The sequence below is a fragment of the Tautonia sociabilis genome (assembly GCF_003977685.1).
Taxonomy (GTDB): Bacteria; Planctomycetota; Planctomycetia; order Isosphaerales; family Isosphaeraceae; genus Tautonia; species Tautonia sociabilis.
The window spans coordinates 1-57671 of record NZ_RYZH01000039.1; the positions used below are offsets into that span (position 1 = coordinate 1).

At 71.2% G+C, this 57671-nt stretch carries 42 protein-coding genes and 1 pseudogene (1 of these 43 running past the window's edge); 19 read left to right on the plus strand and 24 right to left on the minus strand.

Annotation, left to right across the window (positions count from 1 at the left end; genetic code table 11):
- A pseudogene (locus TsocGM_RS18205) lies at positions 1-118 on the plus strand (IS5/IS1182 family transposase); the annotation flags it as partial.
- On the opposite strand, the gene TsocGM_RS18210 reads toward TsocGM_RS18205, so the two are convergent.
- The 4 genes from TsocGM_RS18210 to TsocGM_RS18225 form a co-directional block, all read right to left on the minus strand.
- Positions 108-1232 carry an NAD(P)/FAD-dependent oxidoreductase gene (locus TsocGM_RS18210; RefSeq protein WP_199756824.1) on the minus strand — a complete coding sequence of 375 codons (1125 nt, stop codon included), beginning with the start codon at positions 1230-1232 and terminating at the stop codon, positions 108-110. The pseudogene TsocGM_RS18205 and the gene TsocGM_RS18210 overlap by 11 nt on opposite strands.
- Positions 1233-1273: 41 nt before the next feature.
- On the minus strand, positions 1274-2026 hold the full coding sequence (locus TsocGM_RS18215) for a DUF1641 domain-containing protein (RefSeq protein ID WP_158633621.1): 753 nt from the start codon (positions 2024-2026) through the stop codon (positions 1274-1276).
- Positions 2027-2119: 93 nt separating this feature from the next.
- Complete coding sequence (locus tag TsocGM_RS18220) at positions 2120-3520, minus strand: MBL fold metallo-hydrolase (RefSeq protein ID WP_126726895.1); 1401 nt, start codon at positions 3518-3520, stop codon at positions 2120-2122.
- A 239-nt stretch (positions 3521-3759) separates the two neighbouring features.
- Positions 3760-5166 (minus strand): sigma-54 interaction domain-containing protein, encoded by a 1407-nt coding sequence (locus tag TsocGM_RS18225; protein WP_158633622.1) that lies wholly within the window; start codon positions 5164-5166, stop codon positions 3760-3762.
- A gap of 840 nt (positions 5167-6006) precedes the next feature.
- Between TsocGM_RS18225 and TsocGM_RS18230 the strand changes: the two genes are divergently transcribed.
- Together TsocGM_RS18230 and TsocGM_RS18235 are read left to right on the plus strand one after the other, a co-directional pair.
- Complete coding sequence (locus tag TsocGM_RS18230; RefSeq protein ID WP_126726897.1) at positions 6007-8895, plus strand: valine--tRNA ligase; 2889 nt, start codon at positions 6007-6009, stop codon at positions 8893-8895.
- Between the two features lie 199 nt (positions 8896-9094).
- Complete coding sequence (locus TsocGM_RS18235; RefSeq protein WP_126726936.1) at positions 9095-9478, plus strand: bifunctional nuclease family protein; 384 nt, start codon at positions 9095-9097, stop codon at positions 9476-9478.
- 181 nt (positions 9479-9659) lie between these two features.
- Here the strand turns inward: TsocGM_RS18235 and TsocGM_RS18240 are convergent, their stop codons facing one another.
- On the minus strand, positions 9660-12785 hold the full coding sequence (locus tag TsocGM_RS18240; protein WP_233579012.1) for a sigma 54-interacting transcriptional regulator: 3126 nt from the start codon (positions 12783-12785) through the stop codon (positions 9660-9662).
- A 587-nt stretch (positions 12786-13372) separates the two neighbouring features.
- Between TsocGM_RS18240 and TsocGM_RS18245 the strand changes: the two genes are divergently transcribed.
- The 4 genes from TsocGM_RS18245 (at position 13373) to TsocGM_RS18260 (ending at position 17120) form a co-directional block, all read left to right on the plus strand.
- Complete coding sequence (locus TsocGM_RS18245; protein WP_233579013.1) at positions 13373-14176, plus strand: alpha/beta fold hydrolase; 804 nt, start codon at positions 13373-13375, stop codon at positions 14174-14176.
- A gap of 1 nt (position 14177) precedes the next feature.
- A complete protein-coding gene (locus TsocGM_RS18250) occupies positions 14178-14840 on the plus strand; it encodes an HD domain-containing protein (RefSeq protein WP_126726899.1) in 663 nt (220 codons plus the stop codon).
- 949 nt (positions 14841-15789) lie between these two features.
- Positions 15790-16803 (plus strand): 3-deoxy-7-phosphoheptulonate synthase, encoded by a 1014-nt coding sequence (gene aroF, locus TsocGM_RS18255; protein WP_126726900.1) that lies wholly within the window; start codon positions 15790-15792, stop codon positions 16801-16803.
- Between the two features lie 116 nt (positions 16804-16919).
- Positions 16920-17120: a hypothetical protein gene (locus TsocGM_RS18260; protein WP_233579014.1), complete on the plus strand. Its 201-nt coding sequence runs from the start codon at positions 16920-16922 to the stop codon at positions 17118-17120.
- Positions 17121-17690: 570 nt separating this feature from the next.
- On the opposite strand, the gene TsocGM_RS18265 is transcribed toward TsocGM_RS18260, so the two are convergent.
- The 9 genes from TsocGM_RS18265 to TsocGM_RS18305 all read right to left on the minus strand — a co-directional run bounded on the left by TsocGM_RS18265 (position 17691) and on the right by TsocGM_RS18305 (position 27771).
- A complete protein-coding gene (locus tag TsocGM_RS18265; protein ID WP_126726902.1) occupies positions 17691-18188 on the minus strand; it encodes a cupin domain-containing protein in 498 nt (165 codons plus the stop codon).
- A 4-nt stretch (positions 18189-18192) separates the two neighbouring features.
- Positions 18193-19728, minus strand: coding sequence for a c-type cytochrome domain-containing protein (locus tag TsocGM_RS18270; RefSeq protein ID WP_126726903.1), 1536 nt, complete (start codon positions 19726-19728; stop codon positions 18193-18195).
- 633 nt (positions 19729-20361) lie between these two features.
- Positions 20362-20871 carry a crossover junction endodeoxyribonuclease RuvC gene (locus TsocGM_RS18275; RefSeq protein WP_391732768.1) on the minus strand — a complete coding sequence of 170 codons (510 nt, stop codon included), beginning with the start codon at positions 20869-20871 and terminating at the stop codon, positions 20362-20364.
- A gap of 386 nt (positions 20872-21257) precedes the next feature.
- Entirely contained in the window at positions 21258-22634 is a 1377-nt protein-coding gene (locus TsocGM_RS18280) for a PFL family protein (protein ID WP_126726905.1), read from the minus strand.
- The gene (locus TsocGM_RS18285; protein WP_126726906.1) at positions 22621-23220 is read right to left on the minus strand and encodes a glycine cleavage system protein R; all 600 of its coding nucleotides are present in this window, start codon (positions 23218-23220) and stop codon (positions 22621-22623) included. The genes TsocGM_RS18280 and TsocGM_RS18285 overlap by 14 nt, the downstream gene beginning before the upstream one ends.
- A 224-nt stretch (positions 23221-23444) precedes the next feature.
- On the minus strand, positions 23445-23984 hold the full coding sequence (locus TsocGM_RS18290) for a DUF423 domain-containing protein (RefSeq protein WP_233579016.1): 540 nt from the start codon (positions 23982-23984) through the stop codon (positions 23445-23447).
- 209 nt (positions 23985-24193) lie between these two features.
- Positions 24194-25225 (minus strand): 3-keto-disaccharide hydrolase, encoded by a 1032-nt coding sequence (locus tag TsocGM_RS18295; RefSeq protein ID WP_126726907.1) that lies wholly within the window; start codon positions 25223-25225, stop codon positions 24194-24196.
- A 660-nt stretch (positions 25226-25885) separates the two neighbouring features.
- On the minus strand, positions 25886-27289 hold the full coding sequence (locus tag TsocGM_RS18300; RefSeq protein WP_126726908.1) for a bifunctional folylpolyglutamate synthase/dihydrofolate synthase: 1404 nt from the start codon (positions 27287-27289) through the stop codon (positions 25886-25888).
- Positions 27286-27771: a response regulator gene (locus TsocGM_RS18305; protein WP_126726909.1), complete on the minus strand. Its 486-nt coding sequence runs from the start codon at positions 27769-27771 to the stop codon at positions 27286-27288. The genes TsocGM_RS18300 and TsocGM_RS18305 overlap by 4 nt, the downstream gene beginning before the upstream one ends.
- Before the next feature lie 579 nt (positions 27772-28350).
- Between TsocGM_RS18305 and TsocGM_RS18310 the strand changes: the two genes are divergently transcribed.
- On the plus strand, positions 28351-30555 hold the full coding sequence (locus TsocGM_RS18310; RefSeq protein WP_126726910.1) for a serine/threonine-protein kinase: 2205 nt from the start codon (positions 28351-28353) through the stop codon (positions 30553-30555).
- Between the two features lie 51 nt (positions 30556-30606).
- Here the strand turns inward: TsocGM_RS18310 and TsocGM_RS18315 are convergent, their stop codons facing one another.
- The 6 genes from TsocGM_RS18315 to TsocGM_RS18340 form a co-directional block, all read right to left on the minus strand.
- Complete coding sequence (locus TsocGM_RS18315; protein WP_126726911.1) at positions 30607-31893, minus strand: AI-2E family transporter; 1287 nt, start codon at positions 31891-31893, stop codon at positions 30607-30609.
- A gap of 107 nt (positions 31894-32000) precedes the next feature.
- A complete protein-coding gene (serA, locus tag TsocGM_RS18320; protein WP_126726912.1) occupies positions 32001-33635 on the minus strand; it encodes a phosphoglycerate dehydrogenase in 1635 nt (544 codons plus the stop codon).
- Between the two features lie 153 nt (positions 33636-33788).
- On the minus strand, positions 33789-34946 hold the full coding sequence (locus TsocGM_RS18325) for a pyridoxal-phosphate-dependent aminotransferase family protein (RefSeq protein WP_126726913.1): 1158 nt from the start codon (positions 34944-34946) through the stop codon (positions 33789-33791).
- Positions 34947-35133: 187 nt separating this feature from the next.
- Entirely contained in the window at positions 35134-35535 is a 402-nt protein-coding gene (gene hisI, locus TsocGM_RS18330) for a phosphoribosyl-AMP cyclohydrolase (RefSeq protein ID WP_126726914.1), read from the minus strand.
- The gene (locus TsocGM_RS18335; protein ID WP_126726915.1) at positions 35532-36806 is read right to left on the minus strand and encodes a tetratricopeptide repeat protein; all 1275 of its coding nucleotides are present in this window, start codon (positions 36804-36806) and stop codon (positions 35532-35534) included. The genes hisI and TsocGM_RS18335 overlap by 4 nt, the downstream gene beginning before the upstream one ends.
- Before the next feature lie 390 nt (positions 36807-37196).
- Positions 37197-39449 carry a hypothetical protein gene (locus tag TsocGM_RS18340; protein ID WP_126726916.1) on the minus strand — a complete coding sequence of 751 codons (2253 nt, stop codon included), beginning with the start codon at positions 39447-39449 and terminating at the stop codon, positions 37197-37199.
- 411 nt (positions 39450-39860) lie between these two features.
- Between TsocGM_RS18340 and tatC the strand changes: the two genes are divergently transcribed.
- Entirely contained in the window at positions 39861-40880 is a 1020-nt protein-coding gene (tatC, locus tag TsocGM_RS18345) for a twin-arginine translocase subunit TatC (RefSeq protein WP_126726917.1), read from the plus strand.
- 102 nt (positions 40881-40982) lie between these two features.
- Here the strand turns inward: tatC and TsocGM_RS27955 are convergent, their stop codons facing one another.
- Positions 40983-41357 (minus strand): carotenoid oxygenase family protein, encoded by a 375-nt coding sequence (locus tag TsocGM_RS27955; RefSeq protein ID WP_199756825.1) that lies wholly within the window; start codon positions 41355-41357, stop codon positions 40983-40985.
- Between the two features lie 14 nt (positions 41358-41371).
- On the opposite strand from TsocGM_RS27955, the gene TsocGM_RS18355 reads away from it, so the two are divergent.
- From TsocGM_RS18355 to TsocGM_RS18370, 4 genes are read left to right on the plus strand one after another with little or no spacing between them, the layout of a single operon-like run.
- Entirely contained in the window at positions 41372-41890 is a 519-nt protein-coding gene (locus TsocGM_RS18355; RefSeq protein ID WP_126726918.1) for an FxsA family protein, read from the plus strand.
- Positions 41859-42608 (plus strand): ABC transporter ATP-binding protein, encoded by a 750-nt coding sequence (locus TsocGM_RS18360; RefSeq protein WP_126726919.1) that lies wholly within the window; start codon positions 41859-41861, stop codon positions 42606-42608. Before TsocGM_RS18355 ends, TsocGM_RS18360 begins: the two co-directional genes overlap by 32 nt.
- Positions 42605-44989 (plus strand): ABC transporter permease, encoded by a 2385-nt coding sequence (locus TsocGM_RS18365; protein ID WP_126726920.1) that lies wholly within the window; start codon positions 42605-42607, stop codon positions 44987-44989. The genes TsocGM_RS18360 and TsocGM_RS18365 overlap by 4 nt, the downstream gene beginning before the upstream one ends.
- 54 nt (positions 44990-45043) lie before the next feature.
- Positions 45044-46429, plus strand: a complete 1386-nt coding sequence (locus TsocGM_RS18370; RefSeq protein ID WP_126726921.1) for an efflux RND transporter periplasmic adaptor subunit — start codon at positions 45044-45046, stop codon at positions 46427-46429.
- A gap of 38 nt (positions 46430-46467) precedes the next feature.
- Here the strand turns inward: TsocGM_RS18370 and TsocGM_RS18375 are convergent, their stop codons facing one another.
- Positions 46468-48009: a sigma-70 family RNA polymerase sigma factor gene (locus tag TsocGM_RS18375; RefSeq protein WP_158633624.1), complete on the minus strand. Its 1542-nt coding sequence runs from the start codon at positions 48007-48009 to the stop codon at positions 46468-46470.
- Between the two features lie 333 nt (positions 48010-48342).
- Between TsocGM_RS18375 and TsocGM_RS18380 the strand changes: the two genes are divergently transcribed.
- The 4 genes from TsocGM_RS18380 (at position 48343) to TsocGM_RS18395 (ending at position 52794) form a co-directional block, all read left to right on the plus strand.
- Positions 48343-49908, plus strand: a complete 1566-nt coding sequence (locus tag TsocGM_RS18380; RefSeq protein WP_126726923.1) for an SDR family oxidoreductase — start codon at positions 48343-48345, stop codon at positions 49906-49908.
- A gap of 93 nt (positions 49909-50001) precedes the next feature.
- Entirely contained in the window at positions 50002-50916 is a 915-nt protein-coding gene (locus tag TsocGM_RS18385) for a sugar phosphate isomerase/epimerase family protein (RefSeq protein ID WP_126726924.1), read from the plus strand.
- A gap of 283 nt (positions 50917-51199) precedes the next feature.
- On the plus strand, positions 51200-52537 hold the full coding sequence (locus tag TsocGM_RS18390; protein WP_126726925.1) for a di-heme oxidoredictase family protein: 1338 nt from the start codon (positions 51200-51202) through the stop codon (positions 52535-52537).
- Positions 52534-52794, plus strand: a complete 261-nt coding sequence (locus TsocGM_RS18395; protein WP_126726926.1) for a hypothetical protein — start codon at positions 52534-52536, stop codon at positions 52792-52794. Before TsocGM_RS18390 ends, TsocGM_RS18395 begins: the two co-directional genes overlap by 4 nt.
- A 176-nt stretch (positions 52795-52970) precedes the next feature.
- Here the strand turns inward: TsocGM_RS18395 and TsocGM_RS18400 are convergent, their stop codons facing one another.
- Positions 52971-53765, minus strand: coding sequence for a dienelactone hydrolase family protein (locus TsocGM_RS18400; RefSeq protein ID WP_158633625.1), 795 nt, complete (start codon positions 53763-53765; stop codon positions 52971-52973).
- A gap of 247 nt (positions 53766-54012) precedes the next feature.
- Between TsocGM_RS18400 and TsocGM_RS18405 the strand changes: the two genes are divergently transcribed.
- On the plus strand, positions 54013-54558 hold the full coding sequence (locus TsocGM_RS18405) for a hypothetical protein (RefSeq protein ID WP_126726928.1): 546 nt from the start codon (positions 54013-54015) through the stop codon (positions 54556-54558).
- 182 nt (positions 54559-54740) lie between these two features.
- Here the strand turns inward: TsocGM_RS18405 and TsocGM_RS18410 are convergent, their stop codons facing one another.
- Entirely contained in the window at positions 54741-57122 is a 2382-nt protein-coding gene (locus TsocGM_RS18410; RefSeq protein WP_126726929.1) for a hypothetical protein, read from the minus strand.
- 380 nt (positions 57123-57502) lie between these two features.
- Here TsocGM_RS18410 and ispF point away from each other — a divergent pair, with 380 nt between their 5' ends.
- Positions 57503-57671, plus strand: partial view of a 2-C-methyl-D-erythritol 2,4-cyclodiphosphate synthase gene (ispF, locus tag TsocGM_RS18415; RefSeq protein ID WP_126726930.1) — the start only. The gene runs 311 nt beyond the window's last position; only the first 169 of its 480 coding nucleotides appear in the window; its start codon is at positions 57503-57505; its stop codon lies off the right edge, out of view.

Here is a 57671-nt window from a genome sequence, read left to right on the forward strand (position 1 = left end):
GCGGAGCCGCCGGTTGAGCAAGGACTACGAGGGGACGACGGCCAGCAGCGAGGCGTTCGTCAAGCTGGCGATGATCCACCTCATGGCCCGACGGCTGGTCAGGAAACTCACTTTCTAGACTCCCTGTGAGACTGGTCGAACGGAAACGTCTCGGCCGGCTTCTTGTCGTAGTCAAACTCGGCCAGGATCAGGCTGTTGTAGCCGGTGACAACCGGGCAGGACGTGTAGCCGTCGTAGCGGGCCGAGGGGGCCTCATGCCGCAGTGCGGCCAGCACATTCTCCACCACCGTCGGCGCCTGCTTCCGAATGGCGGCGCCGGTCTTCGAAGTCGGCAAGCTCGAAGCGTCTCCCAGGCCGAAGACATTCGGGTAGCGAACGTGTCGGAGTGTGTGCATGTCAACGTCAACCCATCCCTCGGCGTTGGCCAGCGGGCTCCGGGCAACGAAGTCGGGGGCGCCCATGGGAGGGGTCACGTGGATCATGTCATATCGGAGAACCGCTTCGTCTCCCGAATCGACCTTACGGAAGACGGCTTCCTTCGACGCGGGGCGAAGCTCCGTGAGCTCGTGCTGGAAGCGGGTCTCGATCCCCTTGCGGGCAACCACCTTTTCCAGCGCGCTGGCATACGGCTCGACGGCGAAAATCCGACCGGTGGCCGAGGCGAAGACGATGCGGGAGCGGTCCCGCACGCCGTTGCGCCGGAAGGCCTCGTCGGCGAGGTACATGATCTTCTGGGGGGCTCCGCCGCACTTCACGGCCCCAGAAGGCTGCGTGAAGATCGCGGTCCCTCCCCGGAAGTTCCGGATCGTTTCCCAAGTGCTGGCGACCGTCGAAATGGCGTAATTGCTGCATACGCCATCATGCCCGACAGCGTCCCGGAGCCCCTTGACCTTCTCCCAGTCGAGCTTCAGGCCGGGGGCGACGACGAGGAAGTCGTAGCCGAGGGTCCGGCCGTCTCGCGTCCTGAGTCGGTTGGCCTCGGGGTCGAATTCGGTGACGGCGTCCTTGATCCAGGACGCGCCGGCGGGGATGAGGTCGGCCTCGTCGCGCTCCGAGTCCTCCGGCCGGTAGATGCCGCCGCCGACGAGGGTCCAGAGCGGTTGGTAATAGTGCCGCTCCGACGGCTCGACGATCGCCACGTCGAGCCCCGGGTCGCGGTTCAGCAGGCGGGCGGCCACGGTGATCCCGGCCGTCCCGCCGCCAACAATGAGAACCTGATGGCGGCGTTCCACGGATCGGTCTCCTGGGTAGGGGAACTCGATTCGGCCTCCGGTCATCGGCCGTCGCCGGGAGCGTCGGGGGCGGAGAGGCTCTGGCCGAATCGCTTGCCAACCTGGACGGCGAAGGCGAGGCTGCGGCGGACGTCGGGGTCGCCCAGGGCGCGGAGCAGGCCGATCGGGCCGACCTGCTCCAGGGTCGCGCCGTCGCAGGCGCCCTCGTGGCAGGCGGCCAGGGCGCGGCCGGTCTTGCCCACGACCGCCAGCGCGTGCGGCTCGAGCACGTCGGAACGCAGCAGGATCCCCAGCCGCTCCAGCTCGGGTTCCCGGATCCGCTGGCCCAGCCAGAGCAGCGCGTGCACCCCCTGGCGCAAGGAAACCTCGACGTCGATCCCCTGCCTGGCGAGCCGGCCGGCGGACTCGTCCAGCGCGTCGACCAGCACGGCAAGCAGGCCGGGGAGCTGGTCGAGTCGCTCCAGCAGCGGCTCGATCCGGTCGATCCGGTCGAGCAGGGCGTCCAGCGCCCGGGAGGTGTCGTTGTCGGTAAGCCGTTCGAGCAGCCGGAGCACGCGGCCGAGCCGCTCATCGGCCCCGGCGCCGGTCGACTCGGCCAGGCGGCGACACGAGTCGTCAAGGGCATCGACGGCCGTGGCCATCAGCGGGGGGGCCTCGTCGGCCAGGCGCTCCAGACGCGAGGCGACCCGGTCGATGTGCTCGAGGCGGTCGAGCAGCCGGTCCAAAAGATCGGCCCGGGACGCCTCAAACGGAGACGCCGTCGGCGACTCGGCGGAGTTCGCATTCTCGCTCATGAGTCGATCCCATCTCCGCATCGGGTGGGGCCGGGGCCGGACGGCCAGGGCCCGGACCCGGTCGAGTTGATCACCTGGGATCCTCGGAGTCATTCAGTTTGAACCTGCCGCCGCCGGGGTGTGCCAGGCGGCCCAGGCCTTGTAGCCCCCGACGAGGTCGGTGACGTCGTCTCGGCCGTGCTTCTGCAACAGGCTGGCCGCGATCGCCGAGCGGTACCCCCCCTGGCAGTGCACCACCAGGGGACCCGCGGGCACCTCGCCGAGGCGCTGCTCCAGGTGATTCAGCGGGATGTGGACCGAGCCCTCGATCCGGCCGGCCTCGCGCTCCTTCGCGGAGCGCACATCGAGCACCGCCGGCGCCCCGGGCCGGCCGAGCCGCTCCGCCAGCGCTGGGGCCGTGATCCTCGGCGTCGAGCGGAGCAGCTCCCCTCTCCCCTCCAGCGCCCGCATCCCGTCCTTCAGGAAGCCGGCGGCATTGTCGAACCCAATGCGGCCCAGTCGCATGATCGCCTCCTCCTCGTCCCCGGGGTCGGCGATGACGAGGATCGGCCGGTCGTGGCGGAGCACCGTCCCGCACCAGGTGGCGTACTGCCCCTTCAAGCCGATGTTGATCGCGCCGGCCAGGTGCGCGGCCTCGAAGTCGATCGCCTCTCGGACGTCGAGCACCTGGGCGCCCTCGGCCTGCCTCGCCAGGAACTCGTCCAGCGACAGCGGCAGGAGGGCCTTCCGCATCGCCTCGTCCAGCGCGGGACGCTCCTTGCGGTTGAGGATCGCGTCGTGGACGAAGTAATCCGGGGCGTCGGGCTGGTCGACCTCGACCATCTTGATGAACGCCTCCTTGCTCATCGGCTGGAGAGCATAATTATACTTCTTCTGTTCGCCGATGGTGGAGACGCGCTCGGTGCTCAGCTGCTTGCCGCAGAGCGAGCCGGCGCCGTGGGCCGGGTAGACGAGCGTCTCGTCGGGCAGCGTCAGGAGCTTGTTGGTGATCGAGTCGTACAGCATCTCGGCCAGCTCGTCGGCCGTCACGCCGATCGAGGCGAGGAGATCCGGGCGGCCGACGTCGCCAATGAACAGGGTGTCCCCCGTGAGCACGGCGAGGGGGCGGGTGTCGCTCTGGGCCAGGTCGAAGACGAGGATCGAGATCCCCTCGGGGGTGTGGCCGGGAGTCTCCAGGATCCGCAGGCGGACGTCGCCGAACTCGACCACGTCGCCGTCCTTGACCGGCGTGAAGTCGTACTCCGCCTCGGCTCGAGCGCCGAGATAGATGTGCGCCCCGGTGCGGTCGCGCAGCTCGATGTGGCCGGCGAGGAAATCCGCGTGGAAGTGGGTGAGAAAAACGTACTTGATCGTCCAGCCGTTGGCCTCGGCGTCCCGGAGGTACGGGTCGATGTCGCGTTGCGGGTCGACCACCGCGGCGGTCTTCGTCCGCTCGTCGGCGATCAGGTACGAGGCGTGCGCCAGGCAGCCAAGGTAATACTGCTCGATCTTCATAGGACCTACCCTCCGCAACGACGCCCGGGGAGGCCGGGCGCCTGCTGGTGTTCCGGGCCGATCGCTTCGCCGGGGTCCGGCACGATCGTCTGCCAGTGCAAGGGCCGGGCCGCTGCCGATTCCTTGGCGTTCGAGTTCGCGCAACCTCAAGCAACGCAAGAAGAACGATTGATCCCCCCCCCCGCGCCGTCCCCGCCGCGGTCCCCTCCGTGTTAACGCCCGGGTGTTAAGGCGTTAAGTTAGCGCGCTAACCCCCGCACCGCCTCCTCGTCGATGGCGAGCTTGCGCATCTTCTTCCAGAGGGTGACGCGGCTGTAGCCGAGCCGTCGGGCGGCCTCGGTGCGGTTGCCGCCGGTCTGCTCCAGGGCCTCGAGGATGCGTCGGCGCTCGACCTGGTCCCCGGGGGAGGGGCAGGGGCGATTGGGATCGGGCGGAAGGGAGGCCCGGTGGCGCTGGCGAAGCTCGACGGGGAGGTCGAGCAGGGAGATCGTCGGGCCGGAGACGGTGACGAAGGCGTGCTCCAGGGCGTTGCGCAGTTCCCGGACGTTCCCGGGCCAGTCGTGGTGCATCAGGGCCTGGAGGGCGTCTCGGGCGATCCCCTGGACCGGGTGCCCGTATTCTCGGGAGAGCTGGTTGATGACGTGTCGGGCCAGCAGCGGGATGTCCTCCCGACGCTCCCGGAGGGGGGGCAGCCGGATCTCGAAGACGTGGACGCGGTAGTAGAAGTCTTCCCGGAACGAGCCGCTGGCGACCAGCTCCTTGAGGTCCCGGTTGGTGGCGGTGATGAGGCGGACGTTCACCTTGATCGGGGACGGGTCGCCGACGCGCTGGACCTCGCGCTCCTGCAGCACGCGGAGCAGCTTCAGTTGCAACAGCGGCGAGACGTCTCCAATCTCGTCCAAAAACAGCGTGCCGCCGTCGGCGGCCTGGAAGAGGCCGATCTTGTCTCGGTCGGCGCCGGTGAAGGCCCCCTTGACGTGGCCGAACAGCTCCGACTCCAGCAGCGACTCCGGGATGGCCGAGCAGTTGACCGCCAGGAACGGCCCGTCCTTGCGGGCGCTGAGCGAGTGGATCGCCCCGGCGGCCAGCTCCTTGCCGGTGCCCGACTCTCCGCTGACGAAGACCGTCACGTCGCTGTGCGCCGCCAGCCGGATGCGGCGGAAGACCTCCTGCATCGGCGGGCTGGCCCCGACGAGCCGGCCGAAGGCGTCCCGGTTCCGGGCCTGCTCCTCCAGCAGGGCGATCCGCTCGTTGGCCTGGATGAACGGCGTCAGGTCGAAGAAGTTGCAGACGGCCCCGGCGACCGAGCCGTCCCCCTCCAGGATCAGTCGGACCGTGCCGTGGATGGTGACCTCGCGGCCGTCCTTCGCCAAGAGCTTGCACTCCTGGTGGCAGGTGCCGGCGGTCGCGGCGCACCCCCCGGCCAGCAGCTCGGTCAGCGTCGAGAACCCCTTGCAGTGCGGCCCCTCGAACAGCCGGCACGACCGGCCGACGACCTCCTCGCTCGCATAGCCGGTGATCCGCTCCGCCCCCTGGCTCCACGCCACGATCCGGCCCGAGGCGTCGACGGTGAAAACCCCATCGGCCATCGCGTCGACGATGGTGCTCAGAATGCTCGGATCGCGCCGGAAGTCGAGATCCATCATCAGGCGCTCGCATCGGGCTCTCGGCCAGACTGGTTGCTCCCATCTTACGCGAGGGCCCGTCTCGTGTCTCGCTCGGGGGGGATCGATGCGATCCCCGGGACACCCCCGAGGAGAACCCGGCGCCCTGGCCGGGCGTTCCCGGCCGGTCTCAGACCCGATCCCCGACATCCCCTCGATCCGTCCCGAGGCCACCCGAGGCCGGCCGGCCGTCGGGCCTCGGCCCTCCCCCCCGAAGGCCTTGCAACGCAACTCCAGCGGAGGCCAGCAGGTCCGCCGTCGGCCTCCTCCTCGGCCGCTCCCTCCGGAAGAACCCCAAAATCGCACTCGACCTGGCTTCCGATCCGATACTATGGTGAAACCCGTCCCGAACGGGTGAGGTCCCCGTGCGCCCCGACCGGCCGCCGGCCCCTCCCCCTCCTCGGGAGCGCGTCGAACCGCGAGGACGCGACCGGAGTCTCCTCCCGTGCCGTCACCCTCGGCGCGGAACGAACCCATGCCCGGCTCAGGTCAACAGACGGAACCTAGCATCAGAGAACAGGTTACGGCCTTGCGCTCCCGGCGTTCCGCGGGCGCACCCTCGGCGCACCGACCCCGAAACGACCCGAGTCGGATCGCCTCCCCGATGATCGGGACCGTCCGGAATCGTCCCCGGGGGCCTTGGCGCGGAACGAACCCAATCACCGGACCACGGCAGCACCGATCTTCTTTCCAGTAAACGACTTCCCGAGAACCCTCCCGGCGCGTCGGCAGCGCACCGACCGGCGTGCCGGACCCGCCGGCCGGCGTCCGGTCCCCTCGAGACCGACCGACCGGCCGAACCCTGGAACCGACGGCCCGTCCATGAGCATCGCCGAGCACCTCCCCAAGCAGTACGACCCCCGGGACGCCCAGGAGCGCTGGTACCCCGTCTGGGTCGATCGCGGCTACTTCCGGGCCGACCCGAGCCGGGACGCGACCCCCTACACCATCGTCATCCCCCCGCCGAACGTCACCGGAGCCCTGCACCTCGGCCATGCCCTGAACAACACGTTGCAGGACGTCCTCATCCGATGGCGACGGATGCAGGGGTTTGACACCCTCTGGATGCCCGGCACCGACCACGCCGGCATCGCCACCCAGGCCGTCGTCGAGAAGCGCCTCTTTACCGAGGAGAGGAAGACCCGCCACGACATCGGCCGAGAGGCCCTGGTCCAGCGCATCTGGGCCTGGAAGGACGAGTACGAGGCCCGTATCCTGGGGCAGCTCCGCCTGATGGGCTGCTCCTGCGACTGGTCCCGCACCCGGTTCACCCTCGACGAGGGCTGCTCTCGGGCCGTCCGGCACACCTTCTTCAACCTCTTCCAGGCCGGCAAGATCTTCCGAGGCAAGCGGCTGGTCAACTGGGACACCCAGCTCCGCACCGCCGTCGCCGACGACGAGATCGAGTACAAGGACACCGAGGGCCTCCTCTGGACCATCCGCTACCCCGTCACCGGGTCGGAGTCCGAGGCCCTGCTTGTCTCCACCACCCGCCCCGAGACGATGCTGGGGGATACCGCCGTCGCCGTCCACCCGGAAGACGACCGCTACCAGCACCTGATCGGCAAGACCGTCACCCTACCGCTGCTCGGCCGAGAAATCCCGGTCATCGCCGACGCCATCCTCGTCGACCCGAAGTTTGGCACCGGCTGCGTCAAGGTCACGCCCGCCCACGACCCGAACGACTACCAGACCGGCCTGCGTCACCACCTTCCCCAGATCAACCTCCTGAACCCCGACGGCACCTTCAACGAGAACGCCGGCCCCTACGCCGGCCTCGACCGCCGGGAGGTCCGCAAGCGCGTCGTCGCCGACCTGGAGGCGCAAGGACTGCTGGTCAAGACCGAGCCCTACACCAACCGCGTCGGCTACTCCGACCGCTCCAAGACGGTGATCGAGCCGTATCTCTCCGACCAGTGGTTCGTCCGCATGGGAGACGACCCCGACGGCTCTCCCGGCTTCGCTCAGCAGGCGATGGACGCGGTCACCTCCGGTCGCGTGCGGATCCACCCCGAGCGCTACGCCAAGAGCTACCTCGACTGGCTCGGCGAGAAGCGCGACTGGTGCATCAGCCGGCAACTGTGGTGGGGCCACCAGATCCCGATCTGGTACTTCGACGGCGAACTCGACGCCCTGGAGGCCGCCCTCTCCGGCGCCGAGGGCGTCTCCTGGGCCCCGGCCGAAGGCGGCGGCTGGCTCGTCTGCGCCCTGGACGACCAGCTCATCCAAGGGCACTCCGACCGGCTCGGCCTCCGCCGCGACCCCGACGTTCTCGACACCTGGTTCAGCTCCGCCCTCTGGCCGCACTCCACCCTCGGCTGGCCCGAGCCGACACCGGAGCTGAAGAAGTACTACCCGACGAGCGTCCTGTCGACCGCCCGAGACATCATCACGCTCTGGGTCGCCCGCATGGTCATCTTCGGCCAGTTCAACATGGGAGACGTGCCGTTCCGGGACGTCTACATCCATTCGGTGATCCAGGACGGCGACGGCAAGCGGATGTCCAAGACCGCCGGCAACGGCATCGACCCGGTCGACATCATCGAGACCTACGGCGCCGACGCCCTTCGGTTCACCCTCGCCTCCTCGGCGACGGAGACCCAGGACCTCCGGATGCCGGTCGAGCGCGTGACCGACGACCAGGGCCGCATCGCCACTCGGAAGGCCCCCGGCCAGCCGATCGAGTTCGTCCCGGCCGATCTCGCGAAGGATCTGCCGAAGGAGCAGTTCGTCAACACCTCGAAGAAGTTCGAGGAAGGGCGCACCTTCCCCAACAAGTTCTGGAACGCTGCCCGGTTCGCCCTGATAAACCTGGAAGGCTACACCCCCGGCCCCGTCTCCCCCGACGAGCTGGCGGTCGAGGACCGCTGGATCCTCAGCCTCCTCCGCCGCGTCTCCGCCGAGAGCACCGCCGACCTGGAGCACTTCCGCTTCGCCGACCTCGCCCGGGGGCTGCGCGACTTCACCTGGAACGAGTTCTGCGACTGGTACGTCGAGTTCATCAAGGCCCGCCTCCGAGACGACGAGACGAAGGCCGTCGCCCAGCGCGTGCTGGCCACGGTCCTCGACGGCCTCTGCCGCCTGCTGCACCCGGTCATGCCGTTCGTCACCGAGTCGGTCTGGCAGGCGATGGGCAGCGTGGCGAAGGCCCGAGGCCTGCCCGAGCCGACCGAGGCCGCCGAGAGCGTCTGCATCGCCCCCTGGCCCTCGTACCCCGACTCCTGGAACGACCCCGAGGCCGAGTTCGACGTGGCCCAGTGGCAAGAGAAGGTCGCCGCTTTGCGGAACCTCCGAGCCGAGCGCGACGTGCCCAGGGACGCGAAGATCGAGCCCATCCTCATCGCCCAGGGCCGCGCCGCCGAGGCATTGGCTCGGGGAGCATCGTCCATCCGAGCCCTCGTCGGGGCCGGCTCGGTGTCCGTCGTCCCCTCGGCCGACCGCCCGGCGGAGAGCGCCGTCGCCGTGCTGGCCGACGCCGAGATCGTGCTGCCGCTGGCCGGGCTGATCGACCCGAAGGCGGAGATCGCCAAGCTGTCGAAGTCCAGGGCCGACCTGGAGAAGCAGCTCGGCGGCGTCCGCTCGAAGCTGGGCAACGCCTCGTTCGTCGCGCGGGCCCCGGCCGAGGTTGTCCAGCAGCAACGCGCCCGACTGGCCGAGCTGGAGGCGCAGCTTGCCGCCGTCTCCTCCCGCCTGGCCGAGCTGGGGGGCTGATCGATGGGCCCCCGTTCCGGCCGACCTTCCCGCCCCGGCGGCTCCCGCCAGCCCTCCCCTGCTCCGGGCTCGTTGACCGGCCGGGGGGAGCCCCCGTATCATCGAACCGAGAACGGAATGGATACCGCGGCGGCCCCGGGCCCGAGTCGGCCCGGCCCACCCGCGCTGGCCAGACGGGGCACTTGCCGTGGCCGTCCAGATGGCGCTGTCGCGCATCATCATCAGCGAGACCGGCGAGCAGCAGATCATCTACCTGAAGGAGGTCGGCGGCGACCGGACCTTCCCGATCGTCATCGGCCTCTTCGAGGCGACGAGCATCGACCGCCGCGTCCGGGGGATCGTTCCTCCCCGACCGCTGACGCACGACCTGCTGGCCAAGGCCGTCGAGCAGCTCGGCGGCGAGATTCAGGATATCTACATCAATGATCTCCGCGACCACACCTACTTCGCCCAGCTCCGCATCCGCCACGACGGCGAGCTGATCGAGGTCGACAGCCGCCCCAGCGACGCCATCGCCGTGGCCGTGACCGTCGACGCCCCAATCTACGTCGCCGAGGAGGTCATCGAGGAGGCCGGCCGCTGAGCCGGGCCGACTCGAGCCGACCCGGTCGAGTCGCCTTGGATCCGGTCGATGACGACCGGCCGCCCGCTCCGAGCCGGCCGCGGTTCGGGCGATCATCGGGGCGGGCCGGCTCTGCCGATGCCCCCTTGGACCCCTCCCGAGCGGCCTGGTCCCCCTCCCGATCGCTCGGCCTGGGGCGGGCTCAGGATTCCTGGCCGTCTTCGATTGTCATCAGCCCGTGCTTCTTTAGCTTGCTGACAAGGGTGCTGCGGGGCAGGCCGAGCAGCCGGGCGGCCTCGCTCTTGTTGCCTCGGGCTTCCGTCAGGGCGTCTCGGAGCTGGTGGCGCTCGAAGGTGTCGAGGTCGAGGTCGGAGTCGGAGGAGGCGATCGGAGGGGAGTCCCAGCCGGAGGGGGGGACGGGGCGCTTCGGTCGCCCTCGGCGGGATCGGGAGGAGGACGGAAGGCGGCGGAGTCGAGGCGAGGAAAGCTCGGCGGGGAGGTCGGCCCGGGAGATTGAGGAGCCCTCGGCGAGGACGACGGCTCGCTCGATGACGTTCTCAAGTTCTCGGACGTTGCCGGGCCAGTGGTAGGCGGTGAGGGCCTCGATGGCGTCGTCCTCGAGCCGGGAGATCGGCTTGCCCGAGCGCTCGGAGTAGCGGCGGAGGAAGGTGACGGCGAGCTCGAAGATGTCTTCCCGGCGATCTCGGAGCGGGGGGGCGACGATGCTGATGACGTTGAGGCGGTAGTACAGGTCCTCTCGGAACCGGCCGGCCCGGATCATCGCGGGCAGGTCTCGGTGGGTGGCGGCCACGATCCGGACGTCGACGGTGATCGGCTGCGAGGAGCCGACCCGCTCGAAGGTCTTCGTCTGGAGCACCCGGAGGAGCTTCGTCTGGACCTCGGGGCTCACGTCGCCGATCTCGTCGAGCAGCAGGGTCCCGCCGTCGGCCTGCTGGAAGCGGCCGACCCGGTCGCGGTCGGCGCCGGTGAAGGCCCCCCTGACGTGGCCGAACAGCTCCGACTCCAGCAGCCCCGGCGCCAGCGCCGCGCAGTGGACCTTCACGAACGGCCGAGACGCCCGGGGGCTGGCGGCATGGATCGCCTCGGCGAGCAATTCCTTGCCCGTGCCGCTCTCTCCCAGGATCAGGACGGCCGAGGGGCTCGCGGCGGCCTTGCGGACGGTGTCGAGCACCCGCCTCATGGGGGGGCTCGATCCCCGGATCCGCTCCAGCGCCTCGGGGTCGGTCGAGGGGGCCGGTGGGCCAACCAGCCGGGAGGGATCGTCGACGCGGGCACCGGCCTCGCTCCCGGAGCCGGCGGCCGCGCCCGAAGCCGGGGAGGCGGAGGAGCCGTGGCCTCCCATCAACTGGTCCTGGAGCACGAGGATGCGGCGCTGCTGCTCGGCGATCTTCTCGACCTTGTCGCGCAGCTCCCGGTTCAGCTCCTCCAGGGTGCGGTGGATCGACGCCGAGTGGATCGCCAGCACGGCGACCGAGGCCAGCGCGGCGAGGAAGACCAGCTCCTCGTCGTCGTAGGGCATGCCGTTGCGCTTCGGGCCGAGCACGAGCACGCCGGCCAGGTCGCCGTCGGACGACAGGGCCGCCGCGACCTCGCCGCCCAGGGCGATCAGAGCGTCGGCGACCGGGTCGTGCGAGGACCGGGACATCGAGCCCGGCAGGCGGATGGTGGGGCGGCTGCGGAGGCGGCGGACGATTGGGCTGTCCTCGGGGAGCTTCGCCTGGTCCGGCTCCGGCCCGAGGCTGGCCACGACCGAGAGCGGCCGACCGGGGGCCTCCCGAAGGTAGATCGTCCCCCAGTCCAGCCCCAGGACCTCGGCCGCCGCCTCCAGCAGCCGACGGCCGAGCGTGCCGCGGTCGACCAGACGGTCCACCGCCTGGCTCATCTTCCTCATCGCCTGGTCGAACTTGTACTTCTCTCGGAAGAAGCGGCGGTCGATCGCCTGCTCGAACCGACGCCGGACGGCTCCCGAGAGCACCAGGCAGACCAGCGCCGTGACCGTGACGACGGTCGCCTCTCGCGAGGTCTGGTCGTCCTGCAGGGTAATCAGCGCCGCGAACGCTCCCACCACCAGCAGGAGCGAATAGAGCAGCCCCAGGCCGACGCTCACCAGCAGGTAGCGGACGCTCCGGTTGAAGATCTCCTCGGCCTGCATCAGCTTGTACCGCGTGATGCTGACCGCGTAGGCCGAGGTGTACAGCAGCGAGACAAGGTACATGGGCCAAGCGGCGCTGTCGACGCCGAGCACCGCGGTGTCCTCGACCGTCAGCAGCAGCAGGTAGGCGATCAGGGCGGAGGAGACGATCGACGCCAGGAGGATCCAGCGCACCTGGTTCCGCTCGGCCCGGTTGCGGGCCCGGCGGTCGCTAAAGATCAGCGAGGCGATGCAGAGGGCGAAGATCACGACCGAATAGGCCACGTAGCCCAGGGCCACCCACTTGATGACCCCCTGCGCCGCCATCCTCCGGGCCGCCTCGTCGGAAGGCATCGGGGCCGCCCCCCCCGCCGGGGAGGTGATCGACAGCCACATCATCGTCGCCCAGAGCACCACCAGGCAGGCCGCCGGCACCCCGTAGAGCCCGGCCAGCACCCGTCGGCGATGCAGCAGCATCAGCGGGTTCGGCCGGGGAAACACCAGGTAGAAGTGCAGGGTCACGATCGGCACCAGCATCGCCATCGCCGGGAAGGCGAAGATCAGCGGCCGGTTGATGACGATCTCCGACCAGTGGTACCCGCCCATGTAGGCGCCGACGGTCACCACACAGAGCCAAAAGAAGACCCGGGCCGCTCGGTCGTTCGGCCTCCTCCAGGAAACGACCAGCCCAATGCCGAAGAGCACCAGCTCCAGCGCCAGCCAGACGAACGACCAGACGTAGGTCGCCACCGGCCGCCGCTGGACCCTGGCCAAGGCCCGGATCGGCTCCGAACCCTCCGGCGCTCCCTGAGGCACCCAGGAGACGGACAGCAAGCGGCCGTCCTCGGAATGGGCGATCTCCCGCTGCGCCCGGATGACCGCCGTGTAGTCCCCCTCCCTCAGATCGAAGCTCCAGGCGCCGTCGGCCGAGGCGATCCGGGTCAGCCGGTCCCCCACCCCGGGAACCAGCCTCGCCTCGGGGCCGCCCCCAGGGGAGAACCAGGTGTATCGGTCGCTGATCGCTTCCTTCTGGGCCGTCCCGAAGACGCACCGAATCCCGACGTCCCCCGAGGTCGCCACCACCCACATCACCGCGATCGAGTACAGCAGCACGCCCACCGTCCCCCCGATCACCGCCGATCGGTGCGAGATGGGGGGAAGCCAGCCGGCTGACATCGACCGATCCGACCCAGGTGTTCGCACGGAAGCAGGGACCTTGGGACTCACAAGGAACGACTCCATGGCGGCGGGGGCGCGTTCGTTGCCTTGTTACGTTAACGAATCGGCGCCGAAACGCAACGGTTCCCCGGCAGGTCGCGTTCTCGGCGCCGATCGCCAAGCTCCGCGCACGACCCCGCTCGTCCTTTGTGAGACTGAAGAGTTGGAGGGTTTCAGAGATCCTAGCGATACAGGAGATTCTGGAGAAAATGGGCATTCTTGGCTTCAAGGCGTGATTGTGAAATGGGTTGTGGTCGGGTTTCTCGGCGAGCGGCCACGGAATCACGCCGGGTTTCCGGAGCGGATCGTCTCGGCGCCGAAGATCGCTAGCGAATCGAGCGGGCGGGTCGCGGCTGAGTTTCCGGGTGACGATCTTGTTTTCGCGATGGGCGAGAAAAGGCATCGAAGGTGCGATGAGAGAGGCGTCTCGCCTGGCGGTGGGATGAGGTCGAGCCAGGCAATCCGGTCTCTCCTTGACGGTGGGTTCCATGCGACGATCGGAGAAATGGCGGTCGGTTTCGACCTGGGAGACCGAGTGGAGCCCGATGACCCGGTGGCGGGTCGAGGGTTCGGGGGGATCGCATGAGGTCGTGCGGCTCGGCCGGGGGGAGCCGATCGTCCTGGTACCGGGGCTGGCGGGGGGATGGAAGCTGCTGGTGCCGCTGGCCCGTCGGCTGGCGAATCGGCATGAGGTCCACCTGATCGGGCTGTCGGGGGACGGGGCGCTGCTCCCCCGGTGTGCGGGGGTGGGCGTGGCGGATGAGGCGAACTCGCTCCTGGCGGTGATCGACCGCCTGGGCCTGGAGCGGCCGGGGCTGGTGGGGGTGTCGTTCGGCGGGGCGGTGGCGCTGGAGATGGCGGTGGAGGCCCCGGCCCGGTTCGCCCGGCTCGTGCTGTCCGGGGCCGAGGCCCAGTTCGGCCGCCGCTGGGCGGCGACCCTGGCGCGTCGGGTCCTGGAGCGGTTCCCGATCCCGGGAGACAGCCCGTTCATCAACCAGTTCTTCAACGTGCTGCACGGCGGCCGGCCCGAGCCCGGCCCGCTGCCCGACTTCGTCGTCCGACGCTGCTGGGAGACGGACCAGGGGGTGATGGTCGACCGCCTGCGGGCCCTGGAGGCGTTTGACGCGACCGACCGGCTCTGGCGGGTCGACGCGCCGACCCTGGTCCTGGCCGGCTCGAAGGACGTGGTCGTCCCTCCCGACCGGCAGGAGGCGCTGGCCCGGGCGATCGCCCCGGGGCGGTTCGCCCAGATCGAGGGGGCCGGCCACCTCGCCTTCCTGAGCCACCGGGCGGAGGTCGCCCGGCGGATCGCCCGGCACCTGGATGTCTCCCGGCGGGCGGTGTCCTGAGATGGAACGCCCCTCGAGCCAAAAGCAGGGGGGCGGGGAATTGCTGTCCCCCCGGCTCGACCTGGCGCTGCGCTCGGCGGCCCTCTGGCACGACGGCCAGCGGCGCAAGGCGAGCCCGGTCCCCTACGTCCAGCACCCGATGGCGGTCGCCCTGATCCTCGACCGCCTCGGGTTCGACGAGGACGTCGTCATCGCCGCCCTGCTGCACGACGCGGTGGAGGACACCGACGCCTCGCTCGACCAGGTCCGCGAGCGGTTCGGCGACCGGGTGGCGGAGCTGGTTGGGCATTGCTCGGAACAGAAGCGCGACCCCCAGGGGAACCCTCGCCCCTGGGCCGACCGCAAGCGGGACCACCTGGAGGCGCTGCGGTCGGCTCCGATGGAGGCCCGGGCGATCGTCCTGGCCGACAAGCTGCATAACTTGCAGAGCATCGCGGCGGATCTGGCCGCCGGGGGGCCGGTCTGGGACCGGTTCAACGCGGGCCGAGATCAGGTGATCGCGGGATACCGAGCGGCGATCGACGGGCTGAGCGCCGACCCCGACCCGAGGATCGAGGCGTTGGCCCGACGGGGCCGGGCGGTGCTGTCGGAGATCGAGGGGGAGCCGAGTCGCGCCCTCCCGACCGGGGAAGGCCGGGCCGAGGGCCCCTCCCCCTCCCCCTGATGACGGCCCCGGTCGTCCTCGTCCGGGCCGGTCGCCGGCCCGTCGCCATCGACGAGGGGCCGAGGGGAGGATCGGGGCCGGTTGATTCGGGGTTCCCCCCCGGCTATAGTTCCCCTGTCGACCCGAGGTGGTGACACACGGGGTCGACCCCCTTCGGGCCGCGTGAACGTGGCGCGGCAGGACCAGAGCCCTGAACCGTCCGAGGCTGGACTCCGGCGGACCTCAGGGGAGTCCAAGTGGAAAGGAGGTGATCCTGTGTGTAGCAGCGACAACCAGAGGCGGCTCGCCTAACGGCAGCCGACGGGTTGCCCGTCGGGCAGCCGCACCCTGAGTCTCGCCGTTCAACGCGGCGGGATGGCCGGGCCCGGGGCGCCGGGCCCGTGCCGCTTTTTCCCGAGGTTGTTTCTCCGGTTCTCGCTTGAGATCGCCACCTCGGTTCGATTAGGATGCTGGGCATCCCGACCCGAATCGCCTTGTCCTGACTCCTGGAGCCGAAGCGTTGGATCGGCCCGCCGCGACCCTTGGCCGCTTCTCCTTCTCCTTTACCTTCGGGTATTGGTGGGGCCGCTCGTTTACCGGGCGGACGGCCGCAGGTCGCCGGGCATCTCTCGGAACTTAACTCGACCGCTTGTCGAGCCGAAGAACCACCCAAGCCCCGGGACCTGCGAAGGTCCCGGGGCTTTTTTCGTTGGTTCGCCGGCCCGTCGGGGCGCCCCACGGCGAACTGCCGCAAGCGACCCCGCCGGATCCGAGTCCCGGACCTCGGGGTTCCATGACGAGCTCGCCAACGATCCTTGACCTGGTTCCCCTCTTCCTTCAGTCACTCGCCGTCAGGCATCGGCCATCAGCCATCAACCATCAACCAGCGGACGACTCTCATCCTGAATCATCGCCGGCCGCGGTGGAGCGGCGGGCGGCAGGAGCAACCCCCGAGCGAGGGCGGATCGTCGTGATTGTTGTGATGAAGCCGGAAGCGACCCAAGACCAGATCGAACATGTGCGCGATCATATCAGCGCACTGGGCCTTCAGCCGCAGGTGATCGTGGGGCAGCACCAGACCGTGATCGCCGCCATCGGCGAGGAGCGGCCGGGGCTGGTCGAGACGCTGGAGCCAGCCCCGGGGGTGGAGAAAGTGCTGCCGATCATGGCGCCGTACAAGCGGGCGTCGTCGGAGCTGAAGAAGGAGCGGACGGTCGTGCGCGCCCGGTCGCTGGAGATCGGCGGCAAGGCCATCGGCGTGATCGCCGGCCCCTGCTCGGTGGAGAGCGAGGAGCAGATCGTCTCCCTCGCGATCAAGCTGAAGGCCCTGGGGGCCACCGGCCTCCGGGGGGGGGCGTACAAGCCGAGGACCAGCCCATACAGCTTCCAGGGGCACAAGGTCGAGGGCCTGAAGATGCTGGCCACGGCCCGGGCCGAGACGGGCCTGGCGATCGTCACCGAGGTGATGGCGCCGGAGCACGTGCCGGTGGTGGCCGAGTACGCCGACGTGCTCCAGATCGGCGCCCGGAACATGCAGAACTACCAGTTGCTCACCGCCGTGGGAGACTCCGGCAAGCCGGCGTTCCTGAAACGCGGCATGAGCGCCACGATGGACGAATTCCTGCTGGCGGCCGAATACATTCTTGATCGCGGCAATGATCAGGTGATTCTCTGCGAGCGCGGCGTCCGCACGTTTGAGGAGCACACGAGGTTCACCCTGCCGCTGGCCTCGGTCCCCTACCTGCAGGCCAAGAGCCACCTGCCGGTGGTCGTCGACCCGTCGCACGGCACCGGCAAGGCCCCGCTCGTCCCCCCCATGGCCCGGGCCGCGATCGCCGCCGGCGCCGACGGCCTGATGGTCGAGGTGCACGACGACCCCGAGCACGCCATGAGCGACGGCGCCCAGACGATCACCCCCGAGGCCTTCGCCCGCATGATGGCCGAGTGCCGCCGCGTGGCCGAGGCGGTCGACCGGACCTTCTGAGCCCGATCTTCGGCACGGCGATTGCTTCATCACCGCTCGGATTCCTGGCGCGATCAACCGGGCCGGCCCCGTCGCCGGCCCGGCCGCCCTCCTCCGATGCAATGGGAGCGATCCCCGTGGCCCGATGGCTCGAATTCGCCCGGCTCGTCCCCCTCGTCGGCGCGCTCGCCGTGTTTGCCGGCTGCGAGTCTCAGGGGCCGGCCGAGCAGGTCGGCGAGAACCTGGACAACGCCGCGCAGGACGTGGGCGACGCCCTTGACCCCGCCGGCCCCGCCGAGGAAGCCGGCGAGGCGATTGACGAGACGTTGAATCCGTGATCCCAACGGGCGCCGGAGGTCGGGGCCTCGCTCCCGGCCTCGGCGCCCAAGGACCCGGCGGAACCCCCGGTTCCGAGGACCCCGCGACCATGACTGCTGCTCCGCGTCTCGAGCAACGGAACACCGTCGCAGATGATCGCCTTGAACTTCATCGTCACCAGCGCCATTGAGACGACCCTCCCCATCCTGCTGCTCTTCCGCAAGACCGATCGGGTCGAGCTCGACCTCGGTACGGTCTCCCGCTGATCCTGACCGCCGCTCTGGGGAGCCGATCGCCCCTGTTCGACCCCGGTCGCGACCTGCGTTGCCTCCACGCCCTCGGCCTGGCCAGCCCCGGGGCGGAACGCTTCTGGACGCTGGAGGCGGCCGACCAGGGCCCGGCCTGGCTCAGGCACTTTTATTAGTATTTACGCAAAAATGTATAGAATCAATTAGGCTTGGGGCTTGCCGGCCGTTCGTTCGTCGATCGCTTCGAGGAATCGGCCCGGGAGAACCTCCGGCGCGCGATCCGAAGGCTCGGCGACGAGCCCTGATCTCGGCTCGACGAGGGGCACCGGCACCCCCGGGCGATCATCCGACTCCCGAGTCGGCCGAACTCGGGCCGCCGCTGGCGACGGCGGCGCCGCAGGACCAGCAGGACGGGGCCGACCCGTCGAGGATCGTGCCGCAGCCGGCGCAGGGCCGGGGATCGAGGAGGTAGTCCTCCCGGATGGGGTGGAAGACGTCCAGCGCGACGGCGGGCCCGCCGACGGCGACGACGCGGTGCGGCACGCCTCCGGGGATCCGCCAGCGGTCCCCCGGCTCCAGCAGGCGGGTCTGGCCGCCGACGGTGAACTCCAGAAGGCCGGAGACGAGGTAGCCCATCTGCTCGTGAGGGTGGGAGTGCTCGGGGACGACGCCGCCGGGCTGGAACTCGACGACCGAGATCATCAGCCCCCGGCCGGCGGTCACGCAGAGGTCGACCCCCGGGAACAGGGCGTGGCGGGTGCCGGAGCCGGTGGGGATGAAGTACGGGTCGGCGTCGGTCGGGCGACTCGGGGGAGCGGGTTCGGGTTCGGGTTCGGGCATCGGATCAGCGTCCTCGGGCGTATCGGGAGGAGACCCACTGGCCCCAGGCGGTGAGGAACTGCTCCCGGCTGGCGCCGAACAGCTGGAGGATCCCCTCGTCGAGCCGCTCCCGGCCGCCGAGCATGCCTCGGACGAACGGGCCGACCGCCCTGGGGTTGGCCGCCGAGAGCCATTCGAGGAGGCTGAAGCCGAGGGCTCGGGTCTCTTCCGGATCCAGCACGTCGCCGAGCGCCTCGTTCGCCTTGGTCGTCCAGCCGAGCTGCGCCGCCCGCAGGGTCGCGGCGCGGAGGCGGGCGACCTCGGCCCCTCGGGGTTCGACCTTCGCGGCGAGGAGCGCCCCGTATCCCAGGGCCAGCCACCTCGGCGCGTTCGAGTCGGTGGCGGTCACCGCCCCGGCCCCGAGCTGCTCGACGAGCAGCCCTTCCAGACTCCGGGAGGCCCCGGAGGAGGCGGCCTCGGTGGCCTCCTGGCCGAGCATCGGGTCGAGCGCGGCGAGATACGGGGCCTCGCCGGAGAGGTCGGCGCGGGCCTGCTCCCCGGCCATCGGTTCCTGGCGGGCAACGGTGCGGACGAACTCGGCGTAGTGGTTGCGGTCGGTGAAGACGTAGGCACTGATCTCCATCGGGCTCCCCAGCGCCGGCTTCCCGGGCCGGGAGAGCAGCGATCGCACGGCGGGGATCGCCTGGTCGAGCAGCGTGACGGCCCGGGAGGCTCGGGCTTCGGGGAGGGTGCCAAAAAGCAGGACGCGATCCCCGGCGGTCAGGGTCGGTTCGCCCGGGGCGCCGGCCTGGGCCCATCGGCGCTGGGCCTCCTCGACGAGCCGATCGCGCCGCTCCTGTTTCGAGAGCCGGGCGAGGGCGGCGTTCCGGAGCTCCTCGGGAGAGACGGCCACCTCGGCCAGCGGGGCGTTCGGGTTGGCGCCGGCGTCGAGTCGGGCACCGGCGGCGATCCAGGCCTCGATCCTCGCGATCGTCTCCCCGGCGAGGTCCGTGTTGCCGGGGGGCATCTTCGGCGTGCTCTCCCCCTTGATGCGCAGCAGCAGCTCGCTGCTTTCCGGGTCGCTCGGAGAGATGACCGGGCCGGCGTCGGTCCCGGTCATGAGCGAGCGGAAGGTACTCATGTCGAGATCGCCTCGGCGGTCGCGCTCGTTGTGGCAGCGCAGGCAGTTGGCCACGAGCACCGGGGCGACGTCGGCGGAGAACGTCGGCGCGTCGTCCTTCTCCTGCCTCGAGGACGGGCCGGCCGGCGAGGGCTGGAAGAGGGAGATCATCCGGATCGCCTGGTTCGGCTTGCAGGTCTTGCAGGCGCGGAAGCCGTTCGCCTCGGCCGCGCCGGGGGTCGCGAACGGGATGCGATTCTCCGGCGAGAGCCGCTCGGCCGACCGGCACCCCGGCTCGTGGTAGACCTTCGAGCCCCTCGACCCGACGACCGGGCCGCCGACGTCCTGGGCCCTTCCCCCGGTGCCGAGGGTGATGACCAGCAGCAACAGCGAGGCCGCCTTCAGGGCGGGAGAAGGGGCGATGATCCGGGGCCTTCGCATGAGTCGCGTCCGCTCGACCGGGCCGAAGGGAAGGCGTGATCCCGGATTCTTTCGGTGGCGGATCCTCGGGCCTCCCCGGGGTTCGAAGGATCCGCCATCGGCGATCTCCAGGATGACTGCACGCGATTGTCCCCCATCTCGGGGCGATCGGCAAGGGAGGGCGGCGGGAGGGAACTCCCGATCACTCGCCTCCGCCCGGCGATCGCGAACTCCCCAGCCGGGGAGGCCGACGGCATCCCCATTCCCGGCCCTTGCGCTGACCGCCGGCGTTTGCCCTTGCGCTGACCGCCGGCGTTTGCCCTCGCGCTGACCGCCGGCGATGGCCCTTGCGCTGACCGCCGGCGATGGCCCTTGCGCTGACCGCCGGCGTTGGCCCTTGCGCTGACCGCCGGCGATGGCCCTTGCGCTGACCGACGGCGTTGGCCGTTTCGGTCGAGCGATCGTGACGGTCGCCGGGGCATCACTCCCTCGTTCTCTGACCTCTGACCTCTGACCTCTGACCTCTGACCTCTGAGCTCTCGGTTCCCTGAGCTCTCGCTCCCAGGAGACGGGGCCTTCCGTCCCTGGCGGACCGTTTCCGCCGAGGTCCGCCGCCTGCGACCATCCCGGAAGACCGTCGGGAGACGGCCCCGGTCACGGCAGCAGGCCTCCCCGGTTGCGCTCGATCTGGAAGTGGCAGAGGGCCACGGCGCAGGCGTCGGCCACGTCGTGGGGCTCGGGGAGGCGATCCAGCCCCAGCTCGGTGCGGATGGCGTGCTGCATCTGCTCCTTGGGGGCTCGGCCGTGGCCGGTGAGGGTCTTCTTGATCCGGGAGGCGGCGTAGCCGACCACGGGCACGCCGCGACGGGCCGCGGCCAGGACGATCACCCCCCGAGCATGGGCCATCAGGATGGCGGTCCGGGGATGCTTGGTGCGGCTGTGGACCTGCTCCAGCGCCAGCGCCGAGGGCGGGAAGAGGTCAAGCACCTCGATCACGCCGCGATAGATCGCGTCCAGCCGATCGCCGAGCGAGCCTCCCCTCCTGGCCCGGATCACCCCGGCCTCGATCACCAGCGGCGGCGGCCCGATCAGCCCCGAGGCCGCCCTCGGCGCCGGCTCGATCACCGCGTACCCCGTCACCCCCAGCCCCGGATCGACCCCCACCACCCGGCCGGGGCATCGTCCCGCTCCCGGTTCCGATCCTGGTCCTAGTCCTGGCCCTGATCCCGAACTCGGCGCGGTCGCTGCCATCGGCCCGGTCCTCCCTCCCTGGGCCCGATCTTCCCCAAGGCGGATGCATCCGTCCACCCCAACCCCGGCCATCGCGGGGGATTCCCCTCCGAGACGAGACGGCGACGCTCCCCTCCCTCCCAAGGACCCGATCCGGTACCACCGGCGGGCGAGCCGCTAGTGATACACAGAAATCAAAGAGCAGAGATCACTTCAGGCAGAGATCACTTCAAGCGTTCGACGGGGTCGACACGTCCCCAGCCTCGGGAGCCTTCCGGAACTGGGGTCGAACGATCCTGGCCGCCCCAGCCGGATCGGGCTCAGTTGCGGAGGCTGGACAGCGGCGCCGGGATCCGGCCGCCGTGGCGGACGAAGGCGGTGCTGCCGCCGGCGGCGTGGATGGGGAGGATGTCCATCTCGCCGAAGAGGCCGCCGAAGACGGCTCGCTCGCCGGCGGCCTTGCCGGGCACGGGGATGATGCGGACGGCGGTGGTCTTGTGGTTGATCACGCCGATGGCGACCTCGTCGGCGATCAGTGCCGCGAGCGTCTCCGGGTCGGTGTCGCCGGGCACGGCGATCATGTCCAGGCCGACGGAGCAAACCGCCGTCATCGCCTCCAGCTTCGCCAGCGTCAGGTCCCCGCAGGCGACCGCCTGGGCCAGCGCCGCGTCCTCGCTCACGGCGACGAAGGCTCCCGAGAGGCCGCCGACGCTGGAACTGGCGAACGAGCCCCCCTTCTTCACCGCGTCGTTGAGCAGCGCCAGCGCGGCGGTCGAGCCGGGGGCGCCGAGGCGTTCGACGCCCATCGCCTGGAGGATCTCGCCGACGGAGTCCCCCACCTGGGGCGTCGGCGCCAGGGAGAGATCCACGATCCCAAAGGCGACGCCGAGCCGAGAGGCGACCTCTCGGCCGATCAGCTCGCCGACCCGGGTGACGCGGAAGGCCGTGCTCTTGATCTCCTCGGCGATTTCCCCCAGCGTGGGCCGGACCTTCGCGTTGCGGACGAGGTCCTCGACGGCGGCCTTCACCACGCCGGGGCCGCTGACGCCGATGTTGATGACGCAGTCCGGCTCGCCGGCGCCGTGGAAGGCGCCGGCCATGAACGGGTTGTCGGTGGGGGCGTTGCCGAAGATGACGAGCTTGGCGCAGCCGAAGCCGTCGCTGGCCCGGGTCCGCTCGGCGGTGTCAACCAGCACTCGGCCGAGCAGGGCGATGGCGTCCATGTTGATGCCGGCGGCGGTCGTGCCGACGTTCACCGACGAGCAGACGCGACGAGTGGTCGAGAGCACCACCGGCAGCGCCTCGATCAGCCGCTTCTCGGCCTCGGTCCACCCCTTCTGCACCTGGGCGGTGAAGCCCCCAACGAGGTCGACGCCCACCTCGGCCGCTGTGGCGTCGAGCGTGCGGGCGACGGCGACGAGCCCCTCGGTGTCGTGCCCGGCCGCCACCGAGGCGATCGGGCTGACGGCGATCCGACGGTTGACGATCGGGATGCCGTAGCGCCCCTGCACCTCCTGGCAGACCTCGCGCAGGCGGCCGGCGAAGTGCAGCAGGCGGTGGCGGACGCGGTCGCACAGCGTGGCCACGTCGGGAGCGGCGCAGCTCTGCAAATCAATGCCCATCGTCACGGTGCGGACGTCGAGCTTGTGCTGCCGGACCATCCCCAGCGTGGCCAGCACGTCCTCAGTGCGGTACAACGACGTCGCTCCCCTCGGGGTTTCGGGCCGAGCCGACCCGGACGGGGCGCGGCTCGTTGGTGGCCAGGAAGATGTTCTCGTGCTGGAGGTAAACCTCCATGCCCAGCTCGGCGCCAAACTGCTCCAGCTCTCCTCGAAGCTCGGCCGGCCCCAGCTCGGGGGGCAGGTACGCTTCCATCACCAGGCTGAAGCGCGGACCCTCGGTCCTCGCGTGCAGGTCGACGATGTTCACCCCTCGTCTGGCCAGGCTGCCGGCGATCCGGTGGATGGTCCCCGGCCGGTCCTGGCCCAGCACCGTGAGGATGAACCGCTCGCCGCCGGGAACCGGGTCGACGTGCCTCCCCTCGTCGGGGATGACCGCGACGTTCAGGTCGAACCGCTCCCCCCGGGTGTGCACCGCCTCGCGCAGGCCCTTCGGGTCGCGAGGCCCGTCGAACTCCACGGCCAGGATGATCGTGAAGTAGCCGCGGAGCACCGTCTGGCTCAACTCCTTGATCGTCCCGCCCTGCTCCGAGATCGCCCCGGTGACCGCGTGGATGATCCCCACGCGGTCGGCGGCGGTCACGGTCACAATATAAGTGTGCATGTGGCTCCCATGAGATCGGGCTCCTCGACGCGGCGCCGGGACGGCGGCTCACCGCTATCCGGTGCTGGGGGGGCGATCGCGACGGCGGAGTCGGCCCGGGATCCGGGCCCCTGGCCCCGTCGCGGGGAGCCCCCGAGCGTTCGCTCGCCTCCCGGACTCCGGCGGCCTCCGGCATCAGCCCTCGGCCGACCACCATCCATCATGCCCCTCGCCGGGGCCGGCCGTCATCCCTCCCGCCGCTCTTGCCCGGCCCAGGCGCCGGCGCCGGCCATCGCCCCGGAATCGGACGGCGATCGGCCCCGATCGGTTCGGAGGCTGGAGGCCAGCACGAACCAGCCGGCGATGAACGCCGAGCCTCCGATCGGAGCGATCATCCCCAGCCAGTCGGCCGTGCCGCCAGCGAGCACCAGCAGGTACAGGCTGCCGGGGAAGACGATCGCGCCGATCAGGAACAGCCAGCCGGCCGCCGACAGCCCCCGAGTCGGGCCGACCCGCATCGCCAGCAGGCCGACGGCGATCAGGGCGATCGCGTGGTCCATCTGGTACCGCACGCCGACCTCGAACGTCTCCAGGTCGGCCGGCTCCACCTTGCCCTTCAGCCCGTGCGCCCCGAAGGTGCCGGCGATCACCGCCACTGCTCCCACGATCGCCCCGATCCGCGCCCAGGACGCCCCGCTCATCGGCTCGCTCCCCTCGTGCTCCGGCTCCTCCCGCCGGTCGGTCCCGATCATTGTCGCCGCGCCGGCTCCGGCGCTCAACAGCACCTGACCCGCTCCCGGGCCGCCCCCCGGCGGAGCAAGGCCGGGGGAAGGGGATGCCCTCGGTCGCTCTCTTGAGGACCAACACGCTCGGCGAGTGCCCGGGCCGGGCTGGCCCGGGCCGTGTCGGCCCCCGGCCGGAAGCCCTCCGATGCTGGGAGCGCCCCGACCTCGGCCAGCCCCGCCCCGAGGTCCGTCACCGAAGCCATCCCGGCTCAGTCCCCCGGCAGCTCGGCGATCCGGATGTTCCGGAAGCTCAGGTCGGTGGTCGGGTCGTGCCCCTGGATGCTGATGACGCCCGGCGCGGCCTTGTAGCCGTTGCGGCCGTTGTCGGCGGCCGGGCGGTCGTCGGTCCAGTCGGTCACCTGATACCCGTCGACCCAGACGGCGAAGTGATTGTCGTGGGCGACGATCGTCTTGGTGAACCACTCGAAGTCGTCGGCCACGATCCTCCGAGCGGCCTGGCGGCGGTAGATGGCGCCGGTGCCGTAGTCGACCGGCTTCGTCCGGTCGTCCCCCTCGTACTCGTTGCGGATCTGAGACTCGTACCCGCTCCAGAACTGCCCGGGGATGGCCCGGAAGAAGATGCCGCTGTTCAGGTGCTCGCCGTTGGAGAAGACGTCGAGCTGGAGGATGAAGTCGTCGTACTGCCCCTCCGTCTGGATGTCTCCCCGCCCGTTCTGGACATGGAGCGATCCCTCGGCAGTGACCGAGTAGACCGACTCGCCCCCCTCCAGCACGTTCCAGCCGGAGAGGTCCTTGCCGTTGAAGATCGGCGTCATCCCTTCGGGGAGCAGCTCGACCCGACGCACCCGGAGCGTGTTCCCGCCGTCGACAGAAATAAGGGCCGGGGAGCGGCCGTTGCTCCGCATCGTGATCTCCACCGAGCCGAGCCCGCTCAGCCTCCCCAGCCCGCTCGCCCCCTCGTCCCGGCCGAACCCCACCAGGGCCCCGGAGCCGTCCGCCTCCCCCTCGACCCGGAGCGTGGCGTCGCCGAATTCGGTCGTGGTCCGCAACGTCGCCGGCCCGACGATCGTCATCACCCCCTCGGCCACCGAGACGGCCTCCTCCCGATCCTCCGCCTCGACCGTCCAGCCGAACGTCGACTCCCCGTCGAACAGCCGGATCCACCCCTGCTCGATCTGCTCCCGAGACAGGCCCGAGCCCCCCTCCTGGGCCATCAGGCTGCCGAAGGAGGACAGAGCGAGGGCCAGACCGACGGTCAATGCGATCAATCGAGATTGCATGGTGATGGCTCCCTGGGGCAACGCGATCGGTTCGAGGCCGCATCATACGACCCCGGTCCCACCCGGGCCAGCACCCGCACCGGCCCCTCCGCTCCTCGGGAGATTTCCGGGACCCGCCCCCGCCCTCCCGGCGATCCTCTCAGAGGGGGCCCGGCCCCGACGAGCCTCCCGATCCGTTCCTTGGCAAGTTGTCCATCGACTCTTGGTGGCATCTTTGTCTGCGTTCCGTCCTCTGTTTTCTGTTTTCTGTTTTCTGTTTTCTCTCCTCCTGCCCCCCGAGTCCTGTCTCCTTGCTCCCCCGTCTGAGCCGTCAACCTCGAGGATCGCGGCAGGCGACGCTTCCCGAAACGAACCCAAGCGGTCATTTTGTTCTGTATTGTAGGAAAAGCAGTTGCGTCGAATTGGCCGCCTTCAACGGCAGCGCACCGAGCCCGTTCCGTCCGGGTCCGGACGGCCGTTCCCCTCGGATCCGGCCGGGGCGACCCCCAACGGCCCTCCGCTCGGGATGGGGGTCGGTCGACCGCGGGCCGGCCGCTCGCCGAGGGGCGCGACGACGACGCGGAGCGAACCCAACGCGGTCGGCGCAAGCTGTTGCCGCAAATGTGGTTCAGGAGAACGGGCCGAGCGTTCCCGAAGCGCGCCGGTTCTCCTGCGGCCCGATCAGGTGACCAGCCGGGGGCGGGCGGGGATGTTGGTCAGGCCGAGGGCGGCGGCCCGGGCCTCGGCGGCGAGGAAGAGGGAGCCGGTGACGCAGATCAGGCCGGATTCGGGGGTGGCCCGGCGGGCCAGGTCGAGGGCGAGCGTTGGCTCCGGGGCGATCATCGCGGTCGGTCCCCCCAGCTCGGCGACGGCCTCGGCGATGGCGTCGGGCGCGACGGCTCGGGGGTTCTCGACGTACCGGGTCGCGATCACGGTGTCGAACAGGGGAAGCAGGGCGCGGAGCTGGCCCGCCAAGTCCTTGTCCCGGCTCGTGCCGAAGACGAGCGAGCGGGGGACCTCGGGGAAGTTCGATCGGAGTGAGGCCGCTAGCGCCTCGGCCGAGGCGACGTTGTGCGCTCCGTCGATCACCAGCCAGGGAGCCTCTCCCACCACCTCCACCCGGGCCGGCCACCGCAGCGTGGCGAACCCCCGGGCGGCGTGTTCGGGCAGGACCTCCAGCGTCGGGTCAATGTCGGCGAGGGCGTCCAGTGCCGCCAGGGCGACGGCGGCGTTGGCGGCCTGGTGTGCTCCCGGCAGGGGAGCGGAGATCGGGCCCCAGTCTCGCCGCCAGGTCCGCACGAGGACGGAGCCGTTGCTCGGCCGGTCGATCGGCGGCCTCGGCGGCTCATAGAAGGCCTCGAAGTCGGTCCCGAGCTCGAAGAGGGGGCAGCGGCGGGATCGGGCGACCTCCCGGATGACCGAGATCGGCTCCGGCTGCCGGACGCCGACGACCGCCGGGGTCCCCCGCTTCAAGATGCCGGCCTTCTCGCGGGCGATGTGGCCGAGGGTCGGGCCAAGCTGGCGGACGTGGTCGAAGGAGATCGTCGTGAGGACCGACACCGCCGGGCGGACGACGTTGGTCGAGTCCAGGCGCCCTCCCATGCCGACCTCCAGCGCCACCGCCCGGCAGCCGGACCGGGCGAAGTGGAGCAGGCCGAGGGCGGTGGTCACCTCGAAGAACGTCAACCCTCGGCCGTCGGGGCCCGGCCAGTCGGTCTCGACCGCCTCGATGGCCGGGCGGAGCTCGTCGCACCGGGCGATCAGCTCGTCGGGGGTCATCATCGCCCCATCAACAACGAAGCGCTCCTCCAGCCGGTGCAGGTGCGGCGAGGTGAACAGCCCCGCCCGGAAGCCGGAGGCGGTCAGCGCGGCGGCGACCATCGCCGAGGTCGACCCCTTCCCCTTGGTGCCGGCGACGTGGACGATCCGGAAGGCGTCCTGCGGGTCTCCCAGCCTTCGGAGCAGCCGGCGCATGCGGCCCAGCCGCAGCTCGGTCGAGGAGCAGGCGGCGGGCATGCCGAGCCGCTCGTAGTCGAGCCGGGCGTAGAGGGCGTCCAGGGCGTTCCGGTAGGAGTCGGTGGTCATCGAGGGAAGGAGGCCCCGGGAGGGAGGTGCGAGCCGACCGGGCCGGGAGTCTCGGCCGTCGGCCGGTCGTCGTCGGGATCGAGGCCGAAGGGCGGGCCGAGGGCCTGCTCGGCTCGGGACCGGATGGCGGAGATCAGCTCGGCGATCGCCCCGCCCTTGAGCACGACGCAGGCCGCTCCGGCCGCCAGAGCCAGCAGCCGGCCGTCGGCCTCGGCGTCTCCGGTGAGCACGATCACCGCCAGTCGGCCGGCGGCCGGATCGAACCGCAGGGCGTCGAGCACCTGCAGGCCGTCGAGCCGGGGCATCCACAGGTCCAGCACCAGGGCCGATGGGCGATGGCGCCGGACCTGCTCCAGGGCGTGTTCCCCGTCGCTCGCCTCCCGGACGATCATGCCGGCGGCCCTCAGGGCGGCGGCGGTCACGCGGCGGAGGTCGTCGTCGTCGTCGGCCAGCACGATCGAGATCGGCTCGGAAGGCGCCATGGTCGTCCCCCCTCGGCCCGGCCGTGCCGGCTCGCTCGCTGGCGAGGCCCGGCCCGGCGTTTTGGATCGTCCGGTACGGCGGCTCCCGGTGCTCGATCAGGCCCCAGCATACCCCGAGGGGCCTCCCGGCCGCCATCCGGGTTCTCGAGGGATCGCTCTCCTCCTCGATGAGTCGCGGTGAGAATCCCAGAGTCAGAACCGCCAGACGAGCGATGAGACCCTCGTGGCGGTTTTCGCCTTGGCACTGATCCGAAGAGTTCCTGAGAGTCAGGATCGCCAGACGAGCGATAATCTCCTCAAGGGCCGCTCCTGTTCGCTCCTTCTCCTGATCGCTGTTCTCCCTCCGCTTTTGTTCTCGTCTTTGTTTCTTCTGTTTTTTTCTTTCTTCTCTGCTCTTTCTCGTTCTTCTCCTTCTCGTTCTTCTCCCCTCCTCCACGCTTGCTTCGCTTCCGCGTGCTCCTCTCCTCACTCCTGCAACCCTGCGTGAACTCCCATCGCCCGCTGTCCCCCGGCGCTTCTCCCCCGTAAGGTGGGTCCAGATTCCCCAGACAGGACAGGAGCGGATCGGATCGACGTCCCATGACTTCCCTCCCGTTCTTCTCTCGGTTTCCCGAGCTCCGGGCCGGGGTGTACGTTCTGGGTCCGATTCGCCAGGAGGCGACGGGCGTTTCCTACCGGGCTTGGTCCCCGGGAGAGGGGGACGCGGTCGCCCTCTGGGTCGATGCGACCCGAATCGAGGACGACCCGATCCGGGCCGAGCGGCTGGGCCGGCAGGCGATCGCCCTGGAGCGAATCCGGCACCCGAACCTGGGAGAGGTGGTGCGGGTGGCCGACCTTGACGGCCGGCTGGCCGTTCTCGAGCGGCGGCCGGAGGCGATCGAGGCGGGGTTCCTGGCAGCGCCCGGCGACCGGCCCGGCCCCTCGGCCGTGCGCCGGGCACTGGCGATTGTCCTCCAGGCGAGCCGGGGGCTGCGGGCACTCCACGAGGCCGGTTTCGCGCACGGGGACATCCGCCCCGAGGCCCTCGCCGAGCTCCCCGACGGCCGGATGCTTCTGACCGGCCTCGGCCGGGTTGCCCCGCCGGCCGAGGATCCCGAGGAGCCGAGCCCTCCCGCGTTCCCGGGGCCCGACGCCGTCCGGGCCGACCTGGAGGCGCTTGGCCGGACCGTCTTCCGGCTCGTCACCGGCTCGGCCGCTGGGCCCGACTCCTCGACGCCGGCCTCGGCGATCAATCCTCGAGTGCCGGCCGCCGTCTCGGAGCTGATCCGGAGGCTGATGCTCCCCGAGGACCGGGGAGGCTTTGGCGCGATCGGGCCGGTCATCGCCGACCTCGAACGAATCGCCGGCGCCCCGAAGCCCGGCGCCTTCCTGCCCCGCCAGGAGCTGGTCGACGCCTACCGGGCCTGCGCCGACGCCTTCGCCGGCTCCCCGACGGCCCGATTGAGGAGAACGGTGCTGCTCTCCTCCTACGGCGGGACGGCGGGCTTGGCATTCCTGGCGCTGCTGGTCGGCCTGTCGAGCCTGGCGATCGGCCTGCTCGGCCTGATGGCGATGACGGCCGGGGGCTCCTTCGTTGTTGGCGGGATCGCCCGGGGAGGCCCGCTGTTCGACCGCGTCCGCCGGTTCGTCGCCGGGGGGAGGGTCCGGGACCTGGCGACGGTGGCGGCGGTGCTGATACTCGCTCCGCTGGGGCTGGTGGCGTCGGGCACGCTCGGGGTGGCGGTCGCGCTGGCGGTCGTCGCCGCGATCCTGGCCGGCGTGCAGGAGGTGCTGATCGATCGCCCAATCGCCCGGGAGCGTCGGGAGCCGGTCGACCGGGCCTGCGCGGTCCTCCGGGACCTTCGCCGATCGGGCCTGGCCGAGCCGGCCGTCCGGGCCTTCGCCGTCGACCACGGCGGAACACACTGGGGGCCCCTCTTCCTTTCCCTGTTCGGGTTCGACGCCTACCGGGAGGCCCGAACCCGCCGGGAGGTCCCGACCGGGGATCGGCTGCTCCGGTTCGAGCTGATCGGCCGGGTGATCGCCGCCATTGACGCCCGGCTGCGGGCGAGGAGGGACGAGCGCGACCGGCTCCTGCTAATCGACCTGCTCGAGCGCCGGCTGAAGGCCCAGGGCCTCTTCGAGCTGACCGCCCGGCGCCGGGCCTGGCGGATCGCCCCCGCCCTGCTCTCCCGGGCCATCGCCTTCGAGCGGGGAACGCCGACCCCCGGCGGGACCCTCGCCGAGTCGCTGGCCGAGGCTCTTCGAGACCCCGAAACCGCGCTGCTCGACGCCGAGTCGGCCCCCGAGCCGAGGCTCGACCGCCTCCGGCGCCGGCTGGTCGGCCTGCTCGACGCCCTCACCGGCCCGAGGGCCCGGCTGCTCTCGGGGCTGCTCCTGCTGGTCGGCTTCCTAGCCTGGGCCCATCAGAACCGACTGATCGAGGGGACCGACCTGACCGAGCTGGTCCAGGCCGCCCGATCGGCCGACTCCCTCGAGGAGGTGGCCGACACGATCGGCTCCCGAGGCGATCTCCTCCGGGAAGCCGCCGGGGGAGCGCAGCCGCTCCGCGTCGCCCTCGCCCCGGGCCCGGCCTCGGCCCTGTTCCGGGATGGCTCGGCGGGGCTGGCCGCGCTGATCCTGCTCGTCTCCTCGGCCTTCCGAGGCCGATGGCCCGCCCTCGGCGCGGTCCTGGCCGCCCTGATCGCCCTCTTCGGCAATGACCTCGGCCTGCCGACGGGAGTGGACCGGGGACTGGCGGTGGCCCTGTTCCTGGCCGCCGTTCTCTCGGCCTGGCGCTGCTGACGCGATCGTCCCGAACCCCTTTGGCAATCCGGTGTTCCTTCCCCGACCGGCCTATCCTCCCCGGTCTTCGGCGCCGAAGAGGGCGCCGATGGGGGCCGAGCCGGGGGTGACCGCGACGAATCCCCGGATCAGGACGAGCATCGGCAGGGCCGAGACGAACCCGAGCGGCCCCCAGAGGAAGCCGAAGAACAGCACGCCGATGAGCACGGCGAGCGGGTCGATGGAGATCGCCTCGCCATAGAGCAAGGGGAGGATGACATAGCTCTCCAGCGTCTGGAGCAGGAGGTAGACGCCCAGCATCACCATCGGGGGCCAGAGGGCCTGGCTGGCGACCGCCGCCACGACGACCAGCATCGCGCCGGCGACCACGGCGCCGAAGTACGGGATGAGCACCAGCAGGCCGGTCATCAGTCCCCAGAGCGGCCACTGCGGCAGGCCGATCGCCCAGCTCACCAGCGCGATCGTCACCGAGTAGCCAAGCGCGACCGACAGGACGCAGGCGACCCAGCGCTCGATGTTCTTGCCCATCTGTTCCAGATCCTCATCCTCCAGCCGCATTCCCAGGGCCTCGCCGGCCCGGACGATCCGGTCGGCCCAGGTGGCCCGGGTCAGGAGGATGTAGAGGATCAGGAAGAGGACGACGACGATCTGGCCGAGGATCCCGAGCACGCCGCCGACTCCCCGGAGCGCCCACTGGCCGATCGAGCCGGCGTTCTCCCGGAGCTGCCTGGTCCAGTCCTCCTGCGAGCCGAAGGCCGGAGCGCCGCCGCCGCCGACGGGCGAGGATGAGGACGAGGACGAGGCCGAGGAGGAACGAGGGGGGGACCCCGGCTCGGGGCCGTCGGATCGCTCGGGATCGCCGTCCGGGTTGGATCGGGAGGCGAGGTCGGGGGTAGTCGAGCCCTTGGCTCCCGGCGTCGCCGAGGCCTCTCCCTTCAGCAGCCGGACGACCCGGGAGCCTTCGAGCGGCTCGGCGACCTGGGAGGCGATCTGGCGGAACCGGTCGAGGTAGCGGTCGGAGTCCCGAACGACCCGGCCGGCCTGGGCGATCACCAGCCCGGCGGTCGAGAGCAGCACCAGGGCGACCAGCATCGTGCAGAGGATGCTGGAGACTCCCCGGCCGAGCCCGGCCCGCTCGATCGCCCGGGCGACGGGGCGCAGGGCGATCGCGAGCACCAGGGCGAGGATGATCGGCACGATCAGCCGGGTCATCCTCGTGCTGGCGCCGAGCACGAGCACGGTGGCGATGACGACCAGCGCCACCGTCCTCGTCCAGGAATCGCGGTCGGGGTGGGCCGGCCGAGGCCTCGGCGGGGCGTCGTCGTCGGCTCGGGCCATGAGGCTCGCCTCCCTCGGGTCGCGGTGCGATTCGGGTCGGGTCGATCCGGTGGGGGATCGACCCGACCTCGATGCAATCGCGGTGCCGGGGAGGGGGAGCGATCCGATCAGAGCTGGAGCCAGCTCGGCTGCTCGCCGTGGGAGGGCAGGCGGATGAGGCTGACGCTGAGGATGTCGGGGTGGGCGGAGACGGCCTTCAGGGCGTCCTCGTCGGGGATGCTGTCAAGGTTGACCACGCCGATGGCCTCGCCGCCGGGGGCTTCCCGGCCGACGTTCATCTGGGCGATGTTCACGCCTCGGCGGCCCAGCTCGGTGCCGAGGGCGCCAATCAGGCCGGGGCGGTCGTTGTGGGTGAAGACCAGCAGCGTGCCGTCCAGGTGGGCGTCGAGCCGGTACGGCCCGAGGCGGACGAGCCGGAGGAACTCGCGGCCGAAGGTGGTGCCGGCGGCGATGTAGGCCTTGCGGTCGGTCTCGACCTCGGCCTGGATCATCGAGGAGAAGTCGCCGGGGTCGGTGGACTTCTCCTCGGTGAGGGTGATGCCGCGTTCCTTGAGGCGGGCCTCGGCGTTGACGAGGTTGACCTGGCCCTGCAGCGCGGTCTCCATCCAGCCGGCGGCGAAGGCGGCGGTGATGAGCCGGGTGTTCTTGCCGGCGACCTCTCCCCGGTAGCGGAGGGTGGCCGACTTGATGATCCCGCGATCCATCTGGGCGTGGAGCATGCCCAGGCGTCGGGCCAGGTCGAGGTACTGGCGCAGGTCGTCCAGCTCGGCCCGGTTGAGCGTGGGCATGTTGACGGCGAAGCGGACCTGGCCTCGGGCGAGGAAGTCGACGAGCAGGCGGGCGGCTTCCTCGGCGACGGCGACCTGGGCCTCCTCGGTCGAAGCGCCGAGGTGGGGGGTGACGATCACCTTCGGGTGGTTGACCAGCGGGTGATCCGCCGGAGGAGGCTCGGGCTCGAAGACGTCGATGGCGGCGCCGGCGACGTGGCCGGAGTCGATCGCCTCCCGCAGCGCGGCCGGGTCGATCAGGCCTCCTCGGGCGCAGTTGATGATGCGGACGCCGGGCCGCATCTGAGCGAGGGTCTCGGCGCTGATGAGGTTCTTGGTGTCCTCGGTCAGCGGGGTGTGCAGGGTGATGTAGTCGCACTGGCCCCAGAGCTGGTGCAGGTGGGGGACGCTCTCGATTCCCAGCTCGGTGGCGCGTTCGGCGGAGAGGAAGGGGTCGAAGCCGATGACCCTCATCTCGAAGCCGAGGGCCCGGCGGGCGACGGCCTGGCCGACGCGCCCCATGCCGACGATCCCCAGGGTCTTCCCCTCGAGCTGCCGGCCGGTGAGCGTGTTGCGGTCCCAGCGGCCGGCCTTCAGGCTGGCGTCGGCCTGGGGCACGTTGCGGGCCAGCGCGAGCATCAGGGCCATCGTGTGCTCGGCCGTGGAGACGGTGTTCCCTCCCGGCGTGTTCATCACGACGATGCCGTTGGCCGTGGCGGCGGGCACGTCGATGTTGTCCACGCCGACGCCGGCCCGGGCGATGGCTCGGAGACGGGTCTGGCCCTGGAGAACCTCGGCCGTCACCTGGGTGCCCGAGCGGACGATCAGCGCGTCGGACTCGGCCAGCGCGGCTCTGAGGCCCGGCACGTCCTTGGCCAGGTCGGTGCGGACGATCACCTCGAAGTCGGGCTCGGCCTTCAGCAGGGCGAGGCCCTCCTCGGACACCTTGTCGGTCACCAGCACGCGGTGGGGCACGTCACTCGGGCTCCGGTCGGGGGGGGGCATGCGATCGCGGGGGGATGAACCGGCGGCCGTCGGTCGGGGCGGCCGCCCCTTGGGGGAAATTCGGGGAGCGGCCTGGACCCCGTCGCGTCGGACGGGGCGGGCCGCTCGGGATCAGGCGGTTGATCAGGCCGCGCCGACCGGGCTGCCCTGCCCGATCAGCACGCGCTGGGCGGCCGAGACGCCCGCCCCCGGCTCGAACTCGTGGCCCAGCTCGGCGAGCACCATCTCCAACGCGGCCAGGGCGCCGACCACGTCGACCTCGTCGTTGTAGCCCATGTGGCCGATCCGGCAGATCTTGCCCTTGAGCTTGTCTTGCCCGCCCACGATGGAGAGGCCGAAGCGGTCGTCGAGCTTCTTGCGGATGTCGGTGTCCTTCAGTCCCTGGGGGACGACGAAGGCGGTCAGGCCCTCGGCCGGCCGGGCGCTGAAGAGCTCCAGGCCCAGGGCCTTGACGCCGGCCTGGCAGGCGTCGCTCATCGTCTTGTGGCGGGCCCAGACGTTCTCGATCCCCTCGGCCTTGATCCGCTCGAGCGACTTGACCAGGCCGAAGATTAGGGTGTGGGCGGGGGTGTAGGGGGTATCCCACTCGGCCAGCTTCTTGCGGGCGGCCTTCAGGCTGAAGTAGAAGGCCTTCGGCTCGAAGGAGTCGATGACCGCCCAGGCCTTCGGGCTGACGGCGACGAAGGCCAGGCCCGGGGGCAGCATCAGGGCCTTCTGGGAGCCGACGGCCAGCAGGTCGATCTTCCAGTCATCGGTCCGGCACTCCATGGCCCCGACGCCGGAGATGCCGTCGACGGCGAACAGGGCGGCAGTCTCGGCGACGACCTTGCCGATGGCCTCGATCGGGTGCCCGGTGCCGGTGGAGGTCTCACTCAGGGTGCCGCAGACGACGGCGATGTCGTCGCGGCCCGTCAGCGCCTCGGCGACGCGGGCCGGGTCGACCGGCTGGCCCCATTCGACGTCGATCGTCTCGAACGGGATGCCGTGGGCCTGGCAAATCTTGGCCCAGCGGAGGCCGAACCAGCCGGCGTTGAGCACCAGCGCCTTCTTCCCGGGGGGAACGGCGTGGATGACGGCGGCCTCCATGGCCCCGGTGCCGGTGGCGGCGAGGATCGCCACGTCGTTGGCCGTCTTCAGGACCTCTCGGAGCCCCTCGATGGCCTCCTTGATCGCCTGCTTGGTGCGCGGATCGCGCGAGTGGATGACCGGCCTGGCCATCTCCAGCAGGACTTCCTCCGGGACCGGGGCGGGACCGGGGGCCATGAGACGCGGCTTGCGCATCGGTCGGGATCCTTAAAGTTCAATGCCCTGGGAGCAATGGGGGCGGGAACGGATCAGTTTACCCGATCGGACCCGGTCCCGTGGAGTGGTGTTCGCGGGATCCGGCGCCCCGGCCCCTGGGATCGGGGAGGATCGCCGCGGAGGAGGAGCAGCGGAACCGATCGGCTCGGGGTTCTCGGGGGCCCGGTCAGCCGGAGCCGTAGATGGCCGAGGGGTCGAAGACGGGGGCGCCGGTCGCCTCGAGCTGGCCGTCGGGGGCGACTCGGCGGAAGAAGCAGGAGCGGTATCCCTCGTGGCAGGCGCCGCCGACCTGTCGGGCTCGGATCAGCAGGACGTCGCCGTCGCAGTCGACCCGGATCTCCTCGACGTGCTGGACGTGGCCCGAGGTACCCCCCTTGTGCCAGCTCGACCGTCGGGATCGGGAGTAGAAGTGGGTCTGGCCCGTCTCCAGGGTGCGGAGGACGGCGTCGCGGTCCATCCAGGCCATCATCAGCACGTCGCCGGCCTCGGCGTCCTGGACGATGGCGGGGATCAACCCGTCGGGGGTCCACTTCAGGGCGTTGAGAAAGGCGGGTTCGGGGGCGGTCACGTCGGATCCTCGCGGCGGGGCTGGAGGGGGAGGTCGACGCTGGGGGGAGGGGCGTCGAGGGGGTCGAGGCCGAAGAGGCGGCGGAGGCGGTCGAAGTCGTAGCCGAGGTAGAGGTCGGCCGACCTCGGGCGGCGGGCGAGCTGCTCTCGGACGAGGATCACCCCGGAGAGCTTGGCCCGGGCGACCGCGTCCCCCTCGGCGGCCAGTTGGCCGGCCTCTCGGGGGGAGCGGCGAGGGGGGCCGTCGTCGTCTCCAGGGCGGGCGCCGAGCCCGAGGCGGGGGACTCGGGCCCAGCGCTCCTCGAAGTAAGCGGCGATGGCGGCGGCCTGGAGCCGCTTCCGGTCCTCGGGGGGGAGTCCTTCGGGGAGCCGGACGGTGGCGACGGCGGCGTCGAGCATGGCCAGGGGGAGCGGGGTGACGCGGCGGTCGAAGTCGAGGCCCCGGCCGAGGCGGCCCTCGATGGAGCGCTCCAGGCCCTCGATCGCCTCGCGGTCCAGCCCCGAGCAGCGAAGCGCCCCGGGCGAGCGGATGGCGATGGCGCGGACGATCGGCAGGTCGGCGGGGGTCAGGCCCGGGTCGGGGGGCGGCATCGGGCGGTCGAGCCACTCGACGACCCGGGCGCCGGGGGCCATGGGGGCCTGGGTCAAGGGGTCGATCGGCACGGGAATCTCCCGGACGGCGCCGAGGGCGGCGTCGGCCTCGAACGGAGGCGGGGAGGACTCGGGCCAGGGCAGCTCGAACGAGTAGCTCAGGTCGTCGGCGCGGTGCTCGGCGCCGGCGCCGTGGCGGAGGATCTCGGCGAGGGCCCAGGCCTCGGCGGCGAGGTCGGGTTGCGCAGCGGCGGTGAGGTGGACGTAGTAGTCGAGGGCGTCGATCGCCTCGTCGTTCCGGCCGGTCCAGGCGAGGCAGAGGGCGCGGTTGTACCAGCAGGGGGCGTCGGTGGGGTCGTCTTCGGCGAGCTGCTCGAAGGCGGCCGAGGCGGCGGCGATGGCGGAGAGGTCCCGCCCTCGGAAGGCGTCGTCCCAGCGGGCCCGGGCCTCGTCGTCGGCCGGGTTGAGGAGGCGTCGGGGCTTGCGGGCGGCCTCGGGCAGCTCGTCGGCGGTCTCCAGCCGGTCGAGGGCCTCGGTCGCCGCTGGGTCGCCGGGCTTGAGCCGGAGGGCCTGCTGCCAGCTCGCCCAGGCCGCCAGGGGGCGTTGGAGCTGCACGTGACGCCAGCCCTCGTGGACGAGGGCCAGGGCGAGCTCGGCGGAGGAGGAGGGGTCGGGGGGCATCGGGAGCCTCGCTCGAGGAGGGGGCGGGAGGCCTTCCTCACGCTGGGAACCGGGGCGGGAGGGGGATCGGCCCGATCGCCGGGGTCGGGCCCTCCTCCCGGGGCGGGGTCGGCCGAGGGGCCGCCGAGGACGGCGGCGCGATCCTCCGTCTTGGAGGGACAGGAGGAGGAGGCCGATCCGGGGCTCGAACCCGGAGAACCGGAGAAGACGCCCCGTCCCCCTGGCAGGCCCGCCGAGGAGGCGGCCGGAGGGAGCGCCGAGGGGGGCCGCCCTCGCCGGCCGGGTTCCGGCCGGCCGGGGGCCGCCGGACGGCGGGGCCCCAAACCGGGAGATCGAGGGACCGAAACGGGTTCCCGCTGGCCATCGCGTCGTCCCCCGGTCGGCGGACGGTCACTGTCCGGGCAGGATGATCTTCCGTTCGCCCCCCTGCTCCGAACCGCCGGCGGGGGCGCCGGGGGTCCAGACGCCGGCTCCCGACGAGCCGCCGGCGGAGGCGCCGGGGGTCCAGATGGAGGGACGCGAGGCGGAGACGCCGAGCTCTCCGGCGGCGGTGGTGATGCGGGGGCCGTACCGGGAGAGGACGGCCATCAGGGGGCGGCTGTCGAGCATGGCCTGGTCGGGCCGCTCGGGGTGCGGGACCATCCGCATCAGGCCCATGTCGAGCAGGTTGGTCATGACGGTCTGGCTGGCGGAGCGGTCCTCTCGGTAGCGCTCCAGCACGACGGCCAGCTCGGGGACCCACTGCTCGGGCTCCTCGGAGCGGGCCCGGATGCGGAGGGCCAGGAAGTCCCAGCGGGGGGCGTTGGCGTTGCGGTGGGAGGCCGGTTCGTCTCGGCGGCCGCGCTCGACCCACTCGAGAGCCTCGGCGGTGTTGCCGGCGCTGGCGGAGAGGTTGGCGAGGTCGCCGAAGACGGTGTAGCGTTCGGCGGCGGAGCGTCCCTCGAGGAAGTTCGGCCGGCTGGACAGGGCGATGGCCGATCGCCGGAGGGCCAGGTGCTGGCCGGTGCCCCGGCTGCGCACGTAGAGGGCCCAGAGGCGCTCGTCGTCCAGGTGCTCGGCGGGGATGCGGGGGAGCCGGGCGAGGTGCTCGGCCTCGATGTCGACCGAGACGGGGTCGGGGGTCGGCTCCGGGGGGATGCCCAGCTCGGCTCGGAGGGCGTCGAGCTCGATGTCGAGCCGGGAGGGGCCGTAGTCAAACTGGCAGAAGGCGGCGCGGAGGGGGATCTCGGCGTCGCCGTCTCGGATGGCCTGGCGGGGGGAGCGGCCGCCGAGGGCGGTCAGGGGCTGCTCGGGCCAGACCTCCCTGATGACCCGGATCTGCTCCTCTCGGCGGATGCGGCGGGTTTCCTCGGGATCCTGGCCCTCGGGGAGGATCCACTCGGTCCGCAGGGCGAGCGAGACGCGGGGGACCTTCTCCAGAACGGTCGTCCTCGGGTGCGCCGGCGGGATGCCGGGGCCGGCCAGCTCGGTGAACCGCTCTCGGAGTTCGTCGAACTGCTTGCCGACATCGAAGCCGTCGAGCAGGACGCTGTCTCGGGCGACGAGGATGCGGCCGGAGACTCGGGGCATGTCGGCGGGGGACAGGCCGGGCCGGGCGGCGGGGCGGGGGCGGTCGAGCATCGAGAAGATGTCGACCTCGGTCGCCTCGGGGTCGTCGGGGTCGAGGATCCCCTGGCCTTCGGAGACGACGGTTCGCTTCTGCTGCTCGGCGTCGCGGAGGGCGGCGAGCAGGGCGTTTCGGTCGGCGATCGGCCAGGTGAGGCGGACGTGCTCGACGAGGTCGTCGTCGCCGATCGGCTCGATCAGCTGGCAGAGGGCTTCCAGGTCGACGGCCTCGGGCGTCGGGCCGATCGCCCTGGAGTGCCGGCGGAGGGCGGCGACGGCGGCCTCTTCGTCGCCGAGCCAGAGGCGGCAGAGGCCGAGGTTCAGGTCGGCGCCGGGGATGCCGTCGGCCGAGAGGGTCTCGAAGCCGGAGGCGGCGCGGGCCCAGAGGGCCTCGTCGGCGGCCTGGAGGGCGTCGTCGAAGCGGGAGCGGGCGTCGTCGGGGAGCCCTTCCGGAGTGGAGGCGAGGTCGTAGGGATTCTTCACCCAGGGGAGGATGCCGGGGTCGGTCATGATCGACCGGAGGGCCTGGCGGGCGATCGGGGCGTCCTCGGGCTCGTGAGCGGCGGCGACCTCGAGGTGGGCGATGGCGGCCGGGATCGCCTCGGCTCGGACGAGCATGGCGCCGACCATGCGGAAGACGGCACCGAAGATCGGGCGGTCCTCGGGCTTGACCGCCGAGAGGGCCGACTGGAGCTCGGCGGCGGCGGCGCGGGGGCCCTCGGCGATGAGGGTCAGCTCGACGCGCTGGGCGAGGGCGCCGAGGTGGTCGGGCTTGTTCTTGAGGATGGCGTCGATGGCCTCGGCGGCCTGCCGGGGCTCGTCGCGACGCTCGTGGAGGAAGGCCTTCTGCATGAGCAGCCAGAAGGCGCCCTTGGCCTTGCGGAGCCCCTCCTCGACGGCCTTGAGGGCCTGGTCGTACTGCTCGCCGCGGATGAGGCGCTCGACGCGCAAGGCCGGTTCCTCGGCCTTGTGGCAGCACCACTTATACTTTTCCAGGCTCCCGCACGGGCAGGGGGAATAGGGGTCGACCGCGGCCATTTCCGTTCCGTGGGCTTGATTGGGAGGGGATCGGGGCGCGACGCGCCGGCCCGGCGCGGCGCGAGCTCGGGCCGGGTCATGGGGACCAGGGTAGCAGAGCCGGCGCGCCGGCGCCTACCAGACGACGCGGTGCGGCCCAGGGGACTGGCGGGCGGGGAGGGGCGCCTGGTAGGCTGGATGGTGCAGGAACGCCCCCGCCCGATTGGAGCCGTCCCCGCGAGGCTCACGGCGGCGCCGCCCGAGTGGTCCCCGGCCGAGTGACCGGCCGAGGCGACCCGCGTCTCCTCCCCGGACCCCATCCTTCGCCGACCCGAGCCGGGGCGGCCCGACTCGCCGCCGAATCGACCGGACGGACCGGATCGGACCGACCCGGCCCAACGCGGCCCCGATGACCGCGGGGGATCGATCGCCATGCCCACCGACCGCGACCTGTTTGAAGAAGAGCAGCAGATGGTCGCCATGAGCTTCGGCGACCATATCGAGGAGCTCCGCATGCGCCTGGTGCTGGCCCTGCTCGGGCTGGCCGTGGGTGTGATCCTGACGCTCATCCCGCCGATGAACATCGGCTTCCACGTGATGCACGGCATGCAGGACCCCGCCCAGCGGGCCCTGGACGACTACCATACCCGGCGCACGGCCGAGAAGATCGCCGCGGCGATCAAGGCGGCCTCCTACAGCGAGATGCCCGCCCGGATCTCGGCCGCGGCGCTGCTGGGCGCCCTTCGCCAGGTCGCCCCCGGGCTCGGCCTCCCCGAGCCCGACCCGGCGATGGAGGGCACCTTCGTCGAGTTGCCGATGGAGGTACGCGACGCCGCCGCCATCGACCTCGTGTCGTCCAACGTCGAGCGACAGAAGGCGCTGATCTCGCTTCGGCCGCTGGAGACGGCGATCATCTTCTTCACCGTCTGCCTGATTACCGGCCTGGTGATCGCCAGCCCCTGGGTCTTCTACCAGCTCTGGGCGTTCGTCGCGGCCGGGCTCTACCGGCACGAGCGACGGTACGTCTATCGCTACCTGCCGTTCTCGCTCGGCCTGTTCCTGAGCGGGGTCTGCCTGTGCTATTTCGGGGTCTTGCCGCTGACCCTGCGGTTCTTGCTCCAGTTCAACATCTGGTTGGACGTGGAGCCGAACCTGCAGCTCACCGCCTGGATGGGGTTCGCCACGCTGCTGCCCCTGGTCTTCGGACTGGGGTTCCAGACGCCTCTGGTGATGCTGTTCGCGGGGGCCCTGGGGATCGTCTCGGCGGCCGACTTCCGCGAGAAGCGCAAGTTTGCCATCCTTGGCACCGTCGTTCTCGCGGCGATGCTCACCCCCGGCCCGGATGTGATCAGCCAGCTCTTGCTGGCGGTACCGATGCTCGGCTTGTATGAGCTGGGCATCCTCCTCGTCGCCCGGCAGGAGGCTCGCGCGGCCGAGTCGGAGGAGGCGTGAGGAGCGGGGGCGGATGCGGGATGAGGGATCGCCACGGGTGGAGGCGATGACGGTGGTGGCCCCCGCATCGGCGATCCGTCATCCCTCATCCGGCTCGGGCCCTCAGTCGTCCGGGATCATCCCTTCGTGGTCAACCCTCACTCTTCCCAGCACCCCGGCCGGCAGCCAGGTGCCGTGGAAGCCGTGGGGGATGCGCCGGGGGAGGAGGACCCGGGCGACGGGCTCGTCGTTGAAGGCCAGGGCGTCGACGACGACCAGCGACGACCAGCTCGCGGGAGCCGCAGGGGCGGTCGAGGACGGAGTCGCCCGCCTTGGGGGGCGAAGACGCTGCAGGGGAGGTCTGATGGCCCACGCTCCCCCGACTCGGAACGAGGCGGAACTGGGCCGGGGATCGGTGCACCGATCGCCGAGGGCCGCGACTCTCCGGTTGACTTCGACGGCCCGGGCCGGAGGATCCGAGGGGGAGCTTCCCGCCAAGGAGACGAGCCGCGATGTTCGTTCGATTGCTGCTGCTGCTGACGATCGTGCCCGTGGTCGAGCTGTTCGTGCTGCTCAAGGTGCACGGGGCGATCGCCGAGCGGTACGACGTCCAGACCGGCCTGCTGGTCACGGTGGGCGCCATCCTGTTCACCGGGGTCCTGGGGGCCTACCTGGCGAGGAGCCAGGGCTTGGGGGTGCTTCGGGAATTGCAGCGGTCGATGGCGGAGGGGAAGTTCCCGGGCCGGACGCTGCTGGACGGCGCGCTGGTCCTGGTCGGCGGCGCGCTGCTGCTGACGCCGGGGTTCCTGACGGACCTGGTGGGGCTGAGCCTGCTGGTGCCGATCACCAGGGCGGGCTATCGCCGCGTGCTGTCGGCCTGGCTGGAGCGGAAGGTGCGCCGAGGGGAGGCGTTCGTGCGGTTCGGGACGGGGCCGGCCCCGGGCTCGGGCCGGCATCCGGGGTCCTGGGGACCTGGTCCGGGGCGAGGGCAGGTGATCGATGTCACTCCAGACGACCAGGACCGATCGTGAGGAAACCGCCGCTGACGGGCCGATCCTGAGGCTCGAGGGGGTCGGCCGGACCTTCCGCATGGGAGAAGTTGAGGTCGAGGTGCTGCGCGACGTCGACCTGGAGATCGGGCCAGGGGAACTCGTCGTGATGGTCGGCCCGAGCGGGTCGGGGAAGACGACGCTGCTGAACCTGGTCGGCGGGCTCGACCAGCCGACCGCCGGGCGGGTCTGGTTCCGGGATCGGGAGCTGTCGGCCTGTTCCAAACGGGCGCTGGGCGAATTCCGACGCGAGGCGGTGGGCTTCGTCTTCCAGTTCTTCAACCTCGTCCCCACGCTCACGGCCAGGGAGAACGTGCAGGTCGCCGCCGAGATCGTCGACGAGCCGCTCGACGTCGACGAGTGCCTCCGCCTGGTCGGGCTGGCCCCCCGGGCCGACCACTTCCCGGCGCAGCTCTCCGGCGGCGAGCAGCAGCGGGTGGCGATCGCCCGGGCCCTGGCCAAGAACCCCGAGCTGCTGCTCTGCGACGAGCCGACCGGGGCGCTTGACTTCGAGACGGGCAAGGCGGTGCTCGCGATGCTCTGGGACGTGAACAAGCGTATGAATAAAACTGTGATCATCATCACGCACAACCAGGCGATCGCCCGGATGGCCGACCGGCTGATCCGGATCCGGTCGGGCCGGATCGCCGACGACGTCCGGCAGGACCACCCCGTTCCTCCCGGGGAGATCTCGTGGTGAGCCCCTCGGCGCTGGACCGCAAGCTGATCCGGGATCTGCTCGGCTCCGGCGCGGTGGTGCTGGCGATCGCCGGGATCATCGCGGTGGGGGTGTCGTGCTTCGTCGCGATGCGGTCGGCCTACCACAACCTCGGCGAGGCGAAGGACCGCTACTACGCCCGGTGCCGGATGGCCGACTTCTCGGTCGAGCTGAAGAAGGCTCCGGTGTCGGAGGCGTCGGTCCTGGGGGAGCTGCCGGGGGTGACGGAGATCCGGACCCGCATCCAGCAGTTCGTGATCGTGGACCTGGAGGGGGTGGACGCGATCATCAACGGCCAGGTGCTCTCGCTGCCCGACCGGCACGCTCCGATCATCAACGACATCGTGATCCGCCGGGGGGGCTACTTCACCGGCCGTCCGGAAGACGAGGTGATCGTCAACGACGCCTTCGCCCGCCACCACGGGATCGAGCCGGGAGACACGGTCCACCTGTTGATGGGGGACCGGCGCCGGGGGTTCCGGGTGGTGGGGACGGCGATCAGCAGCGAGTTCGTCTACCTGCTCGGCCCCGGGGCGATCGTGCCCGACCCGAGCCGATTCGGCGTCTTCTACCTGAAGCGGAGCGACATGGAGGCCGCCTTCGGCTTCGAGGGGGCCTGCAACCAGGTGGTCGGCCGGCTCTCGCCGGAGGTCCGGGACCGGCCGGACGCCCTGCTCGACCGCGCCGAATTGCTGCTGGAGGACTTCGGCGTCGCCTCGACGACGCCGAGGCGAGATCAAATCTCCGACCGATTCCTCTCGGATGAGATCCGCCAGCTTGGGACCTTCGCCTTCGTGATGCCGGCGATCTTCCTGGGGGTGGCGGCCCTGGTGCTGAACATCCTGATGGCGAGGCTGACGGAGCAGCAGCGGACGACGATCGGCACGCTGAAGGCGCTGGGGTACTCGGACGGGGAGCTGTATCGGCACTTGCTCAAGTTCGGCATGGTGGTGGGGCTGATGGGAGGGCTGCTCGGCTGCGGGCTGGGGCACCTGCTGGCGGGGGCGATGACGGGGCTGTACCGGCAGTTCTTCGAGCTGCCGAGGCTGGAGAACCGGGTGTTCCCGGGGGTGATGGCGTCGGGGCTGGCGATCAGCGTCGCCTGCGCCGTGGTCGGGGTGGCGCGGGGGGCCCGGGGGGTGCTCGCGCTGGAGCCGGCCGAGGCGATGCGGCCGAGGCCTCCGGAGGGGGCGAGGGTCACATGGCCGGAGCGGATCCCCTGGCTCTGGAGGGCGCTGGGGACCGGCTGGCGGATGGTCCTGCGGAACATCCTGCGGAACGGGAAGAGGAACGCGGTCGGCGTGGCCTCCTCGGCGATGGCGGCGGCCCTGCTCGTCTCGGGCTTGCTGGGGAGGGCGGCGCTCGACCGGGGGCTGGAGATCCAGTTCTCGCTGATCCTGCGAAGCGACGTCGACCTCTCGTTCCGGGACACCTGCGGGAGGGGCGCGTTGCTGGAGGTCCGTCGTCTGCCGGGGGTCGATCACGCGGAGCCGACGCTCGACGTGGGGGGGACCTTCCGCAACGGGCCTTACAAGAAGCGAGGGGCCATCACCGGCCTGATCGCCGGCTCCCGGCTGACCGCCCCCCGGGACGCCGAGGACCGCCGCGTGCCGATCCCCCCCGCGGGGCTCGCCCTGGGCCGGACGCTGGCCGAGCAGCTCCGCGTGCGCCCGGGGGACGAGCTTGTCTTCGAGCCGAGCGAGGGCCGTCGGGAGCCGAGACGGGTGCCGGTCGTCGCCATCGTCGACAGCTTCATCGGCCTGGTCGCCTACGCCGACCTGGCCTACCTCAGCCGGCTGGTCGACGAGGAGTTCGCCGTCTCCGGCGTGCAACTGGAGGTGGACCCGAGGGCCGATCGCCGCGAGGAGCTGTTCCGGGAGCTGAAGCGGCTGCCGGTGATCCGGGCCGTGGGGGTCCGCGAGGAGATGATCGAGAGCATTCGGCGGACGATCGTCGACACCAACGCGGCGGCGACGGTGATGATGGTCCTCTTCGCCGGGACGATCTTCTTCGGAACGACGCTCAACGCCTCGCTGGTCGGCCTGGCCGAGCGCCGCCGCGAGGTGGCGACCCTGCTGGTGCTGGGGTACGAGCGGTCGGCCGTCAGCCGGCTGTTCCTGAGGGAGACGCTGGTGATCAACAGCGTCGGCACCCTGCTGGGCTTGCCGCTGGGGCAGGCCCTGTTCTGGGCGCTCATGCAGACGGCGCAGACGGACTCGTTCCGGATCCCGATGGCCGACCCGAGTGCGGCCTTCGCCTGGACACTGGTCGTCGGGCTGGCGTTCAGCCTGGCGGCGCACGCGGTGGTGGTGCGGTCGATCGGGCGGCTGGACCTGCAGGAGAGCATGAGGATCCGCGAGTGATCGCCTCGGAGGCCCGGCCTTCGCCACCGTTCCAACCATTCTCGGGAGCTTGACATGAGTACGCGAACGCTCGTCGTCCTGTCGGTGCTCGGCCTGGCCGCGGTGGCGGCGGTCGTGGCCGGGATCGGGGCGCCGGGCGGCGGCCCGACCGTCGACGCGGTGCCGGCCCGGCTGGGGCCGATCCGGGAGTTCATCGACGAGGAGGGCAAGACTCGGCTGCCTCGGACGTACCCGATCGCGATGCCCTACGAGGGGAGGATCGCCCCGATCACGCTGGAAGAAGGAGATCGGGTCGAGGCCGGTCGGGTCGTGGCCCGGCTGGTGCCCGAAGACCTGGAGATCCGGGTGGCCGAGGCGACGGCGGCGGTCGAGCGGCTCGACGCCGCGATCGAGGAGGCCGGGGACGCGACGGTGGAGGAGGCGCTGATCGGCCAGGTGGAGGAGTTCCTCCTGTCGGTCGACCGCACGGTCGAGGCGGCCGACGAGCAGGTGAAGGCGGGGGAGGCGGTGCTCGGCTTCGCCGAGAAGACCCTCCGGAGGCGCCGGGAGCTCTCCCGGCGCGACGCCGCCTCGGAGGAGGAGCTCAACCGGGCCGAGACCGAGCAGGCGCAGGCGGCGGTCGAATACCGGAAGGACGTGCTGACGACCGCCGCGCTGCGGTCGATGCAGGCGGCCTTCTCGCTGACGCCGAACATCATCCGGAGGTACATCGACACGAAGGGGTTGCGGGTCGCGGTGCTCCGCCGAGAGCGGGCCGAGGCCGCCTCCCGGCTGGAGCAGGTGCTGCTCAACCGCGACCGGGGAACGCTGACCAGCCCGGTGGACGGCGTGGTGCTCTCCCGAGAGGTGGCCGGCGAGCGGCTGCTGCCGGCCGGGGAGATCCTCATGGAGATCGGCGATCTGGAGACGCTGGAGGTGGAGGCGGAGCTGCTCACGCAGGAGGCCATTCGAGTGGCGCCGGGGCAGCCGGTCGAGTTGCGGGGGCTCTCCCCGGATGGCGAGGTGGTGCCGGGCACGGTGCGTCGGGTCAATCCGAGCGGCTTCACCAAGCTCAGCTCGCTGGGGGTGGAGCAGCAGCGGGTGACGGTCGTGGTGGCGATCGACCCCGAGGCGCTGGCGGAGCTGCTGGAGGCAGGGCGCGTCGGGGTGGGGTATCGGGTGGACGTCCGGATCCGGACGGCGGAACGGTCGAAGGCGCTGGTTGTGCCCCGGTCGGCGCTGTTCCGGGGGACGGACGGACGCTGGGAGGTGTTCGCCGTGAGGGAGGGCCGGATCGAGCGCCGGGGGGTGGCCGTCGGCCTGATGAACGACGAGTGGGCCGAGGTCCAGGAGGGCCTGGAGGAGGGGGATCTGGTCATCCCCGCCCCGGAGGCCGACCTGGAGCCGGGGATGCGGGTGCGGCCGGTTGTCGCTCCCGACCTCGCCGCCGCCGGCGGTTGAGCACCCCGGCGGCTCGTCGTCGGTGCGGGGGAGGCGGGTCAGGGCTGGAGGGCGTCGCTGCCGACGATCTCGCCCCCGTCTCGGGAGCTCAAGGCGCGGAGGACCTCGGGGCGGACCTCATTCGAGAGGAACCGAACCGCTCCGTCGGCGAAGGCGACGTTGGTCCCGCCCTCGAACTGGCCGCCGAGTCCTTCGCGAGGGCGGTCCGGGTCGTAGAGGATGTCCTCCGGCTTGGTCCAGAGGACCGGCTCGGCCGCCTCGACGACCAGCAACGTCAGGGCAGGGCCGTCGGGGATGTCGTCCAGCTTCCTCCCCGCTTCCCCCTCGAAGAGGGTCCCGGGCCCGACGAGCACCTGAACGTAGGTTGACGCTCGCGTCTCTCCCTGGCCGGCGACCGGGGCGTAGACCTCGGGCATCTGACTGGCGAGCGCCAGGTTGGAGGGGCTGTCCCAGGGCTCGTCGAGGTTGAATTGCTCGAAGAGACGCTCCTCCCCGATGAAGGGAAGCAAGGCGACCCGCCAGCTGAGCAGGGGAGTGCCGTCCTTATGGATGGCGGCGGGCGGGAGCCGGCCGCCGTGCTCTTGGGCATAGATGTGCATGGCCAGGGCGATCCGCTGGAGGTTGTTCATACTTGTCGCCTGGGCCACGCGGTGTTCATCGGTCATCTTCGCTGCGGCGGAGGCGGGCTCCGTTCCCTCCGCTCGAGGTTCCTGATTCGGGCGCTCGGAGGCCGAGAGGAACCCGACGCCGGTCGCGATCACTCCGGCCGCGAGGACGCCGGCCGAGATTTTCGTCAGTTTGGTGATGAACATGCTTCGCATCGCTCCTTTCGCGAGCCGGGCGACCGAGGCCGGGACCACCCCGGCCACGGTCGCGCCGAGCGCCGCGACCTGGGTCGCAGCCTGAATCGTCGCCTCCGAGAGTGCGGCCGGGACCGCGTCCCGGGCCCGCTCCGAGGCGATTGCCGCGGCGAACGTCCCGGCCGAGGGGGAGACTCCTCGACGGGAGAGACGCTCCCGGAGCCGCTGCCGGCCCCGGGCGAGTCGGCTCTGAACCGTTCCCATCGGCCATCCCAGGCGGCGGGCCGCCTGGTCGAGGGTCAGGCCCTCGAGGCAGCAGAGGACGACGGGAGATCGGTATCGCTCGTGGAGACGGTTCAGCTCCTCGTGGATCAGGGCCTCGAGGTCGTCCGGGCCCGCCGGCTCGGACGGGCCGGCCGTCTCGAGCACGGCCGCCCTGGCCTCGATCCGACGGCGCCGGGCCTTCGCCGAGCGCGCTCCCCGGGCCACTCTCAGGGCGACCTGGTGGAGCCAGGGCCCGATCGAGTCCGCCACCCACATCGAGCCGGCCTTGCGGACGAGGACGAGGAAGGTCGCCTGGAAGGCATCCGACGCCTCGTGGTCGTCTCGCAGGACCGACCGGCAGACGCGGAGCACCATCGGCCCGTGCCGCTCGACCAGCGCCGCGAAGGCCAGCTCGGCGGCTTCTCCCTCCCGGGTGAGGAATCGCTCCAGCAACTCCCCGTCCGCCATCTCCCGGACGACCCCGGCGTTGAAGATCGCCCGGAGATCGCGTCCCACCACGCCTCTCCTCGCCCTGCTCATCGCTTTGACCTCCGCCAGTCTCCTCGACTCCGATCACCCGTAATGCGACGAGCCCGGGAGAATTGTCCCGAATTCTCTCCGGTCGTTCCCGTTCCCTGGTCGAGCGGGCCAGGCCGCGGAAGCACAAGACGCGGCGGCGATCGTTCCGGACCCCCGAGGGGCGCTCCCCTCGCCCTTCATCGAATTCTCTGCTGGCCGATCGCCTTGCCCGGCGCCTACAGTAATCCCGTGGCCTCCCGGACACTCCGGACCGGGAACAAGCGGTGTTCCGGCCGTTGGCCGGCGGCCAACTCGAACTCGGGACAACGGATGACCTCCAAACCGATCCTCGTCACCGGCGCGACCGGTTACATCGGCGGCAGGCTCGTGCCGATCCTGCTGGAGCGGGGGTACTCGGTCCGGTGCCTGGCGAGGGACCCGAAGAAGCTGGAAGGCCGGCCCTGGGGAGATCGGGTGCAGATCGCCCGGGGGGATGTGCTCGACGCCGAGTCGCTGCGGGAGGCGCTGGAGGGGTGCGGGGCGGCGTACTACCTCGTCCACGCGATGATGGCCGGGGAGCGATCGTTCGTCGGGCGTGACCGCGCCGCCGCCCGGAACTTCGCCGACGCGGCCGAGGACGCCGGCCTCGACCGGATCATCTACCTCGGCGGCCTGGGCCGGAGGGCCGACGCGCTGTCGCCGCATCTGGCCAGCCGGCAGGAGGTGGGGGACATCCTCCGGGGAGGGCCGGTGCCGGTGACGGAGCTGAGGGCGGCGATGATCATCGGCTCAGGCAGCGCGTCATTCGAGATGATGCGGGCGCTGGTCACCCGGCTGCCGATCATGATCTGCCCGCGCTGGGTGAAGACGAAGAACCAGCCGATCGCCGTGCGGGATGTGCTCGCCTATCTGGTCGGGTGTCTAGAGGAGCCGAAAACGGCTTGCAGGATTTTTGATATTGGTGGTCCAGACGTGCTGTCTTATAAGGAGATGATGATCCGGTTCGCGGCGATTCAGGGGCTAACGCGCCGGATCGTCGTCGTGCCGGTGCTCACGCCGAGGCTCTCGGCGTACTGGATCAACCTGGTGACGCCGATCCCGGCGGCTCTGGCGTTTCCGCTGGTGGAGGGGCTGCGATCGGAGGTGGTCTGCCAGAATGACCGCATTCGGGAGCTCGTGCCGATCGAACCCACACCGTTCGGCGACGCGGTGCAGCGGGCGCTGGACAAGGTGAACGAGAACGACGTGTCGACCCGGTGGGCCAACGCCGCCCTGCCCAGCCGGGCCGCGCTGGTCCGTCGGCCGAGGTTCGACCCAGCCGCCTTCTCCTTCCGAGACGAGCAGCGTGTGGCGGTGGCCGCGCCGGCCTCCTCGCTGTTCGACCGGGTGCAGCGGATTGGCGGCTCAACCGGCTATTACTCTGGCGATCTTCTGTGGAAGATCCGGGGAGCGCTGGACCGGATTGTCGGCGGGGTCGGCTTGAGGCGGGGGCGTCGGGATCCGGTGCGGGTCTACATCGGAGACGCGCTGGACTTCTGGCGGGTGGAGGACTTCGTTCCCGGCCGTCGGCTGCTGCTGCACGCCGAGATGCGCGTGCCGGGAGACGCCTGGCTGGAGTTCCGGGTGGACGAGGATGGTCCGGAGCGGTCGGTCCTGAGGCAGACGGCGTACTTCCAGCCGTCTTCGGTCTGGGGACGACTGTACTGGTACGCGATCCTGCCGCTGCATCGGTTCGTCTTCTCGGGGATGGCTCGGGGCATCGCGAGGTCGGCCGAGGCGGCCTGCCCCGGCACCGATCGGCCGGGAGGGGGCCGTTCGGCGGGGTCGGCCGGCCCGCCGATGGTGCTCGATCGCGACGTCGAGGAGCCCGCGGAGGCCGGCGGCGAGAGCCGGTAGCGAAGCGGGCGGCCGTGCCCTACCCTAATCGGGTCGAGTCGCGCCGATCGCCCCGGTCGAGCGGTCGCCGACCCGCCCCAAGGGAGGATCCTCATGGCCCCGATGTCCCGCCGCTCGTTCCTCGGCGCCGCCGCGGCGGCGGCCGCCGCCTCGTCGTTCGGCCCAACGGCGTCCGCCCCCCGGGCGCTGGCGATCGACCCGATCCGCCGCACCCGCCCGAGCCACCTGAAGCTGAGCATCGCCGCGTATTCCTACCGCCAGTTCCTCACCGGCGACCGGCCGACGATGGACCTGTTCGACTTCGTCGACCTGGCCGCCGACATGGCCCTCGACGCCGTCGAGCCGACCTCGTACTACTTCCCCGCCGACGCGGACGACGCCTACCTGCACCGGCTTCGCCGTCATGCCTTCCTGCTGGGCCTGGATATCTCCGGCACGGCGATCGGCAACGACTTCTGCGTCGTCGAGGGGCCGGAGCGGGAGAAGCAGCTCGAGCTGGCCCGGACCTGGATCGACCGCGCCGCCGCGCTGAACGCGCCGGTTATCCGCGTCTTCGCCGGGAGGACGCCGAAGGGGGACAGCGAGGAGGCCGCCGTCGCCAGGGCGATCGAGGGCTTCAAGGCCGTGCTGCCCTACGCCGAGCAGAAGGGCGTGATGCTCGCGCTGGAGAACCACGGCGGCATCACGGCCACGGTCGACCAGATGATGCGGCTGATCGAGGGGATCGACCACCCGTACTTCGCCGTCAACCTCGACACCGGCAACTTCCACACTGAGGACCCCTACGGCGACCTCGCCCGGATCGCGCCTTACGCCGTCAACGTGCAGGTGAAGACCGAGATCGCCCCCGAAGGCGGCCCGAAGCAGGAGGCGGACCTCTCGAGGCTGGTGGGCATCCTCCGGGATGTGAAGTACTCCGGGTATGTCGTCCTCGAATACGAGGCGGCCGAGGACCCGATGAACGCGATCCCCAGACACGTGGAGCGGCTCCGGCAGTTGATCGGTTGATCCAGCCCCCAAGGGGCGGGGAGCACGCACGGCAAGGCTTCCGGACGAGGCCGATCGGCGGAATTCGAGCCCGTCGGAACCCATGCCTCCTGGCCGGGGGCGAGTGCGGGCTCCGCCCTCAACGGCCGCTCCTCGCCCCCTGACGGCCCCGCTGCGTCCCCGTTCCCGCTCCGAACGAATCCGGACTTGATTCCGCCTGGGTCCTCTCTTACACTTGTCCGATGGCGTGCCGGCCGCCGGCTGGCGCGGGAGCCGTCCCGAAGGCCTCGGGGGAGGATCAGCGATGCGAGAGAGCGGGCTGACGAGGAGCAGGCGGCGGGCCGGGATCGCGATGGCGGGGGCGGCGGTGCTGGCCCTGGGATGGCTGGCGAGGCCGACCGTGCCGGTGCTCCGGGGGCCGAGGGCCAGTGCGGAGCGGAAGGCGGAGGGGAAGGCGTTGTTCGTCCGCCAGTGGCTACCGCACGACCCGATGGCCGGCGGAGACGGGCTCGGCCCGGTCTTCAACGGGAGGTCGTGCGTGGAGTGCCATGCACAGGGGGGAGTCGGCGGTGGCGGGGGGAACGAGCACAACGTGCTGGCGTTCGAGGCCCTGCCGTCGTATGACCGCCCGGAGGTGCAGGGCGGGCTGGTGCACCGGTTCGCGGTGGCGAACCATTACATCGAGGATGTCGCGGACCTGGACCGGCTGTTCCCGACGATCCCGGACGCGATCACCATCAGCAATGGCTGTTACGTCGTCACCCGGGACTTCGAGCCGGTGAAGACCGAGCGGGTGAACGCGACCGCCCTCTTCGGCGCCGGCTGGGTCGACCGGATCCCGAGCCGGAGCATTGTGCGGCGCAACCTGGCGACTGCGATCAAGGCGATCGGCCGAGAGTTGCAATCCGACTTCGACACGATGCCCCCAGGACGCTACCGGGTCCTGCCGGACGGCCGGATCGGCAAGTTCGGCTGGAAGGCGCAGTTCGCCACCCTCGAGGAGTTCGTGGCCGCCGCCTGCGCCAACGAGCTGGGCCTGGGCACGCCGCACCGGCCGCAGGCGAAGCCCCGGGTGGAGCTGCCGTATCCGGACGTGCCGCCGGATCTGGACCGATCGCAGTTCCGGTCGCTGGTCGCCTTTGTCGACACCCTGCCCCGGCCGGAGGAGGTCTCCCCGGCCGACCCGAACGCTCGGGCCGAGGCGGAGCGCGGCCGGATGCTCTTCGACCGGATCGGCTGTGCCGTCTGCCACGTGCCGGATCTCGGCGGGGTGGCCGGCGTTTACAGCGATTTCCTCCTGCACCGGCTGGTCGACCGCAAGGGGACGTATCGCCAGACACTGGCCGACGTCCCCCTGCCCCGAGAGCACCCTGACCCGGAGGAATGGAAGACCCCGCCGCTCTGGGGAGTGGCGGATTCCGCCCCCTACTTCCACGACGGCGCCAGCCCGACACTGGAGGAGGCGATCCGTCGCCACCGGGGGGACGCCTCTCCCGTCACCAAGGCGTTCGATCGGCTGGGGGCCGACGACCAGCGGGCGGTGATCCGGTTCCTGGAAACGCTCCGGGCCCCTTCGGACGCCGAGGAGGCGCCGGAACCGCTGGGGCCGGAGGGGGGCGTTTCGGTGGCGATGGGAAGGTGAGGGGAACGGGGAGGGCGGAGGGAGCTCGGCTGAGGGCGGAGGGGAAAAGCGGCGGGCTTGCCGCTGTCGTCCTGGGCTGCCTCAGGCCGACGGCGGCGAGGCTGGTCGTCATCCTGTCCGGCTGGGGAGAGGAGGGTGAGGACCCGGCGATGGTGCTCGGCGGCGCCTTCGACGTCGCGGCGATCGGCCTGGTCTTCACCTTCCCCGAGTTCATCTCGTTCTCCGACGCCGATCCGATGCGAGCGGTGATGAAGTGACGAACCGGGAGCGGAAGGCGGGATCGTCTCGCCAGGCAGCCAGGACCTCGCCGAAGGAGGCGGGGCGGCCGTCTCGCACGGTCCGATAGGTCAGGCCCCAGTCGTTCCCCTCCCGCCCGTCGCCCTGAAACTCCCCCATGAGAGGCTTCCCCGCCCCGCTCCGGGGCGGCCCGGGATTAGTCGGAGCCCTTCAGGTGCTCGGCGAAGAAGGTGTCGACTTCCTGCCAGGCGTCTCTGGCGGCGCTGGGGACGTACTGGTCGCCGCCCGGGCGCATGAAGGCGTGGCCGGCGTCGTCGTAGATGTGCAGCTCGACCTCGGAGCCGGCCTCCTTCAGCGCGGTGAAGACCTGGCGGACCCGGTCGGCGGGGATGCCGCGGTCCTGGGCGCCGAAGATGCCGAGCACGGGGCGGCCGGCGCCGGCAAGCGCCTCGATCTGGCTCGGCTCGGTGGCGACGCTGCCGTAGCAGATGGCCGTCGGGCCGATCTCTTCGGACTGCTGGGCGATGAGCCGGGAGTACATGCCTCCCATGCACCAGCCGATGGCGCCGAGCTTCTTGCCCTGGTCGACGCGGTCGTGCGATCGGAGGAAGTCGACGGCCCCCTTGAGCTTGGCGACGCCCTCACTCGGGTCGAGCGCCCGCATGAGCTCGTGGGCCTCTCCCGGGTCGTTGGTGGCCTTGCCGTCGTAGAGGTCGACGGCCAGGGCAAGGTAGCCCTGCTCGGCGAAGCGGTCGGCGTTCTGCTTGATCCAGTCGGTCAGGCCCCACCACTCCTGGATGACGAGCAGGGCCGGCACCTTGCCGTCCCCCTCGGGGGCGGCCAGATAGGCCCGGGTGGTCCCTCCCATCGGGTTGGTGAACTCGACCATCTCGCCGGCCCGGCCCGGGGCGGCGCAGAAAGCCAGCGCGAGGGCGGCCAGGGCGAGGCTCGGGGAGCCGAGGCACCCGCCAGTTCGGAATCGTGTCTGCATGGATGTTGTTCCTTCGGATGGTCGCTCGAAACGGGGAGAGGTCGCCCGTCCGACCCGGGCGGCGTCCACGACGCGACGCGGGACGGCCCGGGCGCCCCGATTGAACCGGCCTGCGATCGGCCGGTCAACGGGCCGAGTCCCGAGGGGGCTGTTCGCACGCGGTGTGCCGATCGTGCCGGTTCGGCCTGATTCGCGTGATAGACTGGAAGCACCCGCACGATTGCGCCCGCACCCCGGAGCCAGCACCATGACGCGATTCCTCGCCTTGTCCGCGTGCGCCGCCCTGGCCCTGTCGATCGGTCCGATGCCCGACGCCCGAGCGGGTGATCCCGCCTTTCCGGGCCGGGATGTCCGGTCCTCGGTCCCGGTGCTGCCCACCCCGGTCCTGCTGCCGGCGCCGATCTCCCCGACCGGAGCGGTCGTTCCCCTGGTGCCGACCTCGATCCCGGTGCGACGTCCCCTCGGCACCTTCCGGCAGGATCCGACGCTTGTTTCCTACACCGGCCCCGGCACCACCGGGACCTACACCCCGGGAGGACTGCCCCGGCAATACGGGGCGATGTCCTTCTACGGCCCCTTCTCCCGGCTCCGGTCGCTGCCGCAGGAGGTCGTCACCTACTCCCGGGGCTATGACGGCGTCCTCCGCCAGACGTCGTCGGTGATCTCCTACGAGTACACCGACCCCCGCCAGTACAAGGATACGACCCTCGTGCCCACCGGCTTCGGATACGACCTCTCGACGGGAGCCCGGAGGCGATCGGGGTTCGGGAGGTATCTGCTGGGGCAGGAGTGAGGAGTCGAGACGGGGATGGCCGAAGATGGCGGAAGGCCGGGTGACGGCGGGCGCCGATCTCCCCTTGAAGAGCCGGGAGGAGTTCCGCCCCCCTGCCCTCCCGGTCCCGCCTTGCCTGCCGTCGTGTTTCGGCCTCGGATCGGCTCGGCTCGGATCGGCCGACCTTCCGGGATCGGTCGAGTTCAGGGGGACTCGAGCCGTCGTCGCAGGCGGAAGAACTTCTCTCGGAGTTCGTCGCCGCCGAGGTCGGGGTGCAGGGCGGAGGTGCCGTCGATCAGGCGGCGGGCGTCCGCGGAGCGGCCGGTGCGGTAGTAGGAGACGGCCAGGCCGTAGCGGGCCTCGAACCAGGGGGCGGAGCCCGGGGGGGTGGCGGCAATGACGGCGCGGTGGATGGCGCCGGCCTGGTCGTAGAGCCCGAGGCGGTCGAGCGCGTCGGCCAGGGGGGCGAGCCGGTCGGGGGGGAGTCGGGAGGGGTCGAGGTCGGCGGCCCACGACTGGGCCGACGATCGGGCGCCGTCGAGGTCCCCCGTCTCGAGCTGGCCTCGGATCCGGGTCACCCGGGCTCGGGCGAGGAGGGCGGGGTCGAGGGTGTCTCCCTTGGCCAGCACGCGCTCGACGAGCAGCCGGGAGAGGGCGGCGATCCGGCGCCGGGCCGATTCCGGGGCCGAGGAGGCGGCCCGGTCCAGCCGCTCGGCCAGGGCGACGATCGCCGCCGGATCGGAGCGTTCCAGCTCCTCCCGGGCCATCACCTCGGCGTCGTCGGCACGCTGGGAGAGGGCGAGGGCGACGATCCGGAGCCGGCGGGCGCGGTCGCGGCGGCCGGCGTCGACCTCGGTGTCGATCAGGCGGTCGAGCAGGCCGATCGCCGCGTCCGGCGAGCCGAATCCGGGGGTCAGCTCCAGATCGGCGAGGGCCAGGTCGAACGCATTGCGGTCGTTCGGGTCGGTGGCCTCCTGGCACGACGCCTCCAGCGAGTTCTTCGCCCGGGAGAGGAGGTCGCGGGCTTCGTCGGGCTTGCCCGATCCGGCCAGGGTGTCGGCCTCATCGCGGAGCGCGGCGATGATCGCCAGCCTCGCCTCCTGCCAGCGGGGGTGGCCGGCGGGGATCGTCGACCAGAGGTCGATGGCTTCGTCCCTCTGGCCCGAGGCCAGCCGGAGCCGGCCGAGGATCCAGCGGGCCTCGGAAGCCGAGTGATCGGAGGGGAAGGCGGCGATATGGGCGTTCAGGGCCCGTTCGTAGGAGGGGCGGGAGTCGGCCGGCGCCCCGGGGGTCGAGGCGAGCCGGCCGAGGGCCAGGGTGTGCAGCAGGCTGGCATTGGCCCGCTGGTCGGCCGGAGCGGGGCTGTCCGGGGAGCGGGCCTGCTCGGCGAGGGGTCCGAGGGCCTCGACGGCCCGGTCGAACCGGCCGGCCCGGACGAGGACCGCCGCGGCCCGATATCGCATGATCCAGGCCCGCTGCGCGTCCCCTCCCCGATCGGCCAGGTTCGCCCCGGACTGATAGAGGCGAACCGCCTGCTCGGCGTTTCCTCGCGCCAGGTGCCCCTCGGCCAGCAGCTCCCAGAGGCCGGGATCCTCGTCGTCATCCGGCTCGAGGATCGTCGAGGCCAGGCTCGCCAGCGCCGAGGAGGCTTCCGGGTGGTCGGCGGCGCGCAGCCGTCGGATGCGGGCGATCGCATCCTCCTCGACCGCGGAACGCTCCCGGCCCGGGAACAGGTCGATCCACTGCCGGGCCCGAACCTTGACCGCTCGGACGTCCTTCGACGGCCGGTCCAGCTCCGACCGCTCGATGACGGCGATCGCCTCGTCGAACTGCTTGCGGGCCATCAGCAGCGCGACGCGGACCTCCAGCCGATCCAACTCCGACGGCCCGGGGAGATTCTCGGCCTGGTGCAGCGCCTCCTCGGCGTCTCTCAGTTGGTCCAGCTCGATGAGCAGGCGGGCCCGGAGCAGGGCCGCGTGGCCGGCGATCGGCTCGGCGGGGAGGTCTCGGAGCCGGCCGAGGGCCTGCTGGCGAGCATCGAGGGCGCGGCCGGGGTCGTCCTCCAGTCGGGCGCGGTCGGCCAGGGCCTGGGCCAGCCGGAAGCGGACGTTCTGGGCCGTCAGATCCTCCGAGGGCATCCCTCGGGTCGTCGACCAGAGCCGTCGGAGCCGGGAAAGGGCATCGTCGAGCGCCCCGATCGCCTCGGCCCGGGCCGCCGAGTCGCCGGGGAAGCGGTCGAGCTGGGTGATCCAGGTCCGGCCCTTGGCCCAGCGGTAGACGGCGGCCTGGAGATCGACGGCCGTCGCCATCGGGCTGCCCGGGTCGGCGGCGAGGAAGGCGTCGAGCAGCTCAACGGCCTGGTCCCACCGGCGGGCTCGCCGAGCCGCGTCGGGCTCGGCCTGGGCGGCCTGGTCGATTCTCCCGGCCACGTCCAGCGCGAGGCGGGCCCCGGCCTCTCGGTCGAGCGTCGCCTCGGCAAAGCGCCGGCGGGTCGAGTCGACGAGCTGCCTCACCTCTCGGTCGTCGAGCGGCTCCGGCCCCTGCGCCGGGACCAGCATCGCGATCAGGATCGCGCCGATGGGCATAACCTGGCTCCTCGGTCGGGAGGGCGATCGGTTCGCTGCCCTATTTTATCGGGCGAACGCCGGAAGGAAGCGGATTGGCGTTGGAGAAGGACCCGGGAGCCGACCTTCCTCGGAGCCAAGGCGCTGCCGACGCGATCCGGAATGCGTCGAGGTTCTCGCTGCTCCTTCCGCCCCCTTCTCCTCTGTTCTCTCCTTTCCTCTTCTCTTCGTCTTCTGTTCTCTCCTTTCCTCTTCTCTTCGTCTTCGTCTCCCCCGCTCCCGGCCTTCGGCTGCTCCGCTCTCTCGAAAGAATTCTCGTCCCCGCCCCCTCGGGATGGCCAGCCCCCCGGGCGATGGGGTACGATTGCTGCGTTCCCGGCGTCCTTCGGAGGAGCTCGACCGTGCGCGTCGGCATCGGACACGACACCCATCGCCTTGTCGAGGGGCGGCCCCTGATCCTGGGGGGCGTCCGCATCGAGTTCGAGCGAGGGCTCGCCGGGCATTCCGACGCGGATGTCGTCCTGCACGCGGTGGCCGACGCCCTGCTCGGCGCCGTGGGGCTGGGAGACA

What these genes read in the sequence shown, in the direction of transcription:
- TsocGM_RS18325 (WP_126726913.1), bottom strand. Translation starts at nt 34,946, where the DNA reads ATGCGCAAGCCGCGTCTCATGGCCCCCGGTCCCGCCCCGGTCCCGGAG.
- TsocGM_RS18270 (WP_126726903.1), bottom strand. Translation starts at nt 19,728, where the DNA reads ATGCGAAGGCCCCGGATCATCGCCCCTTCTCCCGCCCTGAAGGCGGCC.
- TsocGM_RS18400 (WP_158633625.1), bottom strand. Translation starts at nt 53,765, where the DNA reads ATGCAGACACGATTCCGAACTGGCGGGTGCCTCGGCTCCCCGAGCCTC.
- TsocGM_RS18380 (WP_126726923.1), top strand. Translation starts at nt 48,343, where the DNA reads ATGACCTCCAAACCGATCCTCGTCACCGGCGCGACCGGTTACATCGGC.
- TsocGM_RS18305 (WP_126726909.1), bottom strand. Translation starts at nt 27,771, where the DNA reads ATGGCGCCTTCCGAGCCGATCTCGATCGTGCTGGCCGACGACGACGAC.
- TsocGM_RS18385 (WP_126726924.1), top strand. Translation starts at nt 50,002, where the DNA reads ATGGCCCCGATGTCCCGCCGCTCGTTCCTCGGCGCCGCCGCGGCGGCG.
- TsocGM_RS18390 (WP_126726925.1), top strand. Translation starts at nt 51,200, where the DNA reads ATGCGAGAGAGCGGGCTGACGAGGAGCAGGCGGCGGGCCGGGATCGCG.
- TsocGM_RS18300 (WP_126726908.1), bottom strand. Translation starts at nt 27,289, where the DNA reads ATGACCACCGACTCCTACCGGAACGCCCTGGACGCCCTCTACGCCCGG.
- TsocGM_RS18410 (WP_126726929.1), bottom strand. Translation starts at nt 57,122, where the DNA reads ATGCCCATCGGCGCGATCCTGATCGCGATGCTGGTCCCGGCGCAGGGG.
- TsocGM_RS18360 (WP_126726919.1), top strand. Translation starts at nt 41,859, where the DNA reads ATGTCACTCCAGACGACCAGGACCGATCGTGAGGAAACCGCCGCTGAC.
- TsocGM_RS18310 (WP_126726910.1), top strand. Translation starts at nt 28,351, where the DNA reads ATGACTTCCCTCCCGTTCTTCTCTCGGTTTCCCGAGCTCCGGGCCGGG.
- TsocGM_RS18295 (WP_126726907.1), bottom strand. Translation starts at nt 25,225, where the DNA reads ATGCAATCTCGATTGATCGCATTGACCGTCGGTCTGGCCCTCGCTCTG.
- TsocGM_RS18245 (WP_233579013.1), top strand. Translation starts at nt 13,373, where the DNA reads ATGACCCGGTGGCGGGTCGAGGGTTCGGGGGGATCGCATGAGGTCGTG.
- TsocGM_RS18240 (WP_233579012.1), bottom strand. Translation starts at nt 12,785, where the DNA reads ATGTCAGCCGGCTGGCTTCCCCCCATCTCGCACCGATCGGCGGTGATC.
- TsocGM_RS18220 (WP_126726895.1), bottom strand. Translation starts at nt 3,520, where the DNA reads ATGAAGATCGAGCAGTATTACCTTGGCTGCCTGGCGCACGCCTCGTAC.
- TsocGM_RS18315 (WP_126726911.1), bottom strand. Translation starts at nt 31,893, where the DNA reads ATGGCCCGAGCCGACGACGACGCCCCGCCGAGGCCTCGGCCGGCCCAC.
- TsocGM_RS18265 (WP_126726902.1), bottom strand. Translation starts at nt 18,188, where the DNA reads ATGCCCGAACCCGAACCCGAACCCGCTCCCCCGAGTCGCCCGACCGAC.
- TsocGM_RS18230 (WP_126726897.1), top strand. Translation starts at nt 6,007, where the DNA reads ATGAGCATCGCCGAGCACCTCCCCAAGCAGTACGACCCCCGGGACGCC.
- TsocGM_RS18370 (WP_126726921.1), top strand. Translation starts at nt 45,044, where the DNA reads ATGAGTACGCGAACGCTCGTCGTCCTGTCGGTGCTCGGCCTGGCCGCG.
- TsocGM_RS18335 (WP_126726915.1), bottom strand. Translation starts at nt 36,806, where the DNA reads ATGCCCCCCGACCCCTCCTCCTCCGCCGAGCTCGCCCTGGCCCTCGTC.
- TsocGM_RS18215 (WP_158633621.1), bottom strand. Translation starts at nt 2,026, where the DNA reads ATGAGCGAGAATGCGAACTCCGCCGAGTCGCCGACGGCGTCTCCGTTT.
- TsocGM_RS18405 (WP_126726928.1), top strand. Translation starts at nt 54,013, where the DNA reads ATGACGCGATTCCTCGCCTTGTCCGCGTGCGCCGCCCTGGCCCTGTCG.
- TsocGM_RS18285 (WP_126726906.1), bottom strand. Translation starts at nt 23,220, where the DNA reads ATGCACACTTATATTGTGACCGTGACCGCCGCCGACCGCGTGGGGATC.
- TsocGM_RS18225 (WP_158633622.1), bottom strand. Translation starts at nt 5,166, where the DNA reads ATGATGGATCTCGACTTCCGGCGCGATCCGAGCATTCTGAGCACCATC.
- TsocGM_RS18340 (WP_126726916.1), bottom strand. Translation starts at nt 39,449, where the DNA reads ATGGCCGCGGTCGACCCCTATTCCCCCTGCCCGTGCGGGAGCCTGGAA.
- TsocGM_RS18355 (WP_126726918.1), top strand. Translation starts at nt 41,372, where the DNA reads ATGTTCGTTCGATTGCTGCTGCTGCTGACGATCGTGCCCGTGGTCGAG.
- TsocGM_RS18235 (WP_126726936.1), top strand. Translation starts at nt 9,095, where the DNA reads ATGGCGCTGTCGCGCATCATCATCAGCGAGACCGGCGAGCAGCAGATC.
- tatC (WP_126726917.1), top strand. Translation starts at nt 39,861, where the DNA reads ATGCCCACCGACCGCGACCTGTTTGAAGAAGAGCAGCAGATGGTCGCC.
- TsocGM_RS18250 (WP_126726899.1), top strand. Translation starts at nt 14,178, where the DNA reads ATGGAACGCCCCTCGAGCCAAAAGCAGGGGGGCGGGGAATTGCTGTCC.